The sequence below is a fragment of the Streptomyces sp. NPDC085900 genome (genome assembly GCF_044540925.1).
In the GTDB taxonomy this organism is placed as follows: Bacteria; Actinomycetota; Actinomycetes; order Streptomycetales; family Streptomycetaceae; genus Streptomyces; species Streptomyces gilvifuscus.
Window position 1 is genome coordinate 169,971 of sequence record NZ_JBITSP010000006.1, and the last position, 55,122, is coordinate 225,092.

General features: G+C 71.6%; 52 protein-coding genes and 7 tRNA genes (2 of these 59 running past the window's edge). 19 read left to right on the forward strand and 40 right to left on the reverse strand.

What is annotated here, in order from left to right:
* The 3 genes from thrS to ACIGDI_RS22295 form a co-directional block, all read right to left on the reverse strand.
* On the reverse strand, positions 1-1,669 hold the 5' portion of the coding sequence (gene thrS, locus ACIGDI_RS22285; protein WP_399899240.1) for a threonine--tRNA ligase. The gene continues 311 nt to the left of window position 1, outside the view; the window shows 1,669 of its 1,980 coding nt (coding positions 1-1,669); it begins with the start codon at positions 1,667-1,669; its stop codon lies off the left edge, out of view.
* A 110-nt stretch (positions 1,670-1,779) separates the two neighbouring features.
* A complete protein-coding gene (locus ACIGDI_RS22290) occupies positions 1,780-3,006 on the reverse strand; it encodes a hypothetical protein (protein WP_399899243.1) in 1,227 nt (408 codons plus the stop codon).
* Positions 3,003-3,569, reverse strand: coding sequence for a DUF4365 domain-containing protein (locus ACIGDI_RS22295; protein WP_058926466.1), 567 nt, complete (start codon positions 3,567-3,569; stop codon positions 3,003-3,005). Before ACIGDI_RS22295 ends, ACIGDI_RS22290 begins: the two co-directional genes overlap by 4 nt.
* Positions 3,570-3,738: 169 nt before the next feature.
* Between ACIGDI_RS22295 and ACIGDI_RS22300 the strand changes: the two genes are divergently transcribed.
* Positions 3,739-4,464, forward strand: a complete 726-nt coding sequence (locus ACIGDI_RS22300; protein WP_399899246.1) for a 3'-5' exonuclease — start codon at positions 3,739-3,741, stop codon at positions 4,462-4,464.
* Positions 4,465-4,503: 39 nt separating this feature from the next.
* Here ACIGDI_RS22300 and ACIGDI_RS22305 read toward each other — a convergent pair.
* Positions 4,504-4,575 (reverse strand) — tRNA-Val (locus ACIGDI_RS22305).
* Between the two features lie 39 nt (positions 4,576-4,614).
* Entirely contained in the window at positions 4,615-5,061 is a 447-nt protein-coding gene (locus tag ACIGDI_RS22310; RefSeq protein WP_399899249.1) for an SRPBCC family protein, read from the reverse strand.
* Between the two features lie 66 nt (positions 5,062-5,127).
* Between ACIGDI_RS22310 and ACIGDI_RS22315 the strand changes: the two genes are divergently transcribed.
* Positions 5,128-7,734, forward strand: a complete 2,607-nt coding sequence (locus tag ACIGDI_RS22315) for an SCO7613 C-terminal domain-containing membrane protein (protein ID WP_399899251.1) — start codon at positions 5,128-5,130, stop codon at positions 7,732-7,734.
* 83 nt (positions 7,735-7,817) lie between these two features.
* Here ACIGDI_RS22315 and ACIGDI_RS22320 read toward each other — a convergent pair whose 3' ends face one another.
* From ACIGDI_RS22320 to ACIGDI_RS22350, 7 genes are all read right to left on the reverse strand, one after another.
* Positions 7,818-10,553: a Tat pathway signal sequence domain protein gene (locus ACIGDI_RS22320; RefSeq protein WP_399899254.1), complete on the reverse strand. Its 2,736-nt coding sequence runs from the start codon at positions 10,551-10,553 to the stop codon at positions 7,818-7,820.
* A 116-nt stretch (positions 10,554-10,669) separates the two neighbouring features.
* Entirely contained in the window at positions 10,670-11,260 is a 591-nt protein-coding gene (locus ACIGDI_RS22325) for a hypothetical protein (RefSeq protein ID WP_399899257.1), read from the reverse strand.
* Positions 11,261-11,270: 10 nt separating this feature from the next.
* Positions 11,271-12,158, reverse strand: a complete 888-nt coding sequence (locus ACIGDI_RS22330) for a carbohydrate ABC transporter permease (protein ID WP_399899260.1) — start codon at positions 12,156-12,158, stop codon at positions 11,271-11,273.
* Positions 12,155-13,111: a carbohydrate ABC transporter permease gene (locus ACIGDI_RS22335; protein ID WP_399899263.1), complete on the reverse strand. Its 957-nt coding sequence runs from the start codon at positions 13,109-13,111 to the stop codon at positions 12,155-12,157. Before ACIGDI_RS22335 ends, ACIGDI_RS22330 begins: the two co-directional genes overlap by 4 nt.
* Before the next feature lie 32 nt (positions 13,112-13,143).
* Positions 13,144-14,433: an ABC transporter substrate-binding protein gene (locus tag ACIGDI_RS22340; RefSeq protein ID WP_399899266.1), complete on the reverse strand. Its 1,290-nt coding sequence runs from the start codon at positions 14,431-14,433 to the stop codon at positions 13,144-13,146.
* A 640-nt stretch (positions 14,434-15,073) separates the two neighbouring features.
* A tRNA-Val gene (locus ACIGDI_RS22345) sits at positions 15,074-15,145 on the reverse strand.
* A 57-nt stretch (positions 15,146-15,202) separates the two neighbouring features.
* Complete coding sequence (locus ACIGDI_RS22350) at positions 15,203-15,682, reverse strand: TIGR02611 family protein (RefSeq protein WP_399899269.1); 480 nt, start codon at positions 15,680-15,682, stop codon at positions 15,203-15,205.
* A 201-nt stretch (positions 15,683-15,883) separates the two neighbouring features.
* Here ACIGDI_RS22350 and ACIGDI_RS22355 point away from each other — a divergent pair, with 201 nt between their 5' ends.
* Both ACIGDI_RS22355 and ACIGDI_RS22360 read left to right on the forward strand, forming a co-directional pair.
* Entirely contained in the window at positions 15,884-16,297 is a 414-nt protein-coding gene (locus tag ACIGDI_RS22355; protein ID WP_004002642.1) for an SsgA family sporulation/cell division regulator, read from the forward strand.
* A 419-nt stretch (positions 16,298-16,716) separates the two neighbouring features.
* Positions 16,717-17,277 carry a CGNR zinc finger domain-containing protein gene (locus ACIGDI_RS22360; RefSeq protein ID WP_399899271.1) on the forward strand — a complete coding sequence of 187 codons (561 nt, stop codon included), beginning with the start codon at positions 16,717-16,719 and terminating at the stop codon, positions 17,275-17,277.
* Between the two features lie 71 nt (positions 17,278-17,348).
* Here the strand turns inward: ACIGDI_RS22360 and ACIGDI_RS22365 are convergent, their stop codons facing one another.
* Both ACIGDI_RS22365 and ACIGDI_RS22370 read right to left on the reverse strand, forming a co-directional pair.
* Positions 17,349-17,501: a hypothetical protein gene (locus ACIGDI_RS22365; RefSeq protein WP_174267277.1), complete on the reverse strand. Its 153-nt coding sequence runs from the start codon at positions 17,499-17,501 to the stop codon at positions 17,349-17,351.
* 154 nt (positions 17,502-17,655) lie between these two features.
* Entirely contained in the window at positions 17,656-18,108 is a 453-nt protein-coding gene (locus ACIGDI_RS22370; protein ID WP_399899275.1) for a hypothetical protein, read from the reverse strand.
* Positions 18,109-18,351: 243 nt separating this feature from the next.
* Here ACIGDI_RS22370 and ACIGDI_RS22375 point away from each other — a divergent pair, with 243 nt between their 5' ends.
* The gene (locus ACIGDI_RS22375; protein WP_399899278.1) at positions 18,352-18,861 is read left to right on the forward strand and encodes a DsbA family protein; all 510 of its coding nucleotides are present in this window, start codon (positions 18,352-18,354) and stop codon (positions 18,859-18,861) included.
* A gap of 30 nt (positions 18,862-18,891) precedes the next feature.
* Here ACIGDI_RS22375 and ACIGDI_RS22380 read toward each other — a convergent pair whose 3' ends face one another.
* From ACIGDI_RS22380 to ACIGDI_RS22390, 3 genes are read right to left on the reverse strand one after another with little or no spacing between them, the layout of a single operon-like run.
* Positions 18,892-19,716: a GNAT family N-acetyltransferase gene (locus tag ACIGDI_RS22380; protein ID WP_399899281.1), complete on the reverse strand. Its 825-nt coding sequence runs from the start codon at positions 19,714-19,716 to the stop codon at positions 18,892-18,894.
* A 53-nt stretch (positions 19,717-19,769) separates the two neighbouring features.
* Positions 19,770-20,591, reverse strand: coding sequence for an aminotransferase class IV (locus ACIGDI_RS22385; RefSeq protein ID WP_399899283.1), 822 nt, complete (start codon positions 20,589-20,591; stop codon positions 19,770-19,772).
* A complete protein-coding gene (locus tag ACIGDI_RS22390) occupies positions 20,588-21,643 on the reverse strand; it encodes a chorismate-binding protein (RefSeq protein WP_399899286.1) in 1,056 nt (351 codons plus the stop codon). The genes ACIGDI_RS22385 and ACIGDI_RS22390 overlap by 4 nt, the downstream gene beginning before the upstream one ends.
* 179 nt (positions 21,644-21,822) lie before the next feature.
* Between ACIGDI_RS22390 and ACIGDI_RS22395 the strand changes: the two genes are divergently transcribed.
* The 5 genes from ACIGDI_RS22395 (at position 21,823) to ACIGDI_RS22415 (ending at position 22,288) form a co-directional block, all read left to right on the forward strand.
* Positions 21,823-21,895, forward strand: a tRNA-Gly gene (locus tag ACIGDI_RS22395).
* Between the two features lie 39 nt (positions 21,896-21,934).
* Positions 21,935-22,008: transfer RNA gene (locus tag ACIGDI_RS22400), tRNA-Cys, on the forward strand.
* A 1-nt stretch (position 22,009) separates the two neighbouring features.
* Positions 22,010-22,081 (forward strand) — tRNA-Val (locus ACIGDI_RS22405).
* A 34-nt stretch (positions 22,082-22,115) separates the two neighbouring features.
* Positions 22,116-22,187 (forward strand) — tRNA-Val (locus ACIGDI_RS22410).
* A 29-nt stretch (positions 22,188-22,216) separates the two neighbouring features.
* Positions 22,217-22,288, forward strand: a tRNA-Val gene (locus tag ACIGDI_RS22415).
* A gap of 54 nt (positions 22,289-22,342) precedes the next feature.
* On the opposite strand, the gene ACIGDI_RS22420 is transcribed toward ACIGDI_RS22415, so the two are convergent.
* From ACIGDI_RS22420 to ACIGDI_RS22435, 4 genes are all read right to left on the reverse strand, one after another.
* A complete protein-coding gene (locus ACIGDI_RS22420; protein ID WP_200705847.1) occupies positions 22,343-22,636 on the reverse strand; it encodes a zf-TFIIB domain-containing protein in 294 nt (97 codons plus the stop codon).
* Between the two features lie 80 nt (positions 22,637-22,716).
* On the reverse strand, positions 22,717-23,682 hold the full coding sequence (locus ACIGDI_RS22425) for a phosphotransferase (protein WP_399899290.1): 966 nt from the start codon (positions 23,680-23,682) through the stop codon (positions 22,717-22,719).
* A gap of 304 nt (positions 23,683-23,986) precedes the next feature.
* A complete protein-coding gene (locus tag ACIGDI_RS22430) occupies positions 23,987-24,184 on the reverse strand; it encodes a hypothetical protein (RefSeq protein ID WP_058926448.1) in 198 nt (65 codons plus the stop codon).
* A 197-nt stretch (positions 24,185-24,381) separates the two neighbouring features.
* Complete coding sequence (locus ACIGDI_RS22435) at positions 24,382-24,657, reverse strand: hypothetical protein (protein WP_351581556.1); 276 nt, start codon at positions 24,655-24,657, stop codon at positions 24,382-24,384.
* 196 nt (positions 24,658-24,853) lie between these two features.
* On the opposite strand from ACIGDI_RS22435, the gene ACIGDI_RS22440 reads away from it, so the two are divergent.
* Positions 24,854-26,278, forward strand: a complete 1,425-nt coding sequence (locus ACIGDI_RS22440; protein ID WP_399900025.1) for a serine/threonine-protein kinase — start codon at positions 24,854-24,856, stop codon at positions 26,276-26,278.
* Here the strand turns inward: ACIGDI_RS22440 and ACIGDI_RS22445 are convergent.
* The 10 genes from ACIGDI_RS22445 to ACIGDI_RS22490 form a co-directional block, all read right to left on the reverse strand.
* On the reverse strand, positions 26,275-26,673 hold the full coding sequence (locus ACIGDI_RS22445) for an NUDIX domain-containing protein (protein WP_399899295.1): 399 nt from the start codon (positions 26,671-26,673) through the stop codon (positions 26,275-26,277). The two genes, ACIGDI_RS22440 and ACIGDI_RS22445, sit on opposite strands and share 4 nt — an antisense overlap.
* A gap of 2 nt (positions 26,674-26,675) precedes the next feature.
* Complete coding sequence (locus tag ACIGDI_RS22450) at positions 26,676-27,494, reverse strand: RNA methyltransferase (RefSeq protein ID WP_200702712.1); 819 nt, start codon at positions 27,492-27,494, stop codon at positions 26,676-26,678.
* A 64-nt stretch (positions 27,495-27,558) separates the two neighbouring features.
* On the reverse strand, positions 27,559-28,791 hold the full coding sequence (cobA, locus tag ACIGDI_RS22455) for a uroporphyrinogen-III C-methyltransferase (RefSeq protein WP_399899298.1): 1,233 nt from the start codon (positions 28,789-28,791) through the stop codon (positions 27,559-27,561).
* A 140-nt stretch (positions 28,792-28,931) separates the two neighbouring features.
* Complete coding sequence (gene cobT, locus ACIGDI_RS22460; RefSeq protein WP_399899301.1) at positions 28,932-33,104, reverse strand: nicotinate-nucleotide--dimethylbenzimidazole phosphoribosyltransferase; 4,173 nt, start codon at positions 33,102-33,104, stop codon at positions 28,932-28,934.
* Between the two features lie 391 nt (positions 33,105-33,495).
* A complete protein-coding gene (gene cbiE, locus ACIGDI_RS22465; protein ID WP_399899304.1) occupies positions 33,496-34,707 on the reverse strand; it encodes a precorrin-6y C5,15-methyltransferase (decarboxylating) subunit CbiE in 1,212 nt (403 codons plus the stop codon).
* A 104-nt stretch (positions 34,708-34,811) separates the two neighbouring features.
* Positions 34,812-35,450, reverse strand: a complete 639-nt coding sequence (locus ACIGDI_RS22470) for a GNAT family N-acetyltransferase (RefSeq protein WP_399899307.1) — start codon at positions 35,448-35,450, stop codon at positions 34,812-34,814.
* Between the two features lie 161 nt (positions 35,451-35,611).
* A complete protein-coding gene (locus ACIGDI_RS22475) occupies positions 35,612-36,442 on the reverse strand; it encodes a MetQ/NlpA family ABC transporter substrate-binding protein (protein WP_399899310.1) in 831 nt (276 codons plus the stop codon).
* Positions 36,443-36,507: 65 nt separating this feature from the next.
* Positions 36,508-37,245, reverse strand: a complete 738-nt coding sequence (locus ACIGDI_RS22480; RefSeq protein ID WP_399899313.1) for a methionine ABC transporter permease — start codon at positions 37,243-37,245, stop codon at positions 36,508-36,510.
* Positions 37,242-38,273 (reverse strand): methionine ABC transporter ATP-binding protein, encoded by a 1,032-nt coding sequence (locus tag ACIGDI_RS22485; RefSeq protein WP_399899316.1) that lies wholly within the window; start codon positions 38,271-38,273, stop codon positions 37,242-37,244. The genes ACIGDI_RS22480 and ACIGDI_RS22485 overlap by 4 nt, the downstream gene beginning before the upstream one ends.
* 325 nt (positions 38,274-38,598) lie before the next feature.
* Positions 38,599-39,249 carry an HAD-IA family hydrolase gene (locus ACIGDI_RS22490; RefSeq protein WP_399899319.1) on the reverse strand — a complete coding sequence of 217 codons (651 nt, stop codon included), beginning with the start codon at positions 39,247-39,249 and terminating at the stop codon, positions 38,599-38,601.
* Between the two features lie 69 nt (positions 39,250-39,318).
* Between ACIGDI_RS22490 and ACIGDI_RS22495 the strand changes: the two genes are divergently transcribed.
* Positions 39,319-39,678: a hypothetical protein gene (locus ACIGDI_RS22495; protein WP_399899322.1), complete on the forward strand. Its 360-nt coding sequence runs from the start codon at positions 39,319-39,321 to the stop codon at positions 39,676-39,678.
* A gap of 1 nt (position 39,679) precedes the next feature.
* Entirely contained in the window at positions 39,680-40,096 is a 417-nt protein-coding gene (locus tag ACIGDI_RS22500; protein ID WP_399899325.1) for a hypothetical protein, read from the forward strand.
* Here ACIGDI_RS22500 and ACIGDI_RS22505 read toward each other — a convergent pair.
* From ACIGDI_RS22505 to ACIGDI_RS22515, 3 genes are all read right to left on the reverse strand, one after another.
* Positions 40,086-40,583, reverse strand: a complete 498-nt coding sequence (locus ACIGDI_RS22505) for a GNAT family N-acetyltransferase (RefSeq protein ID WP_399899328.1) — start codon at positions 40,581-40,583, stop codon at positions 40,086-40,088. The genes ACIGDI_RS22500 and ACIGDI_RS22505 overlap by 11 nt on opposite strands.
* A 46-nt stretch (positions 40,584-40,629) precedes the next feature.
* Positions 40,630-41,136 (reverse strand): sigma-70 family RNA polymerase sigma factor, encoded by a 507-nt coding sequence (locus ACIGDI_RS22510; protein WP_399899332.1) that lies wholly within the window; start codon positions 41,134-41,136, stop codon positions 40,630-40,632.
* Between the two features lie 74 nt (positions 41,137-41,210).
* Positions 41,211-42,371 (reverse strand): glycerophosphodiester phosphodiesterase, encoded by a 1,161-nt coding sequence (locus tag ACIGDI_RS22515; RefSeq protein ID WP_399899335.1) that lies wholly within the window; start codon positions 42,369-42,371, stop codon positions 41,211-41,213.
* A 333-nt stretch (positions 42,372-42,704) separates the two neighbouring features.
* Between ACIGDI_RS22515 and ACIGDI_RS22520 the strand changes: the two genes are divergently transcribed.
* Entirely contained in the window at positions 42,705-43,376 is a 672-nt protein-coding gene (locus ACIGDI_RS22520) for a lysophospholipid acyltransferase family protein (protein ID WP_399899338.1), read from the forward strand.
* A gap of 256 nt (positions 43,377-43,632) precedes the next feature.
* On the opposite strand, the gene ACIGDI_RS22525 is transcribed toward ACIGDI_RS22520, so the two are convergent.
* From ACIGDI_RS22525 to argH, 4 genes are all read right to left on the reverse strand, one after another.
* Positions 43,633-45,156 carry an MFS transporter gene (locus ACIGDI_RS22525; protein WP_399899341.1) on the reverse strand — a complete coding sequence of 508 codons (1,524 nt, stop codon included), beginning with the start codon at positions 45,154-45,156 and terminating at the stop codon, positions 43,633-43,635.
* Positions 45,153-45,719: a TetR/AcrR family transcriptional regulator gene (locus tag ACIGDI_RS22530; RefSeq protein ID WP_399899344.1), complete on the reverse strand. Its 567-nt coding sequence runs from the start codon at positions 45,717-45,719 to the stop codon at positions 45,153-45,155. The genes ACIGDI_RS22525 and ACIGDI_RS22530 overlap by 4 nt, the downstream gene beginning before the upstream one ends.
* 83 nt (positions 45,720-45,802) lie before the next feature.
* Positions 45,803-46,774, reverse strand: a complete 972-nt coding sequence (locus tag ACIGDI_RS22535) for an aldo/keto reductase (protein ID WP_399899348.1) — start codon at positions 46,772-46,774, stop codon at positions 45,803-45,805.
* 138 nt (positions 46,775-46,912) lie between these two features.
* Positions 46,913-48,346 (reverse strand): argininosuccinate lyase, encoded by a 1,434-nt coding sequence (gene argH / locus ACIGDI_RS22540; RefSeq protein ID WP_399899350.1) that lies wholly within the window; start codon positions 48,344-48,346, stop codon positions 46,913-46,915.
* A 197-nt stretch (positions 48,347-48,543) separates the two neighbouring features.
* Between argH and ACIGDI_RS22545 the strand changes: the two genes are divergently transcribed.
* Together ACIGDI_RS22545 and ACIGDI_RS22550 are read left to right on the forward strand one after the other, a co-directional pair.
* The gene (locus tag ACIGDI_RS22545; protein ID WP_399899353.1) at positions 48,544-49,425 is read left to right on the forward strand and encodes a hypothetical protein; all 882 of its coding nucleotides are present in this window, start codon (positions 48,544-48,546) and stop codon (positions 49,423-49,425) included.
* Between the two features lie 144 nt (positions 49,426-49,569).
* Positions 49,570-50,175, forward strand: coding sequence for a pyridoxamine 5'-phosphate oxidase family protein (locus tag ACIGDI_RS22550; protein WP_399899356.1), 606 nt, complete (start codon positions 49,570-49,572; stop codon positions 50,173-50,175).
* 9 nt (positions 50,176-50,184) lie between these two features.
* Here the strand turns inward: ACIGDI_RS22550 and ACIGDI_RS22555 are convergent, their stop codons facing one another.
* Both ACIGDI_RS22555 and ACIGDI_RS22560 read right to left on the reverse strand, forming a co-directional pair.
* Entirely contained in the window at positions 50,185-51,642 is a 1,458-nt protein-coding gene (locus ACIGDI_RS22555; protein WP_399899360.1) for a sensor histidine kinase, read from the reverse strand.
* The gene (locus tag ACIGDI_RS22560) at positions 51,639-52,376 is read right to left on the reverse strand and encodes a response regulator transcription factor (protein ID WP_272175761.1); all 738 of its coding nucleotides are present in this window, start codon (positions 52,374-52,376) and stop codon (positions 51,639-51,641) included. The genes ACIGDI_RS22555 and ACIGDI_RS22560 overlap by 4 nt, the downstream gene beginning before the upstream one ends.
* 150 nt (positions 52,377-52,526) lie before the next feature.
* Here ACIGDI_RS22560 and ACIGDI_RS22565 point away from each other — a divergent pair, with 150 nt between their 5' ends.
* The 3 genes from ACIGDI_RS22565 to ACIGDI_RS22575 form a co-directional block, all read left to right on the forward strand.
* Positions 52,527-53,879, forward strand: coding sequence for a ferric reductase-like transmembrane domain-containing protein (locus ACIGDI_RS22565; protein ID WP_399899364.1), 1,353 nt, complete (start codon positions 52,527-52,529; stop codon positions 53,877-53,879).
* 19 nt (positions 53,880-53,898) lie between these two features.
* Entirely contained in the window at positions 53,899-54,387 is a 489-nt protein-coding gene (locus ACIGDI_RS22570) for an FMN-binding protein (RefSeq protein ID WP_399899366.1), read from the forward strand.
* Positions 54,388-54,463: 76 nt separating this feature from the next.
* On the forward strand, positions 54,464-55,122 hold the 5' portion of the coding sequence (locus tag ACIGDI_RS22575; protein WP_399899369.1) for a ferric reductase-like transmembrane domain-containing protein. It continues 724 nt past the right edge of the window; only the first 659 of its 1,383 coding nucleotides appear in the window; its start codon is at positions 54,464-54,466; the stop codon falls past the right edge of the window.

Consider the following 55,122-nt stretch of genomic DNA (forward strand, 5'->3'; position numbering starts at 1 on the left):
AGGCCGGGAAGGCGCCCGCGTAGTGCTCCAGGAGCACCGCGAAGAACCGCTCGATCGAACCGAACAGGGCGCGGTGGATCATGACCGGGCGCTGCTTGGAACCGTCCGGGCCCGTGTACTCCAGGTCGAAGCGCTCGGGGAGGTTGAAGTCGAGCTGGATCGTCGACATCTGCCAGGTGCGGCCGATGGCGTCCTTGGTCTGGACGGAGATCTTCGGACCGTAGAAGGCGGCGCCGCCCGGGTCGGGCACGAGGGGCAGGCCCTGCTTCTCGGCGACCTGGCGGAGGGTCTCCGTGGCCTCCTCCCAGGCCTCGTCGGAGCCGACGAACTTCTCCGGGTCCTTGGTCGACAGCTCCAGGTAGAAGTCGGTCAGGCCGTAGTCGCGCAGCAGGCCGAGGACGAAGGTGAGCGTCTTGTCGAGCTCCTCCGACATCTGCTCGCGGGTGCAGTAGATGTGCGCGTCGTCCTGGGTGAAGCCACGCGCGCGGGTCAGGCCGTGCACGACGCCCGACTTCTCGTACCGGTACACGGTCCCGAACTCGAAGAGGCGCAGCGGCAGTTCACGGTACGAGCGGCCGCGCGCGTCGAAGATCAGGTTGTGCATCGGGCAGTTCATGGGCTTGAGGTAGTAGTCCACGCCCTCGTCGAGCTGCATGGGCGGGTACATGCCGTCGGCGTACCAGTCCAGGTGCCCGGACGTCTCGAAGAGCTTCCCCTTGGTGGCGTGCGGGGTGTAGACGAACTCGTAGCCCTCCTCCTCGTGCCTGCGGCGCGAGTAGTCCTCCATCACGCGGCGGATGATGCCGCCCTTGGGGTGGAAGACGGCGAGGCCGGAGCCGATCTGCTCCGGGATGGAGAACAGGTCGAGTTCGCTGCCCAGCTTGCGGTGGTCGCGCTTCTCGGCCTCGGTGAGGAAGTCGAGGTAGCCCTTCAGCTCGTCCTTGGACGGCCAGGCGGTGCCGTAGATGCGCTGGAGCATGGGGTTCTTCTCGCTGCCGCGCCAGTAGGCGGCCGCGTTGCGCATCAGCTTGAACGCCGGGATGAGGCGGGTGGAGGGCAGGTGCGGACCGCGGCAGAGGTCCTTCCAGCACAGCTCGCCCGTCTTGGCGTCCAGGTTGTCGTAGATCGTCAGCTCGCCGGCGCCGACCTCGACGTCCGCGCCGTCGTCGCCGCCGGCGGCGGAGCCCTTGAGGCCGATGAGTTCGAGCTTGTACGGCTCGTTCGCCAGCTCCTCGCGGGCCGCCTCGTCGGTCACCACACGGCGCGAGAAGCGCTGCCCGCGCTTCTGGATCTCCTGCATCTTCTTCTCGATGGCCTTGAGATCCTCGGGCGTGAACGGCTTCTCGACGTCGAAGTCGTAGTAGAAGCCGTCCTTGACGGGCGGGCCGATGCCCAGCTTGGCCTCGGGGAAGAGCTCCTGCACGGCCTGCGCCATGACGTGCGCGGTGGAGTGGCGCAGGATGTTCAGGCCGTCCTCGGAGGAGATCTCGACGCCCTCGACGGTCTCGCCGTCCCGGACCTCGTACGCGAGGTCCTTCAGCTCCCCGGCCACGCGTGCGGCGATGATCGAGCGCTCGCCGGCGAAGAGCTCGGCGGCCGTAGTGCCCGTCGTCACCACGCGCTCTTCCCGCTCGGAATCGCGTTGGATGATCACACGGACGTCTGACACCGGTCTCTCCTGACTGAAGGTGGGTGCGGCGCCATACCAGGAGCGCGCGCAATAGGGGATCGTACCGACCCGGACCCACCGACCGCGAAACGGTCACCGGCGCAGGGTGCTCAGTCGCACTCCTCGCCGCCGCACGCCTCCTCGAAGAAGTCGAGGTTCTCGTGCAGCGACTTCATCAGCCGGTCCCGCTCCGCGTCGTCCACCTGGACCGGTACGACGCCCTCGGCGCCGGTCAGCCGCCGGAAGCCGCCCCGGCTCTCCAGCCGCCCGCGCACCCGCACCGGCAATCCCACGAGGTGGGCGTGCCCGGCGATGCGGTAGTCCTCCTCGTCCAGGGTGACGCGGACGTGCGGTATGTCGGCGCCGGCGAGCACCCGCAGCCGTACGCTGCCCTCGCCGCGCGGCCCCGACCTGCGCATCCGTATCACGGCTCCGGTGACATGGACGGGCACGGACGGCTCGTCGCGCAGGAAGCGGGCGCCGGCCTCGCGCAGCACGGACAGGTCGCCCGGTGAGAACTCCACGGGCTCGACGCCCGCCACGCAGTCCTCGGGCACCCCTGCGGCGGGCGCCCACTCGACGGCGATGCGAGCGCCCTCGGTGCCGCGCACGAGGGCGATCAGCGCCTCGGTGAGCTCGCGGCTGACGCCCGCCTCCACGGCCCCGTCGAAGGCGTCCATGCCGCCGGTGGCCCGTCGGTAGTCGATGGCCTCCCGGGCCGCGTACAGGGCCTGCTGGAGGCGCACGGCGAGGGGTCGGCCGGTGCCGACGGGCACGAAGGCGGTCAGCCGGCCGCCGCCGGCCGCGGGGCCGACGAGGACGCTCTCCAGCAGGGCGGCGGCGGCACGGCGGTGCCGGGCGCCGTAGTAGCCGGCACGCGCGCGTGTGGCGAGGGCGGCGGCGAGCAGCATCTGGCGGGCGGCGGAACGCAGCTGTTCCTCGACCGTCCAGGGCGCGGCGTCGGCGGGGCCGGCGGGGACGTCGCGCCACCAGCGGACCTCGTCGCTGGGCACGGCGAGGCCGACCAGGACCTCCCGGGCGGAGAGGGTGCCGCTGCGGGTGAGGGCGTCGAGCGCCTCACCGAGCAGGTCGTCGCTGTCGGGAAAGGCGCGGCTCTCGGGCACCAGGAGGCTCGTGCCGCTGCCGCCGGGCCCGGGCGGGGTCCAGCGGCCGTAGCGACCGGCGGCGCCGCCGCGGCGCTGCCAGCCGTGCCGGTGCAGCAGGGCGCCGAGCACGGCGGGGTCGACCTCGCCGGGCTCGGGCGGACGCTGCCAGGCGAGGTCCACGGGGTGCGGCCGCACCGGTCGGGTCGGCTCCTCCAGGGGGCGGTGCGTCATGGTCTGCCTCCCGTCCCGACCCGCGTCATGATCTCGCACAGCGCTCGGTCGTCGAAGATGCGTGAGGTCGGAATGCGGACGGTGGTACGGGTGCGGCCGGTGACCGGGTGGCCGGCGAGGTTGACCCAGTAGCAGCAGTGCCGCAGGTCGAGGCGGTCGTGGCTGGCCCTGAGCCAGTCGTCCTGGGTCCTGGGGACGAGCATCACGACGAGGATCTTGTGCACCGAGACCGGGGTGCGCGCGAGCTTGCGCAGATGGTCGTTGTCGAGCGTGAAGGAGAAGAAGCGGCCCGGCGGGTTCGGTGGGACCTGGTAGGTGCACTTCAGCTGCACCTTGATGGTCACCTCGTCGTCGACGGTGTGCCCGGGCGAGCCGTGACTGACGTGCCAGTCGATGCCGTTGTCCGGAAACGGCTGCGACAGCGAGCAGCCGGCCGCCGCGGCGACGGCGTGCAGATATCCCACCTGCAGTGTCTCCATGCAGGCGGTGGTGGCGAGTGTGCCGCGAAGGGGGCCCGTGCGTTCGGGCAGCAGCCCGCCCCGCTCGGGCTGCGCTATCGCCATGACCAAACAGCCTTCCAAGCCAAGTGTTTCCCCGCTGCGGGCCGCTGAACTGCAAAGACCCGTACTCCTGTTGTGTCCTTCCGGCGTAGTGCGCAAACAGCCCGGGTATCACCAAACGGGCAGAAGACGGGACGTCAGCTGCCAGGCGTGATCGAGGAGTTGGGTAGGCATGACGTGCTGGTACGAGGGGCCCCTCGCGGCCTTCGACACGGAGACGACGGGCGTCGACGTGGAGACCGACCGGATCGTGTCGGCCGCCGTCGTCGTCCAGGACGCGCCGGGCAGCCGGCCCCGGGTGACCCGTTGGCTGGTCAACCCGGGTGTACCGGTGCCCGAGGCGGCGACGCAGGTGCACGGTCTGACGGACGAACACCTGCAGCGCAACGGCCGCTGGCCGGCGCCGGTGATGTACGAGATAGCGGAGGTGCTGGCCGAACAGGCGGCGATGAACCGGCCGTTGGTCGTGATGAACGCGCCCTTCGACCTGACGCTGCTGGACCGCGAGCTGCGCCGGCACCGCGCCTCGTCGCTGGACCGCTGGCTGCAGGCGTCGGCGCTGCGGGTCCTGGATCCCCGGGTCCTGGACAAGCACCTCGACCGCTACCGCAAGGGCCGCCGCACCCTGACGGATCTGTGCGCGCACTACGAGGTGACGCTGGAGGGCGCACACGACGCGGCCGCGGACGCGCTGGCCGCGCTGGACGTCGTACGGGCGCTCGGGCGCCGTTTCGCGGCCCGGCTGGAGCGCCTCTCCCCCGCCGAGCTGCACTCCCTGCAGGCGACCTGGCACGCGGCGCAGGCCCGCGGGCTGCAGGCGTGGTTCGCGCGCAGCGGCACCGACGAGCTCGTGGACACCTCGTGGCCGCTGCGCCCGGACCTGCCGGCTGCGGCATGAAAAAAGGCCGGCCCGCTGCTGCGGACCGGCCTCTCCCGGTGGGCGATACTGGGTTCGAACCAGTGACCTCTTCGGTGTGAACGAAGCGCTCTCCCACTGAGCTAATCGCCCGGGAACGCACTGAACCATACAGGTCTCCACGGGTTTCGTTCAAACCGCTTCCAGGTGGGCGGCCAGCCCGCGCCGTCCGGCGCGCATCATGATCCGGTGGTTCGCCCTGAACACCGGGCGCCCCGGGATCGCGAACCGCCTGAGCAGCGGCTTGTTCACGTCGACGACCTGTTCGTAGCGGGCGAGGGTGCCGGTGCCGTCCGCCGTGAGCGTCCAGCACGCCCAGCCGTCGAGGTCGCCGGTCATGGCGATCTCCAGGACGCCGGCCCCGGGGTCGCGGCGCGTCTCGCGCGCGGCGAACCGCAGGTCGTACGGGAGGACGGAGCGGATGCGGATGATGCCGCTGGTGTCGTCGAGCCGGGTGACCTCGCGGATCTGCGGCCACCACCGGGGGTAGTCCTCCGCCCGCTCCAGCGCCTCGTACACGACGGCGGGCGGTGCGGTCAGCCGCCACAGGCTGCGGAAGCGGTAGTGCGACCAGTCCATGGAACGAGTCTGCCCGCACCGGGCGCTTTCGTGCCGGATCTGAGTAGTCCCTGAGTACCGGCACTCATGTCGTGCGGCGTGACCGGGACCACACTTCGTGGCATGACGCATGTTCCGCCCCCGGCCGAGGAGTTGCGGCTCCTCGACGCCGAGCTGTGGCAGCTCGACAACCGCCGGGCCCAGTTGCTCGCACGCCGCGCCTGGCTGGTCGCGGCCCTGCAGGCGGTCCCGCAGCCGCCCGGCGCTCCGGCGCCGCACGCCGTGCCGGCCCGCCCCGAGACGGACGCGCCGCGCGTACAGAACGTGCTGCTCCTTCTCGGCGGTGTGCTGCTCACCGTCGCCGCCATGGTGTTCACGCTGGTCAGCTGGGGGCACCTGGGGATCGCCGGGCGCGCCGCGGTGCTCGGCGTGCTCACGCTCGGCGTCCTCGCGGCGCCGGTGCCGCTGCTGCGGCGCGGGCTGCGCTCGACCGCCGAGTCGGTGGCCGGGCTCGGACTGGCACTGACGGCGCTGGACGCGTACGCCCTGCACGAGACGGTGTTCGCGGGAACGGACGGCACGGCCTACGCGGCCGCGTCCACGGCGACGCTCGCGGTCCTGTGGGTGGCGTACGGTCTGCTGCCGCGCACGTCCACCCTGCGGCTGGCGGTCCCGGCGGCCGCGGCCGCCGCCCAACTCCCGCTGCTGCTCTGGGCCCTGGCCGCCGAGACCGGACCGTACGGCTGCGCCGCCGCGCTGCTGGTGACGGCCGGACTCGACACGGTCGTGGCGCTCCGCCCGACCCCCTCGACCCCCACGCCCGTACGTGTCACGGCCGCCGTGGGCGCGTACGGCATGGGCGGCTGGGGCGCCCTGACGGCCGGCCTGCTCTCCTGGACCGCAGCCGGCCCGAGCGCCGCCGCCCGTGCGGCGGCGCTCCTCCTCCTCGCGGCGGGGATCACGGTGGGGGCGTCGTGGCGACTCGCGACGCAGAGCGCGACCGGGGGTGTGACGTCCGCCGATGGGGCTGACGTCGACGGGGCGGACGTCGACGGGGCGACGACCGGGGACGCGGCCCGGGCGGGTGCCGGCGAGTCCGAAGCAGGTTCCGGTAAGGCTGCCGTCGGCGACGGTGCCGCATGGCGCGGCCGGGCCGGTGTCCGGGCGCCGTTCGGACGGGTCGCCGGACCGGGCGAGGACGGCGTGGCGGTCGGTCACGCGGTCTTCGGTGCGCTTCTTCTGGTGCTGGCCGGCGGCGGCTTGCTGCGGGCGGTGCTGCCCGGAGACTGGACCGTGCCCGGGTATCTGGCCTGCGGTGTCGCGCTGCTGGCGGCGCTGCGGGGGCCGCTGCCGACGGCGGTCCGGCGGGGTTTCGTGCGGGCCTCCGGTGTCGCGCAGGCGGTCGCCGCCGTGTGCGCGCTGCCCCTGGTCGTCGTCGCGCTCCTCGGTCCGCTGGGCTGGGCGCGAGAGGCCTGGTCCGGTGTTCCCTCGGACGCGCGGGCGGCGGTGACCGTCCACACGCCCTGGCCGGCCTTCCCGACCCAAGTGCTCCTCGCCCCCGTGGTCGTGGCCGTCGTACTCGCTCTGCTGGTGCGCGACACGACCTGGCGGCAAGGAGCGCTGACCGGAGCGACGGTCCTCGCGTGGGCGACCGTGATGACGATCCCGTCGGCCTTCCAACTTCCCTACCTGGTCGCGCTGTTGGTGCCGGGCCTCCTGACCGCCGGGGCCCTCTGGGCAGCCGCCTCCCGCCCGCACCCCTGGATCGCGCTCGCCGTGGGCACCTCCGTCCCCCTGGTCTTCCTCGCCCTTCCCTCCCAACCGGCCACTCTCGCCGTGCTGTCCGCCCTGACCGCGCTGTTCGCCGCGGCGTCCCTGCGCCCGCGGCTGACGCCGGTGACGGCGCCGACCGCCCTCGTCCACGCCACCGCGCTGGCCTGCGCGATCGGCGCGGCGGCGGGCTGGGCCCAGCACACGGCTCTGCTGGTCCTGGCGGTGCCGACGGCCGCGGCCCTGCTCGCCGCACGCCTCGGCGATCCGCGGGCCACCGTGCCGGTCGAGGCGTCGGGCATCGCCGCCGCCGTGCTCGCGATCGGTCTCGCGGTCCCGGACCGGCCGATGCTCGCGCTGGTGCTGGCCCTGTGCGGGGTGCTCGCCGCCGGCACGGCCGTACGCCCGGACCGCCGTCCCGTCGGCTACGCGGCCGCCGCCCTCTTCGTGCTGGCCGCCTGGGTGCGTTTGGCGGCCTGGGACGTCGGCACCGTGGAGGCGTACACCCTGCCGGTGACCGTTCCGGCGCTGGTCGTCGGCGTGATGCGCAGGCGCCGCGATCCCCGGGCCTCTTCGTGGACGGCGTACGGACCTGGCCTGGCCAGCACGCTGCTGCCGAGCCTCGTCGCGGCCTGGGCCGACCCGCACTGGGTCCGCCCGCTCCTGCTGGCGGCGGCGGCCCTGCTGACCACCCTGCTCGGCGCCCGTCACCGTCTCCAGGCCCCGCTCGTCCTCGGCGGCTCGGTCCTGGTCCTGGACGCCCTGCACGAACTGGCGCCCTACCTGGTCCAGTTGACCGGCGCCCTCCCCCGCTGGGTCCCCTTCGCCCTGGCCGGCCTCCTCCTGCTCACCCTGGGCGCCACCTACGAACGCCGCCTGAGCCAGGCGCGCCAACTCCGCGATTTCCTTGGAGGCATGCACTGAAGCACGCCCCGACAGGGGTGCGGGGAACGGCGCGACCGGCCACAACGGTCCCGCAGTTCCCCACCACCATGCCCGCGACGGCGCTACGGCATCTTGTCTCCCAGCAACGCCAGGTTCTCGATGGCGGCGAGCCCGTACAACGCGGTGTCGTTCGAGGACACCCAACTCGCCTCACTGCCCGCGACCAACGCCATCGGGCCGCTCACCGCCTCGGTCTTCCACGGCGAGGACTCCATGTACCCGTCGGAGCCGTAGAACTTCGTCCACGCCCGCTTCGCCAGCGCGGCGTCCCCCGTCTGGACGGCGGCGTACGCGTCGAGCCGCGAATGCCCCTGGAAGAGCAGGAGCGTTCCGAAGTCGGAGCCGTAACGGGCCTTCTGCTCCGCCTTGGTGGCGTTGAAGTACCGGCAGTAGTCGAAGTAGGCGTCGTTGAACTTCGGCATGTCGACGAGGTGCATGAGCTCGGCGCACAGCTCGTTGAGGCCGAAGACCGCGGACAGGTGGGACACCGACACCACCGGCGTCGAGGCGACCGCGAACTTGCCGGTGTCGAGGTCGTACAGCCCGCTGCCCTGGACGAATCCGTTGGGCTGGGCGGCGATGCCCTCCATCGTCGACAGGACGCGCGCCTTGGCCTTCTCCCACTTGGGCCCCTTGCGTTCCCACTCGGTCAGCCAGGCGGACACCAGCCCGCTCCAGTCCGTGCCGAAGCCGATGGACAGGGCGTGCCGGTCGGGCGTGTAGGGGTCGGTGCGCACCTTGCGCAGCGGGTCGAGGACGAGGAAGGTCTCGTCGGAGTCGACGTTGGCGTGCATGAGGTCGCCGACCCGCTCGTCGGCGGTGAGGAAGTAGTAGAAGCGCCGGTACGTGGTGTTCGCGATGCGCTGCTGCTTGGCGCTGTCGGCGTAGTGCTGCACACCGTGCCGGGTGCCCAGGCCCGCCCACTTGCCGAGGTGGTAGACGTCGACCTCACCGGTGTGCCGGGTCATGGCCTCGGCGAAGCGGAAGATGTCCGCGCGGCCGCTTCTCAGATACGCGTACCAGAGCCACAGGTCGGGCGACAGCTCGGAGTTGTCCCAGGCGTAGCCGCCGATGTCGTAGCGCCACACGTGCCGCACGGTGTCGTACGTGTGCATGATGTCGCCGTAGTCCCAGAAGCCGTACCAACGGCGTTGCTCGACCTGGTCCTTGTAGTAGGTGAAGAGGAAGTCGAGGTGGTCCTCGATCTTCGCCTTGGCGGGTGTGGAGCGGTCCGGCTCGGAGTACAGGCCGGGGCCGAAGACCTTGGCCCTGATGAGCTGCCTGGGCGGGGCGACGAGCTGCGGCAAGGTCCTTACGGCGTCGACCTGTTGGGCGAGGGCGTCGGCGGAGGGCGTCGACTCGTTGGCCCAGAACAGCAGTTCCGAGGTGCGGGCGATGCCGTAGGGCGTGCCGAACTCGGGCTCGTAGTCCTCGTAGGTGATGTTGAGGCCTTCGAGCTGTTCGGCGTAGGTGTCCTGGCCCATGCCGTCGTGGTAGAAGCGCAGGTCCATGGGCTGCGCCTCGGGTGACCACAGCCAGAGGGTGACCTCGGCCTCGTCGGTGTGGGCGTCGCGGATGTCGAGCTGGGCGGGGTGCTTCTCCCAGAAGTCCCGCAGGCCGAAGGAGAATCCGCCGCTCGCGCCGCCGACGTACCCGAAGCCGGAGGCCCGCTTGCCGCCTCCGGCACCGATCCAGCCGTACCCCTTCTTGGTGCGCTTGCGCAGGGTGAAACCGTCGGCGGAGAGCTGGGCGAGGGTGTAGTCGCCCCACTCCGGGATGTACTGCAGCCGGGTGGTGACCCGCTGGTCCCAGGTGGAGGGCTCGGGCAGTCTCTGTCCCGCGTACTGGGCGGCCTGCACGGCGGCGCCCGGGTCGCGGCGCAGGCCGGTGATGCCCTTGACGGCCTCCCGCAGCAGGCCCTTGCCCTCGCCCCCGATGCGGATGTGCCGGTCGTAGGCCTCGTCCCGCATGGGTACGGAGAAGCGGACGCCCAGCCCGCGGATGAAGTCGCCGCTCGCCTTGCCGGGTTCCTGCGTTCCGTCGTAGGTGATGGTGTGGACCATGCGGAAGGAGTGGGCACCGGCGTAGAAGTACAGGCGGATGGAGAACGGCAGCCAACTCCGGCTGCCCTTGCGGTGCTTGCCGTCGATGCGGACGACCGCGCGGACCGGTCCGTCCTGCTCCACCGTCACCTCTCCGATGGCGCCGTCGAAGCGCTCGGTCTTGACGGTGCCCTGGTCCTCGTCCTCGATCTCCGGCTGGCGGATGAGCACGAGCCGGCCGTTCCTTGCGATCTCGGTGGAGCCGCGCCGGACCGACTTGACGAGGGTGGAGCCGTCCTTGCCGATCTTCACGGTGATGACGCCGGTGGAGACGTCGACCGTCCCGCCGCTCTTGTCGACGGTGACCTTCTTGTCGGGGACGGCCGCGTCACCGGCGGCGAGGGTGAGCTTGCCGGAGCCCGAACTGACGGCGTGCGCGGTCCACTTGAGGGACCCGTCGGGCCAGAACGCGAGCGGCCAGGTCTGCACGGGGACGGCCTTGCCGTCGGCGTCCGTGAGCGCGAAGGTCTGGTCGGCCTCGTACGCGCCCTTCGGCCAGGGGACACCGACGGTGGAGCCCGGGGCGGCGCCGAGGCCGCCGTCCTCCAGCCAGTCCAGGGTCACCGGATCGGCGTCGGCGGCCTCGGCTCTCGGCGCGGCCTGCGCGTCCTTGGCGCCCAGCGCCCAGCTGAACTGCGCGGCGGCTCCGGCGACGGCGGCCGCCTTGAGGAGGGACCTGCGGGGGATGGGAGACATGAGGCTTCAGCCTTTCCTTTCCGTGCGGGAAGCGAGCGTTCCTTGCAGCTGGTCAGGGGCATGACAGAGAGAGGTACGGCGCCGATGGCGTCGACCGGATGCGCGGGCACCGCCCGTCAGCGGTGCCGGTACCGCTCCTCCACGGCGACGGCGGCCGCGGCGACGGCCCCCAGGACGGGGACCGCCAGCGGCGCGACGAACCAGGCGGACAGGGCGACCAGCGCCAGTCCGCCGATGAGCAGGGAGGATCCGGCGGGATCGAGGACGGTACGGCGACCGGCGGCTCCGAGCAGGGTCCGCCAGCTCTCGCCCGGTGCCCAGACCGCCGACGCCCGCAGCCCGGCGACGACGGCGCCGATCAGCGCGAACAGGCCGACGGCCCCGACCAGCGGCCCGCCGGGAATCCCGGCGCGTACGGCCTGGACGTCCACCCAGACCACGGCCGCCGCGACCCATCCGCCGAGCCCCACGGCCCAGCCGCCGCGCAGGGCCGTACGGAAGTCGTCCGCGAACTCCCGCCGGCCACCGCCCCGATGGGTGGTGCGGCGCCGCAGATGCCGTGCGCCGGCCGCGAACGCCGCCGGGTAGGTGACCACGCCGAGCGAGGCCACCGCGATCCACACCCCGGTGAGCAGGCACTCGGCGAACACGGCGAACCGCTCGGCGAGGACGGACTCCTTACGTGCCTTCACGCGCGCCTGGGCCATGGTGACCGCCTCAGCCCTTCAGTCCGGAGGTCGCCATTCCGTCGATCAGATAGCGCTGGAAGGCGAGGAAGAACAGCAGGACGGGCAGGAGCGCCACCAGCGACATCGCGATGAGGCCGCCGTAGTTGGCGGCGACGCCGTCGGAGTCGCGGAACATCATCATGCCGAGGGAGACGGTGTACTTGCCGGGCTCGTTGAGGTAGATCAGCGGGCCCATGAAGTCGTTCCAGGCGTTGATGAAGGTGAAGATGGCGCTGGTGATGAGCGCGGGCCGGCACAGCGGCAGCACGATCGACCAGTAGATGCGCAGGTGCCCGCAGCCGTCGATGCGCGCCGCCTCGTCCAGTTCCCTCGGCAGGTTGCGCATGAACTGCACCATCAGGAAGACGAAGAAGGCCTCGGTGGCCAGGTACTTGCCCAGCAGCAGCGGCACATAGGTGTTGATGAGCTCCAGCTTCTGGAACATCACGTACTGCGGGATGAGCAGCACGTGGTACGGCAGCAGCAGCGTGCCGATCATCAGGGAGAACAGCAGGTTCCGGCCGGCGAACCTGATCTTGGCGAAGGCGTACGCGGTGAGCGAGCAGGAGATGAGGATGCCGACGACGGCCCCGCCCGCGTAGAACAGGGAGTTCTGGAAGAAGGTCCAGATGGAGATGTCGGCTATGCCGTCGGCCAGGCCCTTGAAGTTCGCCAGGATCGGATGGGACGGGAACAGCTGCAGGCCGTTGATGATGTCCTTGCTCGGCTTGAACGACGCGCCGATGACCCACAGGACCGGGTACAGGATGACCGCGAGGATCAGCAGCGCCCCGATGTGCCAGGCCAGGGAGCCGGTCCGGCGGCGGCCCAGGGCCAGGGGTTTCGTGGCCGCGGGCTCTGTCGTGGTCGCGCTCATCGGGCGTCCTCCTCGTAGTGCACCCACTTCTTCTGCGACCAGAACAGGACGGCGGTCACCAGGGCGACGGCGAGCAGCAGCATCCAGGCCATGGCTGAGGCGAAGCCCATCTGGGCGTTCTTGAAGCCCTGCTGGTAGAGGTAGCAGGTGTAGACGAGCGTGGCGTCGGCCGGACCGCAGTAGGTGTTGGAGACGACGTAGGCCGAGCCGAAGATCTGGAAGGAGTGGATGGTCTCCAGCAGGACGTTGAAGAACAGCACCGGGGAGATCATCGGGAGCGTGATGCTCCAGAACTTGCGCAGGGCGCCCGCGCCGTCCAGCTCGGCCGCCTCGTAGAGCTCCCTGGGCACCTGCTTGAGACCGGCCAGAAAGATGACCATGGGGGCGCCGAACTGCCACACGGTCAGGGCGACCAGGCAGTACAGGATCCAGTCGGGGTTGCCGACCCAGCCGCCGGCGTGGATGCCGACAGCCGACATGGCGCGGTCCACGATGGCGTTGTCGGAGAAGATCGACCGCCAGACGAAGGCCACCGAGACGCTCGCACCGATGAGCGAGGGGGCGTAGAAGGCGGCCCGGTAGAAGGCCTGGCCGCGGCGGCTCTGCGCGAGCAGGAGGGCGACCCCGAGCGCGAGCAGCAGCTTCAGCGGGGTGCCGATGACGACGTACTTGGCGGTCACCTCGACCGACCTCTGCCACCGCGGGTCGTCGAACATCTTGGTGAAGTTGTCGAGACCCACCCACTTCGGGGTGTTGAAGAGGTTGTAGTCGGTGAACGCGAAGTAGAGCGAGGCGGCCATGGGGCCCGCGGTCAGGAGCAGGAAGCCCGCGATCCACGGGGACATGAAGAGATAGCCGGCCAGGTTCTCCCGGCGGCCCCGCCGCTTCTCGGCGGCGGGGGCGACGGAACGGACCTTGCGGGCAGTGGGCGGTGAGTCCTTGACGAGCGTCACGGTGCTTCCCAATCGGTTCCGGTGCGGTCCGGTCAGGCCTGGAAGGCGGCCTGCGACTCGTCGAAGAACTGCTTCACCGCGTCGGCGACCTTGACCTTGCCCAGGCCCAGGTCGCCGCCGATCCGCAGGAAGGCGGCCTCGATGGTGTCGGCGCCGGAGGGGTGCGGGGTGATCGTGCCGAGTACGCCCGCCTTCGCGGTGTCCGCCTCGTACTGCGCGATCTCCTTGTTGACGGTGTCCGTCGGCTTGAACGCGTCGTACTGCTCGGTGGAGGCGAGGATGCCCCGGTCGTAGCCCATGATCTTGCCGACCTCGGGGTCGTGGACCATGAAGTCGATGAACTGGGCGACCTCCTTGGGGTGCTGGGTGCGCGCGGAGGCGCTCAGCATCAGGGAGGCGAGGTACTGGCCGGTGTGCTTGCCGTCCGTCGTCGGGATCGGGGCGAGGCCGTACTCGCTGTCGCCCTCGGCGGTGTAGCGGACGGTGAAGTTGTCCCAGGTGAACTCGGAGGCGCCGTGCCCGGCGGAGAGGGACGACTTGGGCCGGTCCTGCGCGACGATCTTCGGGCTGGTGATGATGCCGGCCTTCGTCCGGTTGTAGCCGTCCTGCCACCACTCCGTCAGGTCGGCCTTGTCGAAGCCGAGTCCGTCCTTGGTGTAGAACGCCTTCCCGTTCTGGCGCAGGTACAGGTCGTACAGGTACATGATGCTGAAGTAGCCGGTGTCCCCAGGGACCTTGGTCTTGTCGTAGACGGTCTTCAGGGCCTTGAAGTAGTCGTCCCAGGTCCAGCCGGCCGCCGGCTCGACGCCCGCCTTCCGGAAGACCTTCTTGTCGATGACCAGCGCCATGGTGTTGGAGCCGACGGGGACGCCGAGCTGCTTGCCGTCGACCTCACCGACCTTGGTGACACCCGCACGGAAGTTGTCGAGGCTGAGATTGCCCGCGTCGATCTGCGACTTCAGGTCGAGCAGAACACTTCTCTTGTCGTACTTCCGAAGGAATGTGACGGCGTTTTGGAAAACGTCCGGGGGATTTCCGCCGGACGCCTGCGTCTGGAACTTCTCCCAGAAAGACACGTAGTCCTGGAAGTCCGTCTTCACCTTGATCTTCGGATACTTCTTCTCGAAGAGCTTGATGGTCTGGTTGATCTTCTTGGCCCGCTCGTCGGCACCCCACCACGAGTAACGGATCGTCACCGTCCCGTCGGCCGAGGTGCCGCTGTCGCCTCCGCACCCGGTCGTCGCGGCCAGCCCCAGGGTGGCCGCGGTGGCCCCCGCGGCCTTGAGGATCGTACGCCTCTCAACATTCCTGCTGGTTCCCACAGTCGGGCCCTCCCCGGCATCGTCGCCGCATGCATGAATCGTTTCAAGTAAGCGCTTGCTGGCACAAGTTACGGAGGGGCTCGGGGTGCGTCAATGATTCGGACAGGAATTTCTCGGGGGACTCGCGGGAGGGCTAGTGACGGAGGGCGACGGGTCGGCGCGAGCTGCGGGGCGAATGCGCAGGTGAGGGGGGTGTGGATGGGGGGTCGAACGGGTGGTGGGGCCTGGGGGGCCGAGACCGGGCGGCTGAAAGTGACGCCGGGGGGAGGGGAGTTGACGGGGCGTTGGGTGTTGAGGGGGGGCGGGAGGCGGTTGGGGCGTGGTCGAACGGGGTGCGGGCGGGCGGAACATGGAGTGGGGGGTACGCGGTGGGGTGTGCGTGGTGGGTGGTGCACGCGGTGCGTGGTGTACGTCAGTGCCAGACGTGCTGGACAGGCAGGCTCGGCGCGCGCCCAAAGACGCCCCGGCCGACCCACGCACAGTCACGGTCAACCGCATCCCCGCCGGAGGGGGACACACCCCAGCCACCTGCGCACCCGGCCCTCGCTGAACGCCCCGCACCCGCACCCCGGCACCGGCAGCCCCACGCAAAACAACGGCGGCCCACCTGCACTGATGCAGATGGGCCGCCGTTTCCGGGTGGGCGATACTGGGTTCGAACCAGTGACCTCTTCGGTGTGAACGAAGCGCTCTCCCACTGAGCTAATCGCCCGGGCGCAGGAAGTACATTACCCCATGTCAGGCGGCGCCCCGCACCCTCCTGTGAAGATCACTGGTCCTCGATCTTCCAGGGCATCACGGCGCCGAACTTCCACAGGTAGACGCCGACCAGCACGCCGATGATCACGAGCCCGACGACGGTCAGCGTGATGTTGCGCCGCCGCACCTTGGGGTCGAGGGCCCGCTGGGCGGCCTCCGTGACCTTGCGCTTGGTCCAGCGGAGCACCAGCTGGGCCCAGACGAACTCGGTCGCCCAGATGGCCATGCCGCCGAAGATCACGACCCAGCCCGGACCGGGCAGCGGCAGCATGACGATGCCGGCGGCGACGACCGCGAGCCCGACGACGAAGACGCCGACCTGCCAGCTCAGGTGCAGTGCGCGGCGCCGCTTGATGAACCCCGGTGCCCTGGATCCGAGCCCCTGTCCGTCCCGCACGTCGCCCGCCTCGGTACCGCCCGTTTCGGACCGGCCCGGCGCCACGGCGATCTCGCCGCTCGCACCGCCCGTCCGGTTACTCCCCGTATCCATACGGCCAAACTTTACCTTACTTTACTGACCGGAAACCAGTCACCAGAATGGCCGTACCGTACGAAGGAGCTCTCGGCCGGAAGAGTTACGTAAACGCACGCAAAACACTCAGAGGGGTTTACAACGGCACCGTAGGTGGCATGTCGATTTCGCCGACGTGCGAATCCCCGAGCGCACACTGAGCGAAAGGCCCTGGCGCTTATGAACACCACGGTCAGCTGCGAGCTGCACCTGCGCCTCGTTGTGTCGAGCGAGTCCTCCCTGCCTGTCCCCGCAGGACTGCGGTACGACACGGCCGACCCCTACGCCGTGCACGCCACCTTCCACACCGGAGCCGAGGAGACCGTCGAGTGGGTGTTCGCCCGCGACCTCCTCGCGGAAGGCCTGCACCGCCCGACCGGCACAGGCGACGTCCGTGTCTGGCCGTCACGCAGTCACGGTCAGGGCGTCGTGTGCATCGCCCTGAGCTCCCCAGAGGGCGAGGCCCTGCTGGAAGCCCCGGCACGGGCGCTGGAGTCCTTCCTGAAGCGGACGGATGCCGCCGTGCCTCCCGGCACGGAACACCGGCACTTCGATCTCGATCAGGAGCTCTCGCACATCCTGGCGGAGAGCTAGGCCGAGAGCGCACCAAGCCGCCCGGCGCCGTCGACTCGGGGAGACGGCTCGGGCCGGAACAACCGCATAGGGCTCACGCCGACGCCGTCCCGTTTTCGTCACGGGACGGCGTCGGCGTGTCCGCGCGCGGTCCTGCCCCGCCCAGGGGCACATCCAGTCCCTCCCGTCCGGGGTGACACCTCCTCCCGTCAGGGGAACATCTTCGGCCTCCCTCCGCTCACGGAGAGCGACGTCCACCCCTCCCTCCGCGGAGCACCACGTCCGCCCCTCCCCCGCCCACAGAGCACCGTGTCCGCCCCCTCCCCTCGCCCGCATACGGCTTTGCGTGACGGGCGGCACCGGTCCGGACGCCGTGAGACGCATTACCATCGGCCAGCATCGGCGGGCGTGTGCCCGACCCCCAGGCCAGGGAGCGAAACGTGCTGATCACCCACGACACCCGGTGCGCCCTCGACACCGTGGTCGATCTGGTGAACACCGCGCCGGAGGACGACACGACGCCGGACGCGCTGCCGGACGTCCCGGCTCTCGAGGAGTTCGTACGAAACCACGACATCAGCGATGTCGGGGTGCTGTCGGAGTTCGACCTCTCGGCGGTGCGCAAGATCCGCGGCCGGTTCGCCTCGGTGTTCGCCTCGCCCGACGCCCGGAGCGCCGCCGTACTGATCAATGAACTGGTGGCCGCGGCGGGCACCACTCCCCGTCTCACGGACCACGACGGCTACGACTGGCATGTGCATTACTTCGCGCCGGGCGCGTCCGTCGCCGACCACCTGGCGGCCGACTGCGGGATGGCCCTCGCCTTCTTCGTGGTGGCCGGGGAGCAGGAGCGGCTGCGCCGCTGCGAGGCGCCGGACTGCCGGCGCGCCTTCGTCGATCTCTCCCGGAACCGGTCGCGGCGGTACTGCGACAGCCGCACCTGCGGCAACCGTCTGCATGTGGCCGCGTACCGAGCACGGCGCAAGGAGGCCGCGGGCTGAGGCCGGCCGGCGACGGTCCGGCGATGTCGACGTGGTCCCCGACGGGTGACGCCGGGGACCACGGGTACGGCTCAGAGCAGCAGCAGATCGTGCAGCGCAGCCATGAGCAGCAGACACCCGATCACCGCAAGGAAGATCATCAGCGGTGGCTGGGAAAGGGCGAAGAGGCATCCGCGCGGCTCGTCCTTCGGCGGCGCGGTATCGCTTGGTGTCGTGTCCAGCATCTCGCGGCGATGATGGCGCAAACGGCACCCTCGGCGCGATCAACACACCCGAAATGACCGGGAGTTCGCTGGATCCCGTGACGTCCCGTTTCGGGCGTGATCACTTACGGACGACACGTTGGTCCAGTGTGACGTTTCAGCCGTCATGCGCAGGTCATATGCCGTGCTTCTTCAGGATGGCCTCGATGTCGCTGAAGTCGTCCGCGGAGTCGGCGCGCGGCGCGGTCGCCGGCCGGGTCGAGGCACGGGTGCCCGGACCGAGGGAGGGTGCGGAGGCGGTGGGAGCCGTGGGGGCCACCGCAGCGCGCCGTTCGGCCGCCCTGGCCTCCTTGCGCTCCTTGCGGGTGCCGCCCCGGCGGCGCTCCACCGCGCGTGTCGTGGAGAACAGCAGCCAGGAGACGCCGAGCACGGCGAAGCCCGCCCAGGCCGTCACGCTGAAGGCCGTGTCCGCCAGCCAGTTGACGACCCCGGTCATCACCAGGCCGAGGGGGATCAGCGAGTAGGCGGCGATGCGCGCGGCCGCGAGGAAACGCTTGCGGTAGGCGGTGACCGCCGCGATGCCCAGGCCGGCCGCGGCCACGGCGGAACAGACTGTCTCGGCGATCATCCGGTCCTCCAGAGCGGGGCTGGGCTCGATCGGGCAGGGGCGGTTCGTCCCTTCCCTTCCATCCTGCACCGCCCGGGCCCCGCCGGGCCATGCCCCGGGCGGACATCAGGGACATCTCCGGGTCGGCTCCTCCGCAGGTGCCGGTATCGGGCGCCTCCCCAGTAGTGGTTCGGGGCCGGTCCCGCAGGTCACCGGGGTGCGGGCCGATTGGGACTGCCGCCCTGGGGCTGGAAGACTGTCCCCATGAGCGACTCCTCCCCCGCCCCCGTCCTCGACGTCTGGTGCGAACTCCAGTGCCCGGACTGCCGAAGCGCCCTGGACGACCTGCGCGCCCTGCGCGCCCGCTACGGCGACCGGCTGGAGCTGCGCCTGCGCCACTTCCCGCTGGAGAAGCACAAGCACGCCTTCGCCGCCGCGCAGGCCGCCGAGGAGGCGCTGGAGCAGGGCAAGGGCTGGGAGTACGTGGAGGCCGTACTGGGCCGCGTTGAGGAGCTGGACCGTGCGGGCGAGCCGTTCCTCGTCGAGGTCGCCCGCGAACTCGGTCTCGACGCCGAGGAGTTCGACACCGCGCTGATCGACGGCCGGCACATCCTGATCGTCGACGCCGACCAGGCCGAGGGCAAGGCGATCGGCGTCACCGGCACTCCGACGTACGTCATCGACGGCCAGCGCCTGGACGGCGGCAAGAGCCAGGAGCGCCTGCGCGAGCGGATCGAGGAGATCGCGGACCGGCTGCTCGCCGAAAACCCGTGAGCGTGCTGACCTGCTGACCGCCACCGGCGTCTAGAGCAGGTCCTTGTACAGGTGGTAGGTGAGCGTCTCGTAGCCGAGTGACTCGTAGAGCCGCTCGGCGGGGGTGTTGCCCGCGAAGACGTTCAGCTGGATGGCGGGGCGGCCGGCGGCCACGCTCTGGGCCTCCGCGAGCAGCATCAGCGTGCGGCCGTGGCCCCGGCCGCGGTGGTTGGCGTCGGTCTCCACCTTGTAGACGAAGGCCTTGCCGTCGCGGGAGCCCGTCCAGAGGACGCCGACCGGCTCCCCCTCGTGCTCCAGGACGCTCAGGTCCATTCCCTGGGTGGCCGGTCCGTCGGGCAGCGCGAGCGTATGGTCCCGCTCGGCCTTGGCACGGGCTTCCGCCTCGGGCACCCCGCGCTCGATCCAGCTCTGGGCGTAGCTCTCCTTGTCCTGCTCCTGCCAGGGCTCGAACTCCTCGGGGGTCATGGGCCGGCCCCGGCTGCCCGCGGGCAGCTCGGGTGCGGTGGGACCGAGCGGCTTCTCCATATGACGGTTGCGGACGACGTACCCGAGGGTCCTCGCCAGCCTGAGTGCCGCCTCGGCGGCGGCCGGCACCGACACCTCGACCCTCCTGCAGCCCCAGCCGCGCAGCACCTCCTCGGCGGCGAGCGCGGCCACCGTGCCCCGGCCTCGCCGGCGGTCCGGTTCCTCGATGCTCAGGTCCAGGATCTGGGCCACCGACTCGCCGAAGGCGGGACTCGTGGCGAGGTGCACCGTGCCCACGGGGCGGCCGTTCACGCACACCTGGTAGTGGCGCGACAGCGCCCCGTCGGCGGCACGTTGAAGCGGCTCGGTCGGCCGCAGGGTCGTCGTCATCAGGGGAGTTCTACCCGCCGGGAAGCCCTGCGTCAGCCCATTTTCCGCGCCTGTCACGGATCTTGGTCGGCTCCCGACCGCTCGTCGAAGATCCGCATGGCCTTGGCGGTCACCGGGCCCGGCGCGCCGGGCGGTTCACGGTCGTCGACGCGGTGGACGGCCTGGATGTCGCGCAGGGTGGAGGTGAGGAAGATCTCGTCGGCCCGCTCCAGCACGTCCAGGGGCAGCTCGGTCTCCACGGCGCCGGTCCACTCGATCGCCAACGCGCGCGTGATGCCCGCGAGGCAGCCGGAGGCCAGCGGCGGGGTGTGGATCTCGCCGTCGAGGACGACGAAGACGTTCGAGCCGGTGCCCTCGCAGAGCTGCCCGACCGTGTTGGCGAACAGGGCCTCGGAGGCGCCGTGTTCATGGGCGCGGGCCAGCGCGACCACGTTCTCGGCGTACGAGGTCGTCTTCAGGCCGGTCAGCGCGCCCCGTTCGTTGCGCGTCCAGGGCACGGTGATCACGGCCGTGGAGTCGGGGCGGCGGGCGGTCTCGCCGAGCGCGACCACGAGGGTGGGGCCGTGCTCGCCCCGGTCGGAACCGAGGGGGCCGTGGCCGCCCGTGTAAGTGATGCGCAGCCTGCCGAGGGGCATCGGATTGGCCTCGAGGACGGCGGCGCAGGCGCGGCGCAGCTCGTCGTGGTCGGGGTCGGGCAGTCCGAGACCGCGCGCGGAGCGGGTCAGCCGGTCGAGATGGCGGGTGAGCGCGAACGGCTTCCCGTCGACCGCCTTCACCGTCTCGAAGATGCCGTCGCCCACGGTCAGTCCGTGGTCGAAGACGGAGACGCGGGCGGATTCGATGTCCCGCAGCGCGCCGTCGAGCCAGATCTTCACGTCGTGATTCCCTCTCCACTCACCTCGTACGTGCCCGACGCTACCGCGAGCAGTCGGGACGCCTTCAGCTCGGTCTCCCGCCACTCCGCCTCCGGGTCGGAGCCCCAGGTGATGCCGGCGCCGGTGCCGAAGCGCAGCTCGGCCGCGCCCCCCGGGGTCCGGTCGATCCAGAAGGTGCGGATGCCGACCGCCAGCTCGCCGGTTCCGCGGTCGGCGTCCACCCAGCCGATGCCCCCGCAGTACGGTCCCCGGGGCGCGGGCTCCAGGGCGTCGATGATCCGCAGTGCGCTGGACTTGGGAGCGCCGGTGACGGACCCGGGCGGGAAGGCGGCGTCGAGCAGCTCGGGCCAGCCCGCGCCGTCGCGGAGCTCGCCGCGGACCGTCGAGACGAGGTGGACCAGACCGGGGTGCTTCTCCACGGCGCACAGGTCGGGGACGGTGACGCTGCCGGTGGCGCAGACCCGGCCGATGTCGTTGCGGACCAGGTCGACGATCATGACGTTCTCGGCGTAGTCCTTGTCGAGGAGGTCGGCCTCGGTGCGCCCGGTGCCCTTGATCGGCCCCGACTCCACGACCCGGCCCCGGCGGCGGAGGAAGAGCTCCGGCGAGGCGGTGGCTGTTTCGACGCCGTGCTCGGGCAGCCGGATCGTTCCTGCATACGGCGCCGGGTTGCCGCGGGCCAGCAGCGCCGTGAGATCGTCCACATCGGCCCCGGGGGCAAGGGGGGCGGCGAGCACCCGGCACAGGTTCGCCTGGTAGACCTCGCCCGCCGCGATGTGCTCACGGATCCGGCGCACGCCGGCCGTGTACGCGGCGCGGTCGAGGGACGACGACCAGTCCCCGGCCGCCGGCCCCTGCCAGCGGCCCGGCACCGGCGCGGGCACCGGTTCCTCTCGTACGTCGTCGAAGCGGGCGCAGGTCAGGCGGCCCTCGAAGTCCGCGACGACGGCCCAGAAACCGGTGGAGTCCAGGGCGGCGGGATCGGCGGTGACGTCGCGGAGACCGGTGGCGACGCGCGTGCCGAAGCGGGCGAGAGGAGGGAGGTCGTGCACGCGTCGAGTCTAGGGCGGGTGTCCGAAAGGTGACCTCGGCATGTCCCGCCGGATGCCCTGGCCACGCCCCCTGAGCAGGCGCAGCGCAGCACGCTGCGCAAACGCGTTTTTGTGCTGGCCCGGGAATCCGCTAGAGTTCAACACGTCGCCGGGCCGCGAGAGCGGAACGGAAACGACAAGCGGACGTAGCTCAGTTGGTAGAGCGCAACCTTGCCAAGGTTGAGGTCGCGAGTTCGAGCCTCGTCGTCCGCTCGAAGGAACCAGGGGATCTTCCCGAACCCCTGCACTCCGGGTGGAGTGGCCGAGAGGCGAGGCAACGGCCTGCAAAGCCGTCTACACGGGTTCAAATCCCGTCTCCACCTCCAAGGACGATTAGCTCAGCGGGAGAGCGCTTCCCTGACACGGAAGAGGTCACTGGTTCAATCCCAGTATCGTCCACTGGATCTTCGGCGGAACATCGAAGGTCTGACCCGCGCGATTAGCTCAGCGGGAGAGCGCTTCCCTGACACGGAAGAGGTCACTGGTTCAATCCCAGTATCGCGCACGCAGCCCCTCCTGCGGGGTGGCTGACCTGGACGATTAGCTCAGCGGGAGAGCGCTTCCCTGACACGGAAGAGGTCACTGGTTCAATCCCAGTATCGTCCACACACCGAAACCCCCGGCCGTCTCAGACGGCCGGGGGCTTCTTCGTCGTTCCGGTCAGCTGGAGAACAGCATGTGGCCGAAGCTCTTGTGGCGGTGGTGACCGCCGTGGTGCCCGCCGTAGTGACCACCGCCGTGCGGGGCGCCCCAGGCCGGCGCGGGCGGGGCCGGGTAGGCCTGCGGCGCGGACGGGGGCGGCGGGGCGGGCTGGGACCACTGGGACTCCAGCCGGGTCAGCGACTCCAGCTCGCCGTAGTCGAGAAAGATCCCGCGGCAGCCGCTGCACTGCTCGATCTGGACGCCGTTGCGGTTGTACGTGTGCATCGGCGCATGGCACTTCGGACACTGCATGGTGGGCTCAACTCCTCGCCGGTCGGTCCTGCTTCGTGTTTCGCCAGGACAGACTCTGTCCGGCTGCGGTCGGTTGCACCCTACTTCGCTGAGACCGAGGTCAACTGCGGTGGGAGGGAACCCATTCGGGCACATGCGTCGATCACGGACATCTCGATCTCGTCGAGGGGGCGGTTGCCGGTGACGGCCTTGGTGACGGCCCGGGCGGCAGTCTGCACGGTCAGGGCGCGCGCCGGGACGTCCAGGGCGGGCCACGGATCGCCGTCCGCCGGGACCGCCGGACCTCCTCCGGCGCGGTAGGCGGTGAGGAAGCGGGTCCATTCGTCGGGCGGGAGCAGCCCGCAGGCGTACCAGGCCGCCGGGCGGGCGAGGTCCCAGGCGGGGATGCCGGTGCCGAGGTCGTCGACGTCGATGAGGAGCCACCGGCCGTCGGGGGCGGGGTGCCGGACGAGCTGGCCGAGGTGGAGGTCGCCGTGGCAGAGGGTGGTGGTGTCCGGCATGGGGGCCTCGGCGCGAGCCCAGGCGGGGAGCGTGGCCCAGGCGCGCAGGACGGGTGCGACGGCGGGGTGGGGAGCGGCGGCCGGGCCGGTGACCGCGGCGGCGAGCCGGGCGACGGCGTCGGCCGCCTTCGCCGGGCCGCGCATGGGCGGCAGGGGGGCGGCCGGGGACGGGACCGGGGTGCGGTGGAGGCGGGCGAGCAGGGTGGCGGCGGCCTCCCAGGGGGCGGCGTCGGGCGTGTCCGGGTCCACGGGGGTGCCGTAGGGCCAGAAGGTCACGACGCGGCCGTGCAGGTCGACGGGGGTCGCGGTCAGCGGGGGCAGGAGGATGCCCGGGAGGTGGGCTGCCGCCGCGAGACGGGGAGCGAGGTCGCGGAGGTCGCTGTGGGGGGCGTGGGCCTTGGCGACGGTGTCCGCGTGACGGACGACGGTGGCGTCCGGCCGGTCGGCCAGGGTGGTGGACTCGCCGCAGGGGCAGCTCGCGGTGCGGGTGTGGGCCGTGGCCTCGGCTCGGACGGTGAGCTCGGCGAGCAGGGCGGTGGCGGTCACGGGGCTCCCTGGGGCGGTGCGGGCTGCTTGCGCAGGGTACGGCGTGGGGTGCGGTGGCCGTAACGGCTCTGGCGGACCCGCGTGGACGACGGTCGTAACGGCTCCGGCGGACCCGCGTCGACTACGGCCGTAACAGCCCCTGCGGACCCGCGTCGAGCGGTCGTGTCCGTCTCCGGGCATGGCAATGCCGGCGCAGCTCCCCAGCTGCGCCGGCATTTTTGCCGTCCGCCGCACCCCCGTCCCCACGGGGTTTCATGGGTGGATGTCCCCGCCCGGACCGCTCTTCCGGGCCTGGGGTCGCCGCTCAGCGCCCCAGCATCACTCCCACGGACGACGCCTGTGTGGCCACTGTCTCCCAGCCGTCGAAGACGAAGAAGAGCAGGGCCGCCAGGGGGAGGACCATGAGCGTCGCCACCAGGGGGTGGCGGCGGCCCGTGCGGCGGGGGCGGAGCGTACTGCGCTCCAGCGTGCGGAACTGTGTCCGCGGTGCCGTCCAGGCCATGGTCCCTCTCCTGACCGATCTTGTTGTCTTTGGCAGCGGCGGGTGTCTGACCTCGGGGGACGAGTGCTGCACCCGCCGCTTGACCTCAAATCTAGGCGTCCGGCGTGCTCCGGTCGTCATGCCCCCGTACCGATTGGCGGGCCTCCCGGAGGATGAGCCGCCGGTCGAGGAGTACTCCCCTGGGTGGAGACGAGGACCTAGGTCTCAGGGTCTTCCCCGAGGGGGTGCCCGGTGTGTGCGCGCTTTTCCGAGCTGTCCTCCCTCGGTACCGGCTGCTCGACCAGGGCCAGGACCCGGGTCGCCATGAAGCGGGCCGTGCGGACCACGGAGCCGTTCCTGGTGACTTCGCTCACTTCCACCACACCTCGGCGCACCGCCGTCTCCACCCTGCGGCCCGCCCTGCTCGCCACCACCTCGTAGGTGCGGGTCGTGTCCCCCGCGTCCACCACTATCTCCACACGGTCACCCTTCACGGGTTCAATCCCCCTTCTGTGATGGGTGGTTGGCAGCACGGTCAGCAGCAAGTCCGCCTGCTGCCGTGCTCCCTGACCACCCCTCAAGTCTCCCACCCGGCACTGACAATCGATCTGCGCGAGAGGGCGCGGCCTCTGCGCGCGGGCGGCCGTGGAAACGTAAGCTGTGCCACGTCACACGGACCGGGCAGCGGGGATGAACATGGCGATGATGCGCCTGAGGCGCGAGGACCCGCGCGTCGTCGGCTCGTTCAGGCTTCACAGACGGCTCGGCGCGGGCGGGATGGGCGTTGTGTACCTGGGCTCCGACAAGAAGGGGCAGCGGGTAGCACTGAAGGTCATCCGGCCTGACCTGGCGGAGGACCAGGAGTTCCGGTCGCGGTTCGCGCGTGAGGTCTCGGCGGCGCGGCGAATCAGGGGTGGGTGTACGGCCCGGCTGGTCGCCGCCGATCTGGACGCCGACCGGCCCTGGTTCGCCACGCAGTACGTGCCCGGTCCCTCGCTCCACGACAAGGTCGCCGACGAGGGACCGCTGGCCGCGGCCGACGTCGCGGCCGTGGGCGCCGCTCTGTCGGAGGGCCTGGTCGCGGTGCACGAGGCGGGTGTGGTGCACCGGGATCTCAAGCCGTCCAACATCCTGCTGTCCCCGAAGGGGCCGCGGATCATCGACTTCGGCATCGCCTGGGCGACGGGGGCCTCGACGCTCACCCACGTCGGTACGGCCGTCGGCTCCCCCGGCTTCCTCGCCCCGGAGCAGGTGCGGGGTGCCGCCGTCACGCCGGCCACGGACGTGTTCGCCCTCGGGGCGACCCTGGCGTACGCGTCGATGGCCGACTCGCCCTTCGGACACGGCAGTTCCGAGGTCATGCTGTACCGGGTGGTGCACGAGGAACCGCAGCTGCACGGCGTCCCGGACGCGCTGGCTCCGCTGGTGCGGGCGTGTCTGGCGAAGGATCCCGAGGAGCGGCCCAGCACGCTCCAGCTGTCGCTGCGCCTGAAGGAGATCGCCGCCCGTGAGGCGCAGGGTCTCGCGGAGGTGCGCCCGCCCGGGCCGCGGACGGGCGAGGCGGACCGGCCCACCGGACGGCTCGCCGACACCTACCCGGAGACGCTGCGCGAGCCGCAGCGCAGGCGTCCGCAGGGGACACCTCCCCCGCGCGGCACGTCCTCCTCGTCACGCGGGGTCGCCCCTTCGCAGGGCGGGAACCCGTCCCGGGGCGGCGGTTCGGCCACCGGCGGGAGCCAGTCTCGTGGCGGCGGCCCGTCCTCCCGGGGCGGCGCGTCCTCCTCGCGGGCCGGCGGGGCGTCGTCCTCGCGTTCGGGGTCCCGGTCCACGCCCGCCTCGCGCAACGGCACCCGTTCCGGCGGCGGAAGCCGGCCCGGGCCGCGCAGCGGGGCCGGACGCCCGGCGCCCAGGACCACCGGGACGGGACGCCGGCCGGCCAATCCGCGGCTGCTGCGGCAGCGGCTGTTCGTGTTCGTGGTCGTGACCCTGCTGGTCGCGCTCGGTATCGCCGCGGCAAAGGGCTGTCAGGGGCCGCCGCGCGGTCTCGGCGGCGACGGGCACGTCGTACGACAGCACCAGCAGCAGGTGGAGCCGGGCCCCAGCCAGGGGAGTTAAGGCTCCAGGTTCGGCAGGACGCGTTCGAAGAACTCTCGGTCGCCGTCGAAGACGGGGTCGAGGGCGAGGAACTCCTCGGGAGTGACCCAGCGGAAGTCTCCGACCTCGTAGGGGTCGGGGACGACCTCGCCGTCGGGGGCGTCGGCCGTCCACCAGTGGAGGCGGAAGGTGCCGTCGTCGGTCTCCGACTCCCAGACCTTGGCCAGGGGCGCCGCCGAGAGGCCGACTTCCTCGCGGATCTCCCGGACGACGGCCTCCGGCTGGCTCTCCCCCGGCTCGATCTTGCCGCTGAGGGGCTGCCAGTAGCCGGGGCGCACGACGCCGGGGCCCCGGCGGATGACCAGCAGCCGGTCGCCGCGGCGCAGGACGGCGACGATCGCCTCGCCACGCGGCACGGCTACCCCTGCGGGCGGCCGGTGGCCACCGCGTAGAAGGCGACCGCGGCGGCCGCGCCGACGTTCAGGGAGTCCACGCCGTGCGACATCGGGATGCGCACCCATTCGTCGGCGGCGACCAGTGCCTGGGTGGACAGGCCGTCGCCCTCGGCGCCGAGCATCAGGGCGACGCGGTCCATCCGGTGCGGGGCGGCCTCGTCGAGGGTCTTGGCCTTCTCGTCGGGGGTGAGGGCGAGCAGCGTGAAGCCGGCCTCGCGCACCGACTCCAGGCCCTTGGGCCAGGTGTCGAGGCGCGCGTAGGGGACGGAGAAGACCGCGCCCATGGAGACCTTGACGCTACGGCGGTACAGGGGGTCCGCGCAGTCGGGCGAGAGCAGGACCGCGTCCATGCCCAGGGCCGCCGCCGAACGGAAGATCGCGCCGATGTTGGTGTGGTCGTTGACCGACTCCATGACCACCACCCGGCGTGCGGTCTGCAGGAGTTCGGCCGCCGTCGGCAGCGGCTTGCGCTGCATCGAGGCGAGCGCGCCCCGGTGCACGTGGTAGCCGGTGACCTGCTCGGCGAGCTCCGGGCTGACGGCGTAGACCGGGGCGGGGAGCTCGTCGATGACGTCGCGCATGACGTCGACCCACTTGGCGGACAGCAGCATCGAGCGCATCTCGTACCCGGTGTCCTTGGCCCGGCGGATGACCTTCTCGCCCTCGGCGATGAACAGGCCCTCGGCCGGTTCTCGCTTGCGGCGCAGCTCTACGTCGGTCAGGCCTGTGTAGTCGCGCAGGCGCGGGTCGTCGGGATCCTCGACGGTGATGAGATCGGCCACAGGGTGATACTGCCTTGTCCTGGGTGTGGTGCCAACGGCTGGGAGCGAGTTGTGTTACCCCGGGTTACGCCGAGGTCTCCGGGCCCACGTTCACGACCGCGCCGATGACGATGACCGCGGGCGACCTGACCTCCTGCGTGACGACCGTCTCGGCGACCGTGGCGAGGGTGGCGTCGACGCGCCGCTGGGCGGCCGTCGTGCCCTCCTGGATCAGTGCGACCGGGGTGTCGGGCGACTTGCCGTGGGCGATGAGCGTCTCGGCGACCTTGCCTATCGTGGCCACGCCCATGAGGACCACGAGCGTCCCGGTCAGCCGGGCGAGGGACGGCCAGTCGACGAGGGAACGCGCGTCGTCAGGGGCGACGTGCCCGCTGACCACCGTGAACTCGTGTGCGACACCGCGGTGGGTGACGGGGATGCCGGCCGCGCCGGGGACCGAGATCGAGCTGGAGATGCCGGGCACGACCGTGCACGGGATGCCGGCCTCCGCGAGCGCGTTGACCTCCTCCATCCCACGGCCGTAGACGAACGGGTCGCCGCCCTTGAGCCGTACGACCGACTTGCCCTGCTTGGCGTGTTCGATCAGCGCGTTGTTGATGGCCTCCTGGGCCATGAAGCGTCCAAACGGCAGCTTCGCCGCGTCGATCACCTCGACGCCCGGGGACAGCTCGGCGAGCAGGTCGCGGGGGCCCAGGTGGTCGGTGATGACGACGTCGGCCTCGGCGAGCAGACGGCGGCCGCGGACGGTGATCAGGTCCGGGTCGCCGGGGCCGCCGCCGACGAGGGCGACGCCGGGGGTGCGGGTGCGGTGGTGCGGGGCGACCAGGGTGCCGTCGCGCAGCCCCTCGACGACCGCGTCGCGAATGGCGGCGGTGTGCCGGGGGTCGCGGCCGCCGGCACGGCTGGTGAGGACGGCGACCGTCACGCCCTCGCTGGTGCCCGTGGCCGGGGTCCAGGCGGTGGCGGCGTCGGCGTCGTCGGAGCGTACGCACCACACGCGGTTCGCCTCCGCCTCGGCGGAGGCCCGGACGTTCGCCTCCGCGTCGCTGGTGGCGATCAGGGCGTACCAGGCGTCCGCCAGGTCCCCGTCGGCGTACCCGCGCCGGAGCCAGGTGATCTCGCCCGCCTCCGCCATCGCCTCGACGGAGGGAGTCGCCTCGGGCGAGACGAGGAGGACGTCCGCGCCCGCGGCGATCAGAGCCGGCAGGCGGCGCTGGGCGACCTGGCCGCCCCCGAGGACGACCACTTTGCGGCCGGTGAGGCGGAGGCCTACGGGATAGGCGGGGTGTTCGGCCATGAGGTGCGGCTCCTCGTCCTGGCAAAGCGATGGGCGCTACGGCGCTGGAGCAGCCCTGACGTGCGTGTTTCGATGACGCGTTCAGCGTACGGCCGGGATGGGGCCGACCGCAGTGACGGCGGTCCCATCCCGGCCGGGGCTCACTTCTCGGTGACGCCCGCCGAGTCGAAGGTCGCCACCTCGTGCATGGCACGGGCCGTGCTCTGCACGAGCGGCAGGGCGAGCAGGGCCCCCGTGCCCTCGCCGAGCCGCAGGTCGAGGTCCACCAGGGGGCGCAGGCCGAGCTTGTTCAGGGCGGCCACGTGACCGGGCTCGGCGCTGCGGTGGCCCGCGATGCAGGCCGCGAGGACCTCCGGGGCGATGGCGCGGGCGACCAGCGCGGCGGCTCCGGCGCTGACGCCGTCGAGGATCACCGGCGTACGCAGCGACGCACCGCCCAGCAACAGGCCGACCATCGCCGCGTGTTCGAAGCCGCCGATCGCGGCGAGGACGCCGATGGGGTCGGCCGGGTCCGGCTGGTGGACTTCGAGGGCGCGCCGGACCACCTCGGTCTTGCGGGCCAGCGTCTCGTCGTTGATGCCGGTGCCGCGGCCGGTGACCTCGGCCGGGTCGGCGCCGGTGAACACCGAGATCAGGGCGGCCGACGCGGTCGTGTTGGCGATGCCCATCTCGCCCGTCAGCAGGGCCTTGTTGCCGGCGGCCACCAGGTCGCGGGCGGTCTCGATGCCCACCTCGATGGCCAGCTTGGCCTCCTCGCGGGTCATCGCGGGGCCGGTGGTCATGTCGGACGTGCCCGCGCGGATCTTGCGGGGCAGCAGACCCGGGGTCGCCGGGAGGTCGGTGGCCACACCGACGTCCACGACGCACACCTCGGCGCCGACCTGGCCGGCGAAGGCGTTGCAGACGGCGCCGCCGCCGAGGAAGTTGGCGACCATCTGGGCCGTCACCTCCTGCGGCCAGGGGGTGACGCCCTGGGCGTGCACGCCGTGGTCGCCGGCGAAGATCGCGACGGCGGCGGGCTCCGGGATCGGCGGCGGGCACTGACGGGACAGACCGGACAGCTGGGCGGAGATGATCTCCAGCATGCCGAGCGCGCCGGCCGGCTTGGTCATGCGCTTCTGCCGCTCCCAGGCCTCGCCGAGCGCCTTGGCGTCCAGCGGGCGGATCTGCGACACGGTCTCGGCGAGCAGGTCGTGCGGCTCCTCGCCGGGCAGGGCACGGCGGCCGTACGTCTCCTCGTGCACGACCCACGACAGCGGGCGGCGCTTGGACCAGCCGGCCTGCATCAGCTCGGGCTCGTCCGGGAACTCGTCGACGTACCCGACGCACAGGTAGGCGATGACCTCCAGGTGCTCGGGGAGCCCGAGGGCGCGGACCATCTCGCGCTCGTCGAAGAAGCTGACCCAGCCGACGCCGAGGCCCTCGGCACGGGCGGCGAGCCAGAGGTTCTCGACCGCGAGCGCGGCGGAGTACGGCGCCATCTGCGGCTGGGTGTGCCGGCCCAGGGTGTGGCGGCCGCCGCGGGTCGGGTCGGCGGTGACGACGATGTTCACCGGCGTGTCGAGGATGGCCTCGATCTTCAGTTCCTTGAACTGCTTGGCCCGCCCCTTGGGCAGCGACTTCGCGTACGCGTCCCGCTGCCGCATGGCCAGTTCGTGCATGCTGCGCCGGGTGTCGGCGGAGCGGATGACGACGAAGTCCCAGGGCTGCGAGTGGCCCACGGACGGGGCGGTGTGCGCGGCCTCCAGGACGCGGAGCAGCACCTCGTGCGGGATGGGGTCGCTGCGGAAGCCGTTGCGGATGTCGCGGCGCTCGCGCATGACCTTCAGGACGGCCTCGCGCTCGGCGTCGTCGTAGGCGGGCGCGGCCGGGCCGGTGGACTGTCGTACTTCTTCCACTGCGGCCTTGCTCTCTTCTTCCTGGTCGGCGACCTGGGTGTCCAGGTCGTCCGCGTGCTGTACGGGTTCGGGGTCGGCCTCGCGGGGGGCGGGGACCGTGGCGGCCGGCTCGGGCGCCTGCGCCTGCTCCGCGGGGAGCATGAGCGCGTGCGGCGGGGTCGGCGCGAGGTGCGGGGTGGTCGGCACGGAGCCGGCCACCGGCACGAACCGGCCGATGGACCGGTCGTCACCGGCCGGCGGGACCACCGCCTCGGCGTCTGCGGGGAGGCCGGGCCGGTCGGCTTCGGAAGTCACCGGCGGGGGCATCTGCGCGGGGTCGGCGGGCTGGGGCGCGGCCCCCGCCTCGACGAGCGGGCTGTGGACCTGGGCGATGTGCTCGCCGTCCGCGGGCTGGGGGGAGGGGTCGGTGGTGATGGTGGCATCTCCGGTCGGTGCCGCGGGGCCGTCCGTCGGCTGCGGTGGCTGCGTCGGGTCGGGGGCCGAGGGCAGGATGCCTTCCGGCGGCTCGGGGGTTACGACGGTGTCGGGGGCGTCCGCCGCGACGGCGGGGTCGGCGAAGGCGACCTGGCCGGGGGCGAGAGGCGCGGCCGGGACAGCGGTTCCGGGCGCCGCGTCGTCCGGGACCTGGCCGATCTCGGGCAGGGCCTGCGCCTCGGGCAGGGCCTCAGCCTCAGGCACGGCCACCGGTTCGGCGGCATCCGTGCGCTGGGCTCCCTCGGGCGCGTCCGTGAGCTGGGCACCTTCGTCCGTGAGCTGGGCTCCCTCGGGCGCGGCGCCCTCGGCGAAGTGTGCGCCCGCGGGCGCCGGCGCGGCATCGGGGGTGTACGCGGCGTCGGGAAGCGGGCCGACGTCGGGCGCCTGGCCGGCCTCGGGACCGGCGCCGGGACCTGCCATGCCCTCGGCTGCCTGGGCGGGCGTGCCGTCCGGTCCCGCTTCGGCGGCGGGCACGACGGCGGCGTCACCCGGGTCGGGACCGGCCGCGACAGCGGACGTGCCCTCGGCGCCGGGGTTGCCCGGAAGGACCTGCTCCCCTTCCGCGGCGAACTCGCCCGTGTGCCCGGCATCGGTCACGGGAACGCCCGGCCCCACGGGCCCACCGTCCGCGCCGAACTCGCCGGCACCATCGGCCGCGGGCACGGCATGGCCTGCGGGCCCGCCCTCCGCGGCGAATCCACCGGCAACCGCGTGCGCGCCCTCGGCACCAGGCACGCCCGGCGCGACCTGCGCACCGTCCACGGCGAACCCACCCGCGCCCGTGTCTCCCGCGTCGGCCGCGGGAACGCCCGGGGCGACGGGTGCGCCCTCGACCGGCACGTCGGCCGCGTCGGGAGCCGCCGGAACGCCCGGCGCAACCGGCCCTCCCTCGGCATCGGCCGCGTGAGCACCCGGGGCAACAAGGCCGCCCTCGACCGGGTCGGCCTGCGCGCCGTCCGCCGCGAGGGGGCCGGGAGCCGTCGGCGTGCCGTCGGCCCCATGGGTCCCAGGAGACGTCGGCGTGCCGTCCGGAAGGTTTCCGGCCGCCGTCGGCGCGCCCTCCGCGGGGAAGGCGCCGACAGGCCGGCCGGCATCCGGAGCGAAGCCGCCCGCGGAGGCGTCGTGCGCGCCCTCCACGGCGGCCACTCCCACGGGCACCTGCCCGCTCTCCGGGCCGTGTGCCGCGGTCGCGCCCTCCGGTCCCCCGGTCTGCGCGTGATGAGCGATGTCACCGTTCTGGGCCGAGTACGAATCGTCCTGCCCCTGCGCGGCGGCCCCCGCCTCCGTCGCGATGCGGGCCATGACGGCCTGGGCCGCGCCCACCGGCTCGGCCTGCCGCTCGTGCTCCCCTTGCGCGGGAACAGCGGAAACAGCCGGAACAACCGTTTCGGCAGCCGTGGCCTCGAGGCCGACCGGCGCCTGCGCCGCGCCCGGCGCCTGGGCGCTCCAGGGGGTCGCGCCCTGCGGGGACGCGGCACGCGCCTGGGGTGCGTCGAGGTACTCGGGGCCGACCGTCGGCGGGCCCGGCTGGCGCACCGGGGCGCCCGCGGGGCCGCGGTCGGCCAGGGAGCGGACCGGGCTGGCGGACGCGTCGGGGATGGGCGGGCCGAGGTGCAGCGGGCGGCGCGGGGTGACCGGCGGGATCGGCGTGGTCGGCGCTTCGGGGAGACGGACGCCGCCGAGGTCGACCGAGCCGCTGTCGCGGCCGGCCATCTCGTGCGGGCCCGGCTCGTGCACGGTCTCGACGACCGGCTCGGGCGCGGGCGGGGCGACCTCGTTGCCCCAGGGGCTCTGGGCACCCGGCAGCAACAACAGGTCTTCGTCCTCGGCGGTGGTTTCGGAGAGGTAGGCGTACGCACCGGGCGCCGGAACGCCCGGCTGTTCCACCATGCCTGCGTTCTCCGGCAGCCCCTCGCCCGGGACCTGGCCGGTGTCGGTCATGCGTACCCCTCGCCCATCGGTTAGTGCTTCTCGGTCCGGCTCACCGGGAACGGCGCACCGACCGCCCCCGTAGTGAAGAACGAGCGTGCGTGCCCAGCGGCACGAACGACCCGCCCATAAAAGGCGACAAAGCCATTCAGTGGCATTGTCCCGGTCGTTCCTCCGTCGCGACAGCTTGATCCGCGACGGCCCGCTGTGGACTGCGCCACGTTGCGCGTCCTCCGGTTCTGCCGTACCGCACCCACCCCAAAAGGGGCGCGTTTTCCGGACATTGGCGAACGAAGTGCCGGGCCACCCGGTGCGGTACAACGGTCGGCCAGCCTACCGCGAGCGATAGGACTACCGGATCACCGGGAGGGAAGAAAACAGGATCACTGGGACGGAGCCGGAATCACACTGTGCGCTCCGGCAGCGCGCCGCTGAGCAGGAATGCGACGCTCCGCTCCGTCTCCATCCAGGCCCGGGTGTCGAGTTCGACGGACTGGAGGAGGGCGCACTCCACGTCGTAGCCGTGCTCCGTCAGGTCGCGGCCGATGAGTTCGGCGGCGTCGCGGGTCGCGGCGTGCGTGACGATGCGCTGCGGGCGGCGGTCGGCGACCGCCGAGACGACGGCCGCTCCCCCGCCGCCGACGCGGACGACGTCCGGCTCGGGGAGGTTCTCCAGGACGTGCGGGGCGGTGCCGCGGATGATCTGCGCCTGCACACCGAAGCGGCGGGCGGCGGCGTCCGTGCGGGCGCAGGCGTCCAGCTCCCGGTCGACGGCGATGACGGCGGCGCCGGCGCGGGCGGCTTCGACGGCGAAGGCGCCGCTGCCGCAGCCGATGTCCCAGACGAGGTCGCCGACGCGGGGGCCCAGCCGGGCGAGTTGGGCCGCGCGGAGCAGGTCCGTCTCGCCCTCGCCGAGCGGGCCGTCGTAGGCCTCGCCGGGCTGCGTCCAGCCGCGCGGGCCGGCGCCGGGGTCGCGTCCGGCGAGCCAGCCGCCGCTCTCCCCCGCCCCGGCGGGGCCGCCGATGACGATGACGACGTTCGGGTCGCGCCAGGTGTGGTCGGGGGCCTTGTCGGAGGTGACGACGGTGACCTGTTCGCGTTCGGTGCCCAGTTCCTCGCAGATGACGAAGGTGCGGTGCACGCCCTCCAGGAGCAGGCCGAGTTCCGCGGGGCCGGCACCTGGCGAGGTGAGAACGGCCACCTTGGTGTGGGCTCGGCATACATTCACCGCGCGTCGCAGGGTGCGCCTGTGTGCGACGACCACCTGTGCGTCGTCCCAGGGCATGCCGGCGCGCGCGAAGGCGGCGGCGACGGAGGAGACGGCGGGGACGACCTCGACCTCCAGGCCGAACTCGGGTGCGCGCAGGGTCCGTACGACTCCGAAGAATCCCGGGTCGCCGTCGGCGAGGACGACGGCGGTTCCCCGGTGTCCGGCGATGCGCCGGGCGGCGAGGGCGACGCTGCCGAGTCGGATGCGCTCGGCGGAGGGCGGCACCTCGGGCAGCGCCAGGTGGTGGGCGGCCCCGGCCACCAGGGTGGCGGCGCCGAGGGCGGAGCGAGCCGCGGCGGTCAGCGGCGAGCCGTCCCAGCCGATCACCGTGACGCGGTCGGCCATGGTCGTCAGTCTCCAGGGTGGTTCACGCAGGTCGGGCTCCGTGAGGGTACCTGGTGGCGCGGGCGGCCGCTGCGGCGGTGCCGTGGCCCCTCGGTCCCCAGGGTTCAGTTCCAGTCGGGGAACGACGTGAAACCACCGCTGTCGGCCAGCTCCTCGCCGGCGCCGTCCAGGTCCTCGGGCAGCAGGCTCCACACGATGTAGTCGGTGCGTACGTCGTTCCAGGTGCCGTCCTCCGCGCGGACGCGCGCTATGCACGCGTTGCGCAGGACGCCCTCGCTGATACAGCCGATCTTCTGGGCGACCTGCTGGGACGCGGTGTTGTCGGCCGCCGTGCGCAGCTCGATGCGCTCGAACTTCTGGTCGCCGAGCAGCCATTGGGCGGTGGCGAGCGCGGCCTCGGAGGCGTAGCCCTCGCCGCGGGCCCAGGGGGCGATGATGTACGACAGCTCGGTGGAGCGGACGTGCCAGTTGGTCCTGGCGAGTTGGACGACGCCGACCAGGCGCTGGGTGAGGAACTCCGTTACGGCCAGGTCGAGTCCGCGTCCCGCGTCCCGCTCGGCGGCCGTGCGCTCGGTGATCCAGGTGCGGGCCTGTTCCTCGGTGTAGGGCTGGGGGACGCTCGTCCAGGCGCCCACCTGCTCGTCGTTCATCATCTCGGCCAGTGCGGGCACGTCGTCCTCGTCGAGGGGACGCAGCACCAACCGCTCCGTGCTGATGGAGATGTTGGGGAAGGTGCCACTCATGCGCCGCTCCGTAACCTTCGGAAACCTTCAAGTCCTGCTGAACTGCCCAGCATGCAGCATGGACCCGCCGGACCGCACCACGGGGTCCACTCGCAGTGAGCGAGTAGACCCCGTGCGTGGCGATACGCCGTATACGTGCCCTCGGCACAGATCGGTGCGGCTCAGAAGGAGGGGATGACGGAGCCCTGGTACTTGTCCTCGATGAACTTCTTCACCTCGGGCGAAGTGAGCAGCTTGGCCAGCTTCTTGACCCGCGGGTCCTTCTCGTTGCCCTTCTTGACCGCGAGGAAGTTGCCGTACGGGCTGTTCTTCGCGGACTCCAGGACGAGCGCCTCCTTGGCGGGCTTGATGCCCGCGGAGATGGCGTAGTTGCCGTTGACGACGGCGGCGTCCACGTCGTCCAGGGAGCGCGCGGTCTGGGCCGCCTCGACCTCCTTGAACTTGAGGTTCCTGGGGTTCTTGGCGATGTCCTGCGGGGTCGCCTCGTTGCCCGCGCCGGCCTTGAGCGTGATGAGGCCGTTGGCCGCGAGCAGCTTCAGCGCGCGCGCCTCGTTCACGGCGTCGTTCGGGACGGCGACGGTCGCGCCGTTCTTCAGCGCGTCCACCTTGTCGACCTTGTGGGAGTACAGGCCGAGGGGCTCCAGGTGCACCGTGACGACGGGCACGATGTGGGTGCCGCGCTTCTTGTTGAAGTCGTCGAGGTAGGGCTGGTTCTGGAAGTAGTTGGCGTCGACCGAGCCGTCCTCGGTGGCGGTGTTGGGGACGATGTAGTCCTGGAACTCCTTGACCTGCAGGTCGAGTCCGGCCTTCTTGGCGAGGTTCTTCTCGACGAAGTTCAGGATCTCGGCGTGCGGGGTCGGGCTCGCGGCGACGACCAGCGGTCCGCTGTAGTCGGAGGAGGCCGAGTCGTTGCCCGAGCCGCAGGCGGTGAGCCCGAAGGTGAGGGCTCCGGCGGCGAGGACGGCGGTGCTGAGCTTTGCGGTGTTACGCACGAAAAGTGCCTTTCCTTATGGGTGCAGCGATCCCGCGGTTTGTGGGCGGGAAGTTCTGAGAGCGGTTACGCGACCTTGCCGACGTCGGCCGACGCGGGGTCCGTGGCCTTGAGCAGCCGCAGCTTCGGCGCCGGGCCGGAGCGGCCGCCCCGGCGGTGCAGGGAGCGGGCGGCGAAGTCGCCGGCGAACTGGATGAGCGAGATGACCACGGCGAGGATCGCCACGGTGATCCACATCAGCTGGGTCTCGAAGCGCTGGTAGCCGTAGCGGATGGCGATGTCGCCGAGTCCGCCCGCGCCGACCGTGCCGGCCATGGCGGAGTAGCCGATGAGGGCGACGACGGTGGTCGTGGTGCTGGCGATGAGGGACGGGAGCGCTTCCGGTACGAGCACCTTGCGCACGATCGTCCAGGTGTTGCCGCCCATCGACTGCACGGCCTCGACGAGCCCGCCGTCCACTTCGCGGACAGCCGTCTCGACGAGGCGCGCGAAGAACGGGATGGCGCCGATGGCGAGGGGCACGATGGCGGCCTCGCGGCCGATGGTGGTGCCGGTGATCGAGCGGGTGAAGGTCATCAGCGCGACCATCAGGATGATGAACGGCATCGAGCGGGCGATGTTCACGACCTGTCCGATGACCTTGTTGGCCACGATGTTCTGCAGCAGGCCGCCGCGGTCGGTCAGGACGAGCAGGATGCCGAGCGGAAGTCCGCCGACGACGGCGATGAGGGTGGACCAGCCGACCATGTACAGGGTGTCCCAACACGCCTGGGACAGCAGGGGCTGCATCTCGGACCAGGTCACTTGGCACCTTCCTTCACCGGCTGGAGCTCACCGACGACGTCGATCTGGAGTCCCTGTTCGCGCAGGAAGCCGATCGGCACGACGTTGTCCTCGTAGCGGCCGGGCAGTTCGATGCGCATCCGGCCGACCTGGAGGCCGCCGACGGTGTCGATGGCGGCGCCGAGGATCGATATGTCGATGTTGTAGGTGCGGGAGAGCTGGGAGACGACCGGCTGGGTGGCGGCCTCGCCCTGGAAGGTGACGTCGACGACGGTGCGGTCGTCGCCGGAGGCCTCGCCGCCGAGCGGGAAGAGGGCCGAGGCCAGCTCCGAGCCCGGGGTGGCGAGCAGTTCGCTCACCGTGCCGGACTCGACGACGCGGCCGTTCTCCATCAGGGCGGCCGAGTCGCAGACCGACTTCACGACGTCCATCTCGTGGGTGATGAGCAGGACCGTGAGGCCCAGCTGCCGGTTCAGGTCGCGCAGCAGCGTGAGGATCGAGCGGGTGGTCTCCGGGTCGAGGGCGCTGGTGGCCTCGTCGGAGAGCAGCACCTCGGGGTCGCCGGCCAGGGCGCGGGCGATGCCGACGCGCTGCTTCTGGCCGCCGGAGAGCTGGGCGGGGTAGGCCCGCGCCTTGTCGGCGAGCCCGACGAGGTCCAGCAGCTCCAGCGCCTTGCTCGAGCGCTCCCTGCCGGACTTGCCGAGGATCTCCAGCGGCAGTTCGACGTTGTCCTGGACGGTGCGCGAGGACAGCAGGTTGAAGTGCTGGAAGACCATGCCGATACGGCTGCGCGCCCGCCGCAGCTCCCGGCCGGCGCGGGGGCCGCGGCCGGCGAGGGCGGTGAGGTCCTGCCCGGCGACGGTGACCGTCCCGGACGTCGGACGCTCCAGCAGGTTGACGCAGCGGATGAGCGAGGACTTGCCGGCGCCGGACTGGCCGATGACGCCGTACACCTCGCCTTCGCGGACGTGCAGGTCGACGCCGTCCAGGGCGGTGACCTCACGACCGCGCGAGCGGTAGACCTTGGTCAGGCCCGATGTCGTGATCACAGGGGTTTTCCGTCACTGTCGAGTCCGTACACGGGCGTGGGTGTGCCCTGGTACGGGAGGAAGGGTTCATGCGCGGGGGCTCGGTCCGGTACGGCGTTCAGGGCGTACGGACATGCCACGGCGGCTCGCTTCGGGGCGCGAGGCTCGAGATGGTGCGGGGGCCCTCTAGAAGGCGCACATTCCACACATACAACGAGCACCGGGCGTCATGGTCGCCTCGGTCGCAAGGGTGCGGCAGCTCGTCGTGGTCATGCGGTCAGTAAATCAGACGTATCGAGATGACCAAGAACCGCCGTCCCACATCGTGGACGGCGGTGGACAGGTGTCAGGCGCGGACGGAGATCTCCACTCCCCGGTCGGTGACCAGTGCGGACAAGGCCGACAGGTCCTTCACCACGAGGTCGGCGTCGAGCTCGTGGGCCTGGTGGGTTGTGGTCAACGCCACGGTCGTCATCCCCGCGGCGCGGCCGGCCGCGAGCCCGGCCGGGGCGTCCTCGAAGACGACGCAGTCGGCCGGATCGACGCCCAGCTGCCGGGCGGCGAGGAGGTAGGGCTCGGGGTCGGGCTTGCCGCGGGTGATGTCGTCGACGGCGATCAGTGTCTTGGGCAGGATGCCGACGGCGTCGAGGCGGGCCTCGGCCAGGCGCCGGGTGGCGGAGGTGACGACGGCCCAGCGGTCCGCGGGCAGCGAGGCCAGGAAGTCGGCCGTCCCGGGCAGCAGACGGACGCCTCCGTCGGGGACGTCCTCCACCTCCAACTGCTCGATCCGCGCGACCGCCTCCGGCACCACCTCGACGGGCAGCAGGTCGGCGGCTATCGCCACGGCCGTGCGTCCGTGCAGCTCGACGCGGCCGAACTCCTCGGCGGTGAGGCCGTACTCCCGAGCCCACCGCGTCCAGCAGCGGTCCACGGAGGCGAGGGAGGAGACGAGGGTGCCGTCGTTGTCGAACAGGAGGGCGTGCGCGTGGATCGTCATGGTCTAGACCCTACGGCGTACGACGGGGTCGGCGGCGGCGGCCGGTTTCGGCCGTAATAAGGTCACGACATGCTTGATGCCCTGACGCTGGTGACCGGTGTCGTCGCGCTGCTGCTCGCCGCCTGGTGCGGGTGGGCGGCCTACCGCGATCAGCCCACCAAGGACTGGCACTTCATCGGGATGGCCGTGGTGTCGCTGCTGACCCTGATCCAGCTGGTGATCGGGATCGTGCAGCTGGCGCGGGGCGAGAAGCCGGAGCAGGGTACGACGATCTTCGTGGCGTATCTGATCGGCGCCTTCGCCTGCGTCCCGGCGGCGGGGTTCATGTCGCTGGCGGAGCGGACGCGCTGGGGCTCGGTGACGGTCGCCGCCGGCGGTGTGGTGCTGGCCGTGCTGGAGGTGCGGCTCTATGACATCTGGGGAGGTTGAGATGACCGCCGTGGAAGAGAAGCCGAAGCGGCTCATCAGCGGGCCCGGCATGCTGCTCGTCTGGTTCTACGGCGTGATGGTCGTCGGCGCGGTCTCGCGCTCCGTCTACCAGATCGCGACCGAGTTCGACCGGGCGCCGCTCGCCTACTCGCTGTCGGCCGTCGCGGGCGTGGTGTACGGGTTCATCACGTACACGCTGGTGCGCGGTGGCGAGAGGGCCCGCAAGGCGGCGCAGGTGTGCTGCGCCGCCGAACTCGCGGGCGTGCTGATCGTCGGCACCTGGACCCTGGTCGAGCCCTCGGCCTTCCCGGACGCGACGGTCTGGTCGGACTACGGCATGGGCTACGTCTTCATCCCGGTGCTGCTGCCGCTGTCCGCCCTGTACTGGCTGCGCAGGAACCGCACGGTCACGCGGTAGTGGCGTAGGCCTCCGCCGGCTTCTCCAGGATGATCATCGGTACCCCGTCGGTGCCCTGGGACGTGCCCACCGTCTCGTAGCCGACGCGGCGGTACAGACGCAGGTTGCCCTCGCTGCGGTGGCCCGCGGACAGCCGGAACCTCTTCGCCCCGCGCTCCTCCACCAGGGCCGTCTCGGCCGCGCGCAGCAGCCGCGCGCCGATGCCGTGACCCTGCAGGCGGGGGTGGACGCAGAGCTTGCCGATGGAGGCCGAGCCGTCCTCGGTGACACGGCCGCGCACCGAGCCCACGACCTCCTCGCCGAGCCGCGCCACGAAGACGCAGTCGGCGGCCACCTCCTGGCGGACCGATTCCAGGGACTGGACGAGCGGGTCGATGCGGTAGTTGCCGTACAGCGCCGCCTCGCTCTGGAAGCACAGGTACTGGAGCTTGAAGATCTGCTCTGTGTCCTGCTCGGTCGCCACCGAGATGGTCACGCTCATGCCCATGTGCGCACGCCTCCCGCTCACCTGATCGCCACGTTGTCCCTCACTCCTATCCCCGCCCTTCGCGCGCCGCAACCTCCGATGTGAGCAAACGGCGAAGACATCCCAGGCATCTGGAGCGTTCCGGGCCCAGACTGCCCTGTGAGATACCCAACTCCCCCGCGATTTCCCTGTATGTCAGGTCTTTCGGGGAGAGCAGCGCCTCGATGAGACCGGGGCAGCGGCCGGGCAGTCTGCGAACCGCCTCGCGCAGCGCCCGGCGGCGGGCGGCGGCGAGGGCGAGGTCGGCCGGGTCCCGGTCCGTGTCGTCGGCGGGCTCGGCGCCGTAGGGCCGTTCGAGACGGGCCGTACGGCGGGTGCGGCGGGCCTCGGAGCGGACGGCGCGGCGCAGCCAGCCCGGCGGGTCGAGGGGCGGGCCGTGCATGTCGAGGCGTTCCAGCAGGCGGAGCCAGACCGCCTGTTCCAGGTCGGCCGGTTCCGCCCCGGAGGCGGGTGCCTCGGCCGAGGCCTCGGCGGTGAGCAGCGGGCGCAGGGCGGTGAGCAGGTCGTGCGTCATATGCGGCACGACGCGGCCGCCCGGGTGCCGGGTTGCCCGGGCGGCCGGCGTTCACCCCAACCGGGGTGCGGCGGTCAGCCGTTGACGAAGTCGGCGCGGGCGAGCAGGCCCGTGTCGGCGTTGTCGGTGAAGACGCCGTCGATGCCGGTGGCGAAGTACCTCTTGAAGGCGCCGAAGGCGTCGCCGTAGGCGTCCGCGTCCGTGCCCTTGCGGTACTCCGCCGGCAGGAAGGGGTTCTCGTTGCGCATGGTGTACGGGTGCAGGATCAGGCCGACCTTGTGCGCGTCGGAGACGAGGGTGGTCTCCTTGTCGAGGCTGCCGTCCGCCTTCTTGGTGATGACGAGGTCGAGGGTCGGACCGATGCCCTGCGCGTAGCCGGCGATCTCCCTGAGGCCCTTGGGGGTGATCAGGTCGGCGACGGTGCGCGGGTCGCCCGATTCGACGAAGTCCCAGGGGCGGGTGGTCGCGCCGGACAGCAGGACGACGAGCGGGTTGTCGACGAGCTTGTTCAGGCGCTGGATGCTGGTGGGCTCGAAGGACTGCAGGATGACCGGCGAGTTCCGCCTGTCCTTGCCGTGCTTGTGCAGCAGCTTGGCGACGCGTTCCTCGAGGCCCAGGCCCAGCTTGCGGAAGTAGGTGGGGTGCTTGGTCTCGGGGTAGATCCACACCTGCTTGCCGCGCCTGCGGGTCTGCTCGTCCTGCCACTGCAGGACTTCCTCGAAGGTGGGGATCTCCCAGCGGCCGTTGTAGAGCGTGTTGTGCGGGCGGTTGGCCGGGATGCGCTCGATCGCGCGCAGCGTCTTCAGCTCGGCGAGGGTGAAGTCCTCGGTGAACCAGCCGGTGGTGGAGACGCCGTCCAGCACCTTGGTGGTCCTGCGGCCGGCGAACTCGGGGTGGTCGGCGACGTCGGTCGTGCCGCCGATCTCCGGCTCGTGCCGGCAGACCAGATGACCGTCCTTGGTCGGGCAGAGGTCGCCGGCCTCGACGATGTCGGCGCCCATGTCGAGGGCCAGGTCGTACGAGCCGAAGGTGTGCTCGGGCCGGTAGCCCGCGGTGCCGCGGTGGCCGATGACGGTCGGCTTGGGCAGGCTGCCCAGCCCGCCGCCGTGCCGCGCCTCGGCGGCTCTCGCGGTCCCGGACAGGCCGAGTACGGCTCCGCCGGCGCCCAGCACCGCCGCGCCGAGAAGCGCCCGTCGCCCGGTGGCGCCTGCCTGATCGTTCTCCTGCGTTCCCATGAACGCCTCCCCTGACGTGGGCTCCTGGATGCGGGCCGATCGTAGGTGCGTGGACATGACGTGCGGGAGACCGTGGCCGGAACACGCGGGTGACGCCCGATGTCGTACGGGAAAGGAGATCTGACGAGGTTTCGGCCCCACTCCTCCGGTGTACGCGACATGCGTCACAGGTTCCGCCCCGGTTACCGGCGGGTGACAGGGCGTCACCGCAGGTAAACGCGTGTCAACACTGCGTAAGACCTCGGTGAACCCGATGTGCGATATCCCCGCGCCCGGGAGTATCGTCCTCACCTGCACAGACTCATACCTGAACCCTTGACACCGGAGGGCCCGTTGTCCCGCTTCGCGCTCATCAAGGCAGTGCTCGGACCGATCATGCGCCTGATGTTCCGCCCACAGGTGGAGGGCGTGGAGAACATCCCCGGGGACGGTCCCGTCATCCTGGCGGGCAACCACGTCACCTTCATCGACTCGATGATCCTGCCGCTCGTGTGCGACCGGCAGGTGTGCTTCATCGGCAAGGACGAGTACGTCACCGGCAAGGGCCTGAAGGGCCGGCTGATGGCGTGGTTCTTCACCGGCGTCGGCATGATCCCGGTCGACCGGGACGGCGGCAAGGGCGGCGTGGCCGCGCTGATGACCGGCCGCCGGATCCTGGAGGAGGGCCGGGTCTTCGGCATCTACCCCGAGGGCACCCGCTCCCCCGACGGCCGGCTGTACCGGGGGCGCACCGGCATCGCGCGGCTGACGCTGATGACCGGCGCGCCCGTCGTCCCGTTCGCCATGATCGGCACGGACAAGATCCAGCCGGGCGGCGCGGGGATGCCGCGCCCCGCGAAGGTGACGGTCCGCTTCGGTGAGGCCATGGAGTTCTCCCGGTACGAGGGGATGGACCGCGACCGCTACGTGCTGCGGGCCGTCACGGACTCCGTGATGGCGGAGGTCATGCGGCTGTCCGGGCAGGAGTACGTGGACATGTACGCCACCAAGGCGAAGGCCGCGTAGCGCCTCCGGCGGTTCGGCCGGTCTTCCGGTGCGGTGAGCGAGAGTGGCCGTGCGCGGTTCCCCGCGCCCCTCAAGGCCGATTCCCGAGCCGTCGGCCGCACGGCATGAACCATGCTGCGGCCAGCGGTGAGCGAGAGTGGCCGTGCGCGGTTCCCCGCGCCCCTCAAGGCCGATTCCCGAGCCGTCGGCCGCACGGCATGAACCATGCTGCGGCCAGCGGTGAGCGAGAGTGGCCGTGTGCGGTTCCCCGCGCCCCTCAAGGCCGGTTCTCGAGCCGTTGGCCTCGGAGCAGGAACCATGCCGCGGCCGCTGTAGCCAGCAGGACGCCTGCTCCCACGCCCGACGCGATCGACAGGCCGTCGACGAAGGCTTCGCGGGCCGAGGACAGCAGTTCCCCGCCCGCCGCCGTCGGCATGCCGGCCGCCGCCTCGACCGCGCCGCCCAGGGATTCGTGTGCCCCTGACGGAGTGCCCGCCGGAGCGGAGAAGCCCCGGTAGACGCCCGTGACGATCGTGCCGAGCAGGGCGATGCCCAGGGCCGCGCCGAGTTCGTACGCCGTCTCCGACACCGCGGATGCCGCACCCGCCTGCTCCTTCGGCACCGAGGAGAGGATGACGTCCGAGGTGACCGTGAAGGAGAAGCCCGCGCCCACGCCCACCACCAGCAGGGCGGCGCCGAGGACGCCGTAGCCCGTCGACCGGTCGAGGGCCGTCAGCGCGGCCAGGGCCAGGCCCACCGCCGCCAGCCCGCCCGCCACGACGGCGCGCACGGAGAACCGGCGGGCCGCGCGTCCGGCGACGAGACCAGCCGCCACCGCGCCCACCGCTGCGGGCAGTTCGGCGAGACCCGCCTCCAAGGGTCCCCTGCCCTGGACCAGTTGCAGGTACTGGGAGAGGAAGAACACCAGGCCGGACAGGCCCAGGATGGTCAGCAGATCGGCCAGGACCGCGGCGCTGAAGCCGCGGTTGCGGAACAGGCGCATGTCCAACAGGGGCGAGGGAAGCGTGAGTTGGCGGCGGACGAACCAGGTCAGGGCCGCCGCGCCCAGGGCGCCGACGGCGAGCGGGAACCAGGCGAGGCCGTCGGTGGCCGCTTCCTTCACCGCGTAGACGACTCCGATCACACCGACCAGGGACAGCGCCACGCTGGTCAGGTCCCAGGGGCCCGGGTTCGGGTTGCGGGACTCGGGCAGGGTGCGGATGCCGACGATGACGAGGACCGCCATCACGGGAAGGTTGATCAGGAAGACCGAGCCCCACCAGAAGTGTTCCAGCAGGAAGCCGCCCACGATGGGGCCGACCGCCGTGCCGGCGGAGGCCGTCGCTCCCCAGATGCCGACGGCGAGGCTGCGCTCGCGCGGGTCGTGGAAGATGTTGCGGATCAGGGCGAGCGTGGCCGGCATGAGGGTCGCGCCCGCGACGCCGAGCAGAGCGCGGGCCAGGATCATCAACTCCGGTGTGGACGCGTAGGCGTTGAGGACCGATATCGCGCCGAACGCCGTGGCGCCGACGAGCAGGATGCGCTTGCGGCCGATACGGTCGCCGAGGCTGCCCATGGAGACGAGCAGACCGGCGATGACGAACGAGTAGACGTCGCCGATCCACAGGAGCTGGGTGCCGGAGGGGTTGAGGTCCTCACTGATGTAGGGGGTCGCGAGACCGAGGACGGTCGCGTCGACGGCCACCAGCAGCACGGCGAGGACGAGGACGGCGAGCGCGGTCCAACGGCCCGGGCGCTTCACCGCCTCGGTCGTGGTCGCCGGCTGCAGGGTGCTGGTCATGATTCCTTCCTTCGTGGAGTGTCCGGGCGCAGTGCGCCGCCGAGCAGCAGCTCGGCGATCATGTGGGTGAAGTCCTTGCGGGCCACGCGGCCCTCGCTCACCGCCCAGGCGCCGGAGGCCAGCAGGCCGTACAGCGCTTCGGTGAGCCAGGCCGGGGTGAGGTCGATGCGGAAGTCGCCGGCCGCCTGCCCGCGCCGGAACAGGGCGGCGATGCGGTCGTCGATCCTGGTCCAGCCCGCGTTCACCTCCTCGCCCTCGAACAGCTGGTTCTCGGTGTAGAGGAAGGCGAGCAGGGCGGCCGAGGGCTCGAGCGTCCGGATGAGACGCCGTACGGCCTCGGGCGCGGGGCCCTCGTCGAGGGCGGCCGTGTCCAGCGCCGCCTCGCACTCCGCGATGCCGAGCGACTCCAGCGCCCGTACGAGCGCGTCGCGGCCGGCGAAGTGGCGGTGCAGGGTGGCGCGGCTGATGCCGGCGGCCTTGGCGACCTCGTCCATCGTCGCGGTGGACTTGCGGGTCAGCAGGGCCGCGGCGGAGCGGAGGACGTGGTCACGGTCGACAGGCATGAGACAACCATAAACCATGTGAGACATTCATGTCTCATGCGACGCATGTGTGACTCACTCAGAAGTGGTTCGACGCGGTTTTCTCAGTGCCAGGGGAGGCTGTTGCGCTTCTCCCAGTACGCCCGCGGCTCCTCGGCGAGCGCTGCCAGGCGGGCCAGCTGATCCTCGTCGAGGTCCACCGCGGCCGCGTGCAGGTTGGAGGAGAGCTGGGTGAGGGTGGCCGCACCGGAGAGGACGACACCGGCCCAGGGTTGCCGGAGGATCAGGGCGAGGGCGACGGCGTCGCAGCCGAGAGAGATCTCCTCCGCGACGGCCTTCACAGCCTCGGGGGCGTGCGGGGCCGCGAGCCGGCCGTTGGCCATGCCCTCCTTGACGATCACCGTGAGGCCGGCGTCGTGCGCCTCGGCGAGCGCGGGGCCGGCCGAGGTCTCCAGGGCGTTGTAGGTCGACTGGACGGTACGAAAGAGGGGTTCGCCGTCGACCGTCACGGCGAGGGCGGCACGGATCGCGTCCGCCTGGGCCGGGCCGCTCGTGGAGAAGCCGATGGTCAGCCCCTGCGCGGCGGCCCGGGCCAGTTCGGCGTGGAGTTCCTTGTCGGTCAGGGCCGGGCTGTCCGGGGTCACCGAGTGGATCTGGTAGAGGTCGAGGCGGTCGCCGAGCAGGGCGGCGGTCTCGGCGCGCTGCCGTTCGTAGGTCCGGACGCCATGGTCCTTGACCTCGTGCGTCTCGGCGTCCGTGGTCCAGTCGGCGGTGTAGGTGTAGCCCCACTTGCTGCCGACGACCACGTCGTCGACGTGAGGGTTCGCGGCGAGCCAGGCCGCGAGGAACTCCTCGGAACGGCCGTAGGAACGGGCCGCGTCGAAGTAGCGGACGCCCTGGGCGTAGGCGGCGTCGAGGAGTTCGTGGGTCCGGGTGCGGAGGGCTTCCACCGTGCGGTGCTCTCCGAGGTCCTCGTCCCGGCCGAGGTTGATGTAGCCGGGGCGGCCGACGGCGGCGAGGCCCAGTCCGATGTGGCAGGTGGGGGTGGTTGCGGCGGCCAGTCGGGCGAAGGGCATCGCGGGCTCCGTGGGTCGGGTCCGGTTCGGTTCCCGACCAACGTAGCCCGCGGGGGCCCTCGGCTCAGTGCTCGGTGAGTGCGGTGCGTCGGCGAGTGCGGATGGTTCGCGGCTTGGCGCGCACTTCCCCGCGCCCCTTCAGGCCTTCTGGCGGGCCGTTGCCCAGGTGTGCTGGGCGGCCACGTTCGCCTTGACCTCCGCCAGTTGGACGGCGACCGCGCTGGGGGCCGTGCCGCCTCGGCCGTTGCGGGAGGCGAGGGCGCCCGGGACGTTGAGGACCGTGCGGACCTCCGGGGTCAGGTGGGCGGAGATCTTCGCGAACTGGTCGTCCGTCAGCTCGTCCAGTTCCTTGCCCTCGGCCTCGGCGGCCTTCACGCACTCGCCCGCCACCTCGTGGGCGACGCGGAACGGGACGCCCTGCTTGACCAGCCACTCGGCGATGTCGGTGGCCAGGGAGAAGCCGGCGGGGGCCAGTTCCTCCATGCGCTCGCGGTGGACGGTGAGCGTCGCCATCATGCCGGTGAAGGCGGGGAGCAGGACCTCCAGCTGGTCGATGGAGTCGAAGACCGGCTCCTTGTCCTCCTGCAGGTCACGGTTGTAGGCGAGCGGCAGGGCCTTGAGCGTGGCCATCAGGCCCGTCAGGTTGCCGATCAGCCGGCCGCTCTTGCCGCGCGCCAGCTCCGCGATGTCCGGGTTCTTCTTCTGCGGCATGATCGACGAGCCCGTGGAGAACGCGTCGTGCAGGGTCACGAAGGAGAACTCCTTCGTGTTCCAGATGATGACCTCCTCGGCGATGCGAGAGAGGTTCACGCCGATCATCGCGGCGATGAAGGCGAACTCGGCGACGAAGTCGCGGGACGCCGTGCCGTCGATGGAGTTGCCGACACTGCCGTGCTCGAAACCGAGGTCCTTGGCCACCGCCTCCGGGTCCAGGCCGAGGGAGGAGCCCGCCAGGGCGCCGGAGCCGTACGGCGACACCGCCGTGCGCTCGTCCCACTGGCGCAGCCGTTCGGCGTCCCGGGACAGCGACTGCACGTGGGCCAGGACGTGGTGGGCGAACAGCACCGGCTGGGCGTGCTGCAGGTGCGTACGACCCGGCATCGCGACGTCCGGGTGGGCCTCCGCCAGGCCGATCAGCGCGTCCTGCAGCTCGGCGATCAGGCCGCCGAGCGTGCGGGCGTGGTCGCGCAGGTACATCCGGAAGAGGGTCGCGACCTGGTCGTTGCGGGAGCGGCCGGCGCGCAGCTTGCCGCCGAGGTCCGGGCCGAGACGCTCCAGCAGGCCGCGCTCCAGGGCGGTGTGGACGTCCTCGTCGGCGATGGTGCCGACGAAGGAGCCGTCGGCCACGTCGGCCTCCAGCCGGTCGAGCCCGGCGATCATGCGCTGCAGCTCGTCCTCGGTCAGGAGCCCGGCCTTGTGCAGCACGCGCGCGTGGGCACGCGAGCCGGCGATGTCGTACGGCGCGAGGCGCCAGTCGAAGTGGACGGACGCGGACAGCTTCGCCAGGGCCTCGGCGGGACCGTCGGCGAACCGGCCGCCCCAGAGCCGGACGTCACCGCTGTTGCTGCTCACTTGCGTTGCTCCTAGGGAAGAGGCCGAACCGTCATGCATGAGTATGCAGAGGTCTGCATGATTCGTCAATCTGAAGAGTGGTTGAACAACCGCAACCGCTTTCACGTACCTCACGCCGAACGCAGGCGCCGCGTTTGTACACACCAGCCACACAGCAGTGACACACCTGTCACCCGAGACCCTAGTGAGGCAGCCGCATGTCCAGGGCTCTTCCGAAGTACAACAAGCGTCGCGTCGTCATCCTCGGCGGCGCCGCCGCCGTGGCGCTGTCCGGGGCGATCATCGCCGGTACCGCCCTCGCCGGGACGCCGTCCAAGAGCAGCGGCGGCGACGCGCGGACCCTGGCGGCCTCGCCCGGCACGATCACCTGCCCCGACGTGGCCTCGAAGCTGCCCGCGATCCCCGCCTCCGCCCAGGCCGAGGTCACCCGCAACCTCACCCTGCTGCAGACCCAGATCGACGAGGCCAACAAGCGCCTGCAGTCCACCGTCGGCCAGGGCGGCCCGAACTTCGTCAACAACGCCATCCTCGGCCCGCTCAAGGACAAGCGCGTGGCCACGGTCAACCGCATCGCCACGGCCATCGGCCGTACGGCGGCCAAGCCGACCGGCCTGGACGCGCTCGCGCCGTGCACGCTCAACGCCGCCGGCGCGAACGGCGCCAACACCGGCAACGCCAACGCGGGCAACGCCAATGGGAACGCGAACGGCAACGCGAACGCGGGCAACGCCAACGGCAACGCGGGCAATGGCAACGCCAACGCCGGAGGCGCCGCCGCGACCGCCGTCGGCACGATCTCCTGCCCCGACGTGGCCTCGAAACTGCCCGCGGTCCCCGCCTCCGCCCAGGCGGAGGTCACCCGCAACCTCACCCTGCTGCAGACCCAGATCGACGAGGCCAACAAGCGCCTGCAGTCCACCGTCGGCCAGGGCGGCCCGAACTTCGTCAACAACGCCATCCTCGGCCCGCTCGCGGACAAGCGGAAGTCGACCATCGACCGCATCGCGATCGCCATCGGCCGTACGTCGACGAAGCCGACCGGCCTCGACTCCCTGGCCGCCTGCACGCTCACCAAGTGACGTGACAGGCGCTGTGGCCGCCCCGATCCAGCGCCGGCCGGGGCGGCCGCGGCAGGGACCGGAGACGCCGCGGCGGCCGGGCTCCGGAGACCGGACCGCCAATTCCTTAGACGAACGAAAGACTTGCGCTCATAATCGGCAGGTGTGGGAAAGACTTATGAGCGCATAGACGGCAGGCTGCGGACGTTCATCGAGGAGCAGCCCCTCTTCTTCACCGCGACCGCTCCGCTCTCCGGCGACGGCACGGTCAACCTGTCCCCCAAGGGCCTCAAGGGCTCCTTCGCGGTGCTCGACGAACTCACCGTGGCCTACCTGGACTTCGCCGGGTCCAACGCCGAGACGATCGCCCATCTGCGGGAGAACGGGCGGATCACCCTGATGTGGTGCGCCTTCCAGGGACCGCCGAACATCGTGCGGGTGCACGGGCGCGGCGAGCCGGTCTTCCGTGACGACCCCCGTTTCGCCGAACTCCTCACCCGCTTCCCGGACATCGACCCGGACGCGCACGGGCTGCGCGCGATCATCGTCGTCACCGCCGAACTCGTCCGCGACACCTGCGGATACGCGGTGCCGTTCATGACGTACGACGAGGACCGCGATCTGCACGGCAGGCGGTTCGCGCGCGAGGACGACGCCTCACTGAGCGAGTACTTCACCAAGAAGGAACACGTCGCCACCAGCCTGGACGGGCTGCCCGGGCTCCCGTTGCCCCTCCCGCCCACCCCGGCCCGGGCGCCGGGCCCGGCCTGAGCACGGCCCTCACGCGCCCGTGAGCCGCACGGTGAACGTCGTCGAGCCGGGCCGGCTCTCCAGTTCCACGCTTCCGCCGTGCGCCTCCGCCACCGCCGCGACGATCGACAGGCCGAGCCCCGCGCCGCCGCCGGGGGCGTCCGCGCGGCGGCGGTGTTCGGCGCGGGTGAAGCGTTCGAAGATGGTGGGCTGGACGTCCTTGGGAACGCCGGGCCCGTCGTCGTGCACCTTCAGCAGGACGGACCTGCCCTCCGTCTCCAGGGACACCGTGACCTTGGTGCCGACGGGGGTGTGCACCCGCGCGTTGGTCAGCAGGTTGGCCAGCACCTGCTGCAGCCGGTGGGCGTCGCCGTCCACCGTGACCGGTTCCTCCGGCAGGTCCAGGGACCAGCGGTGGTCGGGGCCGGCGGCCCGGGCGTCGGTGACGGCGTCCAGGACCAGCATGGTCAGGTCGACGGGACGGCGTTCCAGCGGCCGGCCCGCGTCCAGACGCGCCAGGAGCAGCATCTCGTCGACCATCTCGCCCATGCGGCCGGACTCGGCGGCGATGCGTTCGAGGGCACGGGTGATCTTCGGCGGCACCGGGCCCGGGTGAAGCAGGGCGAGTTCCGCATGGCCGCGGACCGAGGCGACCGGGGTGCGCAGCTCGTGGCTGGCGTCGGCGGCGAAGCTGCGCAGCCGCTCCTCGCTGGCGTGCCGCTTGGTCAGCGCGTCCTCGACATGACCCAGCATGCGGTTGAAGGCCCCGGCGACCTGGCCCACCTCGCTGCGCGGGTCCGACTCGGGGGCGCGCGGCGGCAGGGCCACCTCGCCGCTGGCCAGCGGGAGTTCGCTGACCCGGGTGGCGGTCGCCGCGACCCGGCTCAGCGGCCGTAGCGACCAGCGCACCCACAGGGCGCCGGCCACGCCGGTGACGGTGAGGGCCAGGCCGAAGACGACGGCGGCGACCAGGATCAGCCGGTGGACGGCGGCCTCCACCGGTTCCAGGGGCAGACCGGTGATCAGGACGTCGCCGTCGATGCCCTGGGAGGCCGTCACCCGGTAGGAGTCCAAGGTGGACAGCTCGACGCTGTGGGCCCGGCCGTCGACCGGGACGGCGGCCAGCTGCCGCGTGTCCGCCGTGGTCAGGGGGACGTCGGTGACGCTGCCGGGGCGGACGACGGCCGCGTTGGTGACGGTGTCGCCGACCAGCCGGGCCCCGAACGTGCCGGTGGTCTGCCGCCGGGTGTCGCCGTGCTCGTCGCCGTCGTGGTCGTCGGGCTGCAGCCCCTTGTGCTCCAGGCTCTCCGGGAAGCGGTTGCCGGCCTGGGCGAGCTGCTGGTCGAGCCGGCTGACGAGGAACCCGTCCAGCTCGATCACCGCCGCCACGCCGACCGCGGCGCAGCTGACGGCGAGCAGGACGACCAGTCCGACGGTGAGCCGGGCCCGGAGGGTGCGCGGGCGCGGCAGACGCCGCAGGAACCTCATGGACTCACCGGTTTCAGCACGTACCCGGCCCCGCGGACCGTGTGGATCATCGGTTCCCGGCCCGCGTCGACCTTCTTGCGCAGGTAGGAGATGTAGAGCTCGACGACATGGGCGCGGCCGCCGAAGTCGTAGGACCAGACGCGGTCGAGGATCTGCGTCTTGCTCAGGACGCGGCGGGGGTTGCGCATCAGGAAGCGGAGCAGCTCGAACTCGGTCGGCGACAGCTCGATCAGTTCGCCCGCGCGCGTGACCTCGTGGGAGTCCTCGTCCATGACCAGGTCGCCGACGATCAGCTGCGGGCCCTCCTCCAGCTGGCGGGCCATGCCGGCGCGACGCACCAGGCCGCGGACCCGGGCGACGACCTCCTCCAGGCTGAACGGCTTGGTGACGTAGTCGTCGCCGCCCGCGGTGATGCCGGCGATGCGGTCCTCCACCGCGTCCCGGGCGGTGAGGAACAGCACGCAGACGTCCGGTTTCACGGCGTGCAGGGAGCGCAGCACGGCGAAGCCGTCGGTGTCGGGAAGCATCACGTCCAGGACGACGGCGTCGGGCATCAGCTCGCGGGCCTCGGCGAGCGCGGCCGCTCCGTCGCCGGCCGTGCTGACCTGCCAGCCCTCGTAGCGCAGGGCGCCGGAGAGCACTTCGGCGAGGTCGGGGTCGTCGTCGACGACGAGGACGCGCAGCGGGGTGCCGTCGGGGCGGGTGAGGGCCGGGCGGCCTGATCTGGTGTTCATCTCCTCACCAGGATCGCTCCTCGCGAGCCCGGCGGGTCTCTTGCGGAGCTCTGAGTTTTCTCTGAGTGGCCTCGGCGGGGCCCGTTTCAGAGGGTCCTGAGAAGTTACGACGGCACCCTTGCGTCGCATAGAAGGCGAAAGGACGCACATATGACCACCGTGTACGACCGACGGACGGCCCCTGCCGTGACGCCGGCCGCGCCGCGCTCCCCCGCCGGTGCCGTGCTCGCGCTGCTCTGGGCCGGGGCCGCGGCCGTGGTCGCCCTGTGGTGGGCGGACACCGGTTCCGTGGTCGGCTCGGCCGGCTGGCTGACCGGCGCCGGGCGCATCGCCGGGCTGCTGTGCGGTTACGCCTGCGCGGTGCTCGTCGGCCTGATGGCCCGCGTGCCACTGCTGGAGCGGCGGGTCGGGTCCGACCGGGTGGCCCGCTGGCACGCGATGGCCGGCCGCTACACGATCTGCCTGCTGGTCGCGCACGTCGTGCTGATCCTGCTCGGGTACGCGGCACAGGACCGCGCCTCGCTGTGGCACGAGACGGTCACCGTGGTCATGGACTATCCGGAGATGCTCAAGGCCACGGCGGGGACGGTCATCCTGTTCGCGGTCGGCGTCACCTCGGCCCGGGCCGCGCGACGGCGGCTGAGCTACGAGTTCTGGTACTACGTCCACCTGCTGACGTACGCGGCCGTCTTCCTGGCCTTCAGTCACCAGCTGGCGCTGGGCAACGACTTCAACGGGCACGCGTGGGCGACGGCCGCCTGGTACGCGCTGTACCTGGGTGTCGCGGCCCTGGTGCTGTGGTTCCGGATCCTCGCGCCGGTACGGCTGAACCTGCGGCACCGGCTGCGGGTGGAGTCGGTGCACCGCGAGGCGCCGGACGTGTACTCGGTCGTCATGCGCGGCCGGCACCTGGACGAGATGGGTGCCGAGGCGGGGCAGTTCTTCCGCTGGCGGTTCCTCGACCACGGCATGGGCTGGACGTCGACGCCGTACTCGCTGTCGGCGCCGCCGCGCCAGGACCTGCTGCGGATCACGGTCAAGGCGCTCGGCGGCCACAGCGCGGCCGTGGCGCTGCTGCGGCCGGGCACCCGGGTGTGGGCGGAGGGCCCGTACGGCTCGATGACCGCGGGCCGGCAGACGTCGGCGAAGTCCCTGCTGATCGCGGCCGGTGTCGGCATCACGCCCATGCGCGCCCTGTTCGAGACGCTGCCCGGGGACGTCACGCTGCTGTACCGGGCCCGTACGGCCGAGGACCTCGCCCTGGGCGGGGAGTTGGAGGCCGTCGCCCGCTGGCGCGGCGCGAAGGTGCTCTACGCGCTCAACGATGCGGACGGCCGGCGCCCGAACCTGACCGCGCAGTCGCTGCGGTCCACCTTCCCCGGCCTGGTCACGTACGACGTGTACATCTGCGGCCCGCACGGCTTCGCCCGGGACCTGTACGAGGAACTGCGCGCCGCCGGAGTGCCGGACCGCCGCATCCACCACGAGTCGTTCGAATTCTGAGAGCTGTGAGGCCCCGACCGTGCACGCGCTGAAGAAGAACCGTCCGCTGCGCCGCATCGTGCTGGCGAGCGCCGCCACCGTCTCCGGAATGGTGATGCTGCTGTCGCTGAAGCCGCATTCCTCACCGGAGACCGCCCTGGCGGTACCCGCGCCCTCCAGCAGTTCGAGCCCGTCGAGCGGGTCGAGCAGCTCCGGCGGGTCGAGCAGTTCCGGGGGGTCGAGCACCTCCGGTACGAAGACGGTCACCGGCAACACGATCCAGACCCGCTGGGGTCCGGTCCAGGTCAAGATCACCCTCAAGGGCGGCAAGCTCACCGAGGTGACGGCCGTTCAGTACCCGACGGACAACCCACGGGACCAGGAGATCAACAGCTACGCGCTCCCCCGCCTGCGCAGCGAGGCGCTGCAGGCGCAGAGCGCCAACATCGACACCGTCTCGGGGGCCACCTACACGAGCGACGGTTACCGCCAGTCACTCCAGTCGGCACTCGACTCTGCACGCGGCTGAACGCACGGGCGTCGCGGCACGTATCTCAGGGCCAAGGGACCACGCCAACCCCCTTGCCCCCGCCCCCGGAGGAATCGTGACCACCACGCTCGCAGGCGGCCGCGCCGCCCGCCGCCAGACGATGCGCCGCATCCGCCCGCGCCGTTCCCCGGCGACCGTCCTGCTGCTCGCCGTCTGGGCTGGCGCGGCGGCGGTGCTGTGGCTGTGGTGGCACAACACGCCGTCCATCGCCGACAACAACGGCAGGATCCTCAACGCGGGCCGGATCACCGGCCTGTTGGCCGGCTATCTGATGGCACTCGTCGTGCTGCAGATGGCCCGCGTGCCCGCCCTGGAACGGCGGGTCGGCTCCGACCGGGTGGCCCGCTGGCACGCGATGAGCGGCCGCTACACGCTCAGCCTCATCGCGGCGCACATCTTCCTCACCATGTGGGGCTACGCGCTGCAGGCCGGCAAGACGCTCGGCGACATCGTCCAGCAGACGATCGACTCCATCAACCAGCTGCCGGACATGGGCAAGGCCGCCGTCGGCACGGGTCTGTTCGTGCTCATCGGGCTGACCTCCATCGGCCCGGTGCGCCGCCGGATGGGGTACGACACCTGGTACCACGTCCATCTGCTGACGTACGGCGCGGTGTTCCTGACGTTCTGGCACCAGATCACCACCGGCAACGACTTCGCCGTCGAGCCGACCGCCAAGACCTTCTGGTACGCGCTGTACGGGACGGTCACCGC

Excerpts from the sequence above, each read along its gene's own strand:
- ACIGDI_RS22290 (WP_399899243.1), bottom strand. The coding sequence starts at position 3,006 with ATGACGCACCGCCCCCTGGAGGAGCCGACCCGACCGGTGCGGCCGCAC.
- ACIGDI_RS22295 (WP_058926466.1), bottom strand. The coding sequence starts at position 3,569 with ATGGCGATAGCGCAGCCCGAGCGGGGCGGGCTGCTGCCCGAACGCACG.
- ACIGDI_RS22300 (WP_399899246.1), top strand. The coding sequence starts at position 3,739 with ATGACGTGCTGGTACGAGGGGCCCCTCGCGGCCTTCGACACGGAGACG.
- ACIGDI_RS22310 (WP_399899249.1), bottom strand. The coding sequence starts at position 5,061 with ATGGACTGGTCGCACTACCGCTTCCGCAGCCTGTGGCGGCTGACCGCA.
- ACIGDI_RS22315 (WP_399899251.1), top strand. The coding sequence starts at position 5,128 with ATGTCGTGCGGCGTGACCGGGACCACACTTCGTGGCATGACGCATGTT.
- ACIGDI_RS22320 (WP_399899254.1), bottom strand. The coding sequence starts at position 10,553 with ATGTCTCCCATCCCCCGCAGGTCCCTCCTCAAGGCGGCCGCCGTCGCC.
- ACIGDI_RS22325 (WP_399899257.1), bottom strand. The coding sequence starts at position 11,260 with ATGGCCCAGGCGCGCGTGAAGGCACGTAAGGAGTCCGTCCTCGCCGAG.
- ACIGDI_RS22330 (WP_399899260.1), bottom strand. The coding sequence starts at position 12,158 with ATGAGCGCGACCACGACAGAGCCCGCGGCCACGAAACCCCTGGCCCTG.
- ACIGDI_RS22350 (WP_399899269.1), bottom strand. The coding sequence starts at position 15,682 with ATGGATACGGGGAGTAACCGGACGGGCGGTGCGAGCGGCGAGATCGCC.
- ACIGDI_RS22355 (WP_004002642.1), top strand. The coding sequence starts at position 15,884 with ATGAACACCACGGTCAGCTGCGAGCTGCACCTGCGCCTCGTTGTGTCG.
- ACIGDI_RS22365 (WP_174267277.1), bottom strand. The coding sequence starts at position 17,501 with ATGCTGGACACGACACCAAGCGATACCGCGCCGCCGAAGGACGAGCCG.
- ACIGDI_RS22370 (WP_399899275.1), bottom strand. The coding sequence starts at position 18,108 with ATGATCGCCGAGACAGTCTGTTCCGCCGTGGCCGCGGCCGGCCTGGGC.
- ACIGDI_RS22375 (WP_399899278.1), top strand. The coding sequence starts at position 18,352 with ATGAGCGACTCCTCCCCCGCCCCCGTCCTCGACGTCTGGTGCGAACTC.
- ACIGDI_RS22380 (WP_399899281.1), bottom strand. The coding sequence starts at position 19,716 with ATGACGACGACCCTGCGGCCGACCGAGCCGCTTCAACGTGCCGCCGAC.
- ACIGDI_RS22420 (WP_200705847.1), bottom strand. The coding sequence starts at position 22,636 with ATGCAGTGTCCGAAGTGCCATGCGCCGATGCACACGTACAACCGCAAC.
- ACIGDI_RS22430 (WP_058926448.1), bottom strand. The coding sequence starts at position 24,184 with ATGGCCTGGACGGCACCGCGGACACAGTTCCGCACGCTGGAGCGCAGT.
- ACIGDI_RS22440 (WP_399900025.1), top strand. The coding sequence starts at position 24,854 with ATGAACATGGCGATGATGCGCCTGAGGCGCGAGGACCCGCGCGTCGTC.
- cobA (WP_399899298.1), bottom strand. The coding sequence starts at position 28,791 with ATGGCCGAACACCCCGCCTATCCCGTAGGCCTCCGCCTCACCGGCCGC.
- cobT (WP_399899301.1), bottom strand. The coding sequence starts at position 33,104 with ATGACCGACACCGGCCAGGTCCCGGGCGAGGGGCTGCCGGAGAACGCA.
- cbiE (WP_399899304.1), bottom strand. The coding sequence starts at position 34,707 with ATGGCCGACCGCGTCACGGTGATCGGCTGGGACGGCTCGCCGCTGACC.
- ACIGDI_RS22470 (WP_399899307.1), bottom strand. The coding sequence starts at position 35,450 with ATGAGTGGCACCTTCCCCAACATCTCCATCAGCACGGAGCGGTTGGTG.
- ACIGDI_RS22490 (WP_399899319.1), bottom strand. The coding sequence starts at position 39,249 with ATGACGATCCACGCGCACGCCCTCCTGTTCGACAACGACGGCACCCTC.
- ACIGDI_RS22495 (WP_399899322.1), top strand. The coding sequence starts at position 39,319 with ATGCTTGATGCCCTGACGCTGGTGACCGGTGTCGTCGCGCTGCTGCTC.
- ACIGDI_RS22500 (WP_399899325.1), top strand. The coding sequence starts at position 39,680 with ATGACCGCCGTGGAAGAGAAGCCGAAGCGGCTCATCAGCGGGCCCGGC.
- ACIGDI_RS22505 (WP_399899328.1), bottom strand. The coding sequence starts at position 40,583 with ATGGGCATGAGCGTGACCATCTCGGTGGCGACCGAGCAGGACACAGAG.
- ACIGDI_RS22510 (WP_399899332.1), bottom strand. The coding sequence starts at position 41,136 with ATGACGCACGACCTGCTCACCGCCCTGCGCCCGCTGCTCACCGCCGAG.
- ACIGDI_RS22515 (WP_399899335.1), bottom strand. The coding sequence starts at position 42,371 with ATGGGAACGCAGGAGAACGATCAGGCAGGCGCCACCGGGCGACGGGCG.
- ACIGDI_RS22525 (WP_399899341.1), bottom strand. The coding sequence starts at position 45,156 with ATGACCAGCACCCTGCAGCCGGCGACCACGACCGAGGCGGTGAAGCGC.
- ACIGDI_RS22530 (WP_399899344.1), bottom strand. The coding sequence starts at position 45,719 with ATGCCTGTCGACCGTGACCACGTCCTCCGCTCCGCCGCGGCCCTGCTG.
- ACIGDI_RS22535 (WP_399899348.1), bottom strand. The coding sequence starts at position 46,774 with ATGCCCTTCGCCCGACTGGCCGCCGCAACCACCCCCACCTGCCACATC.
- ACIGDI_RS22545 (WP_399899353.1), top strand. The coding sequence starts at position 48,544 with ATGTCCAGGGCTCTTCCGAAGTACAACAAGCGTCGCGTCGTCATCCTC.
- ACIGDI_RS22555 (WP_399899360.1), bottom strand. The coding sequence starts at position 51,642 with ATGAGGTTCCTGCGGCGTCTGCCGCGCCCGCGCACCCTCCGGGCCCGG.
- ACIGDI_RS22560 (WP_272175761.1), bottom strand. The coding sequence starts at position 52,376 with ATGAACACCAGATCAGGCCGCCCGGCCCTCACCCGCCCCGACGGCACC.
- ACIGDI_RS22565 (WP_399899364.1), top strand. The coding sequence starts at position 52,527 with ATGACCACCGTGTACGACCGACGGACGGCCCCTGCCGTGACGCCGGCC.